Here is a 56,255-nt window from a genome sequence, read left to right on the forward strand (position 1 = left end):
TAACGCGTTTTTTGGCCCATCCTTGCACGGAGGGGTTGTTGGTGTTGGTAGGCGACCTCATGAATGGTTGGGAAGCTGTTCTGTGTTAGCCATAGTGAACAAAATGTTAGACCGTTCATACAAAATGGCGTCATAATGAGCTAGATAAAGTATCCCAAAGCTAACATAGATAAGGCTAACTTTAAGGAGCTCGTTGCATGTTCGATAAGAGGTTGCTGTCGCTTGTACCAGGCATTATGCCGCTTATTGTTGGATCGGTCGCAGCAAAATGGATCGCCTTGCTATGCAATATCGCTATCATCGCAACGATCGGCAACGTGTTCGCCGCGCTGCTTGCGGGGATGCCGGCGTCCGGAATTGGCTCTGGTGCGGCGGCTGCGGGCGCGGCGGCGTTCGGCGCTCGCGCGGCGATGACGCTTGCGATGCTGATCATCGTCCGCGCTATTTCGATCTATGTGGCCCAGCGCGCCGGCGATAAGGCGGCCTTCGCGGCCAAGCGCCAGGTGCGCCAGCTGGTGTACGACAAGCTGGTCCAGATGGGCCCGGCGTACACGGAGCAGGTGTCCACCGCGGAGGCGGTGCAGACCAGCGTCGAGGGCGCCCAGCAGCTCGAGGTCTATTTTGGCGGCTACCTGCCACAGCTGTTCTACGCGGTACTTGCCCCCGTCACCCTGTTTGTGGCGCTAGTGGGGCAGGCGGGCTTGCCGGCGACCGTGCTGCTGGTCATCGTCCCGCTCATCCCCATTTCCATCATGATGGTGATGCGCAACGCCAAGAAGGTGGCTGCCGAGTATTGGGGCAGCTATGTGGATTTGGGCGGCAGCTTTTTGGAGGCGGTGCAGGGCCTGACCACGCTGAAGATCTATCAGGCGGATGGGCGCTGGCACAAGCGGATGAACGACGAGTCGGAGGGCTTTCGCCGCGCGACCATGAAGATGCTGCGCGTGCAGCTCAACTCCATCAACGTGATGGACCTGGTCGCTTTTGGTGGCGCCGCTGCGGGTATTGTGGTGGCGGTGCTGCAGCTGGCGTCTGGCGCCATAGGCTTTTCGGGTGCCTTTTTGGTTGTATTCCTGTCGCAGGAGTTCTTCTTGCCCATGCGTCGTCTGGGCTCGCTGTTTCATACGGCCATGAACGGCATGAGTGCGGCTAAGACCATGTTTCGCATTTTGGACGCACCGGTACCGCCGCGCGGCGAGCGCGAGCTGGACGGTCGCGGCGACATCGTGTGCCGTGGCGTGGGCTACTCCTACGGCGAGGGCGGTGCCCGCGGCGAACATGTGGTGCTTGATCAGGTGAATTGCTCGATGCGCCGCGGCAGCTTGGTGGCGATTGTGGGCGAGAGCGGTTCGGGCAAGTCGACTTTGGCGGGTATTTTGTCCGGTCGCAAGGCTTCTTACCTGGGAAAGATTGAAGTAGGCGGCGTGGACGTGCGCGACGCCACACTCGACTCGCTGATGCGCGCGGTGACGCTGGTGCCCATGGCGGGCCATCTGTTCGCAGGATCGCTGCGGTCCAATTTGCTGCTGGCGCGCCCTGATGCGACGGACCGGGACCTTATGGACGTTCTCGAGCGGTGCCGCATCGCTGGGTTTGTGCGCGCAAACGGCGGGCTCGATATGGAGCTGGCGGAAGGCGGCGCCAACCTTTCCGGCGGCCAGCGCCAGCGCGTTTGCGTGGCCCGCGCCCTGCTGCATGATTCGCCCATCTACATCTTTGACGAGGCTACCTCGAACGTCGATGTGGAGAGCGAGCGCGCGATCGGCCGCGTGATCGACGAACTGGCAGGGGACCATACGGTGATAGTCATCGCTCACCGTCTGGCTTCCGTGGCGCATGCGGACCAGACCCTGGTGTTCAGCTGCGGACATCTGGTAGAGCAGGGAACGCACGCCCAGCTGCTTGCTGCCGGCGGGATATACGCCAGCATGTGGAGCAGCCAGCATGAGCTTTCCGCCTATGCGTTGGACGAGGAGAACGAGCGCGCCTCGATGCCCGCGGGTGTCGTGGTGGACGCGGCGGCGCTTGAATCCGGACCGGCTCCCGTGCAGGCATCGCACGCAGCTGCGGGGGCGCCTTCGTCCTGCGGACCCCGGCGCTCGGCGTTCTCCATCATGGCGCGTATGATCGGCCTGGTGCGTCCGCTGGCTGCGCACCTGGCGCTTGCCGTCGCGCTGGGCACGGCGGGGTCGTTGGCGGCGACGTTTGTGGCGGCCTTTGGCGGATACGGCATCATAGCCGCCACAGGCCAGGGGACGGGCCTCGCCGTCGCGAGCGCCTGCGTGCTCGCGGTGGCGTGCGGCGTGCTGCGCGGACCGTTGCATTACGGCGAGCAGCTGGCAAACCACTACATTGCGTTTCGCTTGCTCGCCCTTATCCGCGACCACGTTTTCGATGCGCTGCGACGCCTCGCCCCAGCCAAGCTCGAGGGGCGCGACCGCGGCGACTTGGTATCGCTGGTGACCGCCGATATCGAGCTGCTCGAGGTGTTCTACGCGCACACCATCTCGCCCATCGCGATCGCCATCGCGTCCTCTGCCGTCATGCTCGCGTTCATCGGCGCGCACTCGCTGCCGCTGGCTGCCATCGCCCTGGCGGGTTACCTGGTGCTGGGCGCCATCATGCCCATCGCTTCGTCCAAGCTGTGCGGAAACGCTGGCAGGGCATCGCGCGACGCGGCGGGATCCATCAGCGCGTACGTGCTCGATGGTTTGCGCGGCCTTGCCGAGACCGTGCAGTTCGCGGGCGTCTCCAAGCGCTCGGCCGGCCTCGCCGCGCAGACCGACGCTATGGGCTCCACGGACCGTTCACTGCACGTGCGCTCCGCTGCGGTCGAGGGCCTGGCGGATGCGATGGTGCTGCTCACCAGCCTCGCCATGATCGCGACGTCGCTGGGGCTCTACGCCGCGGGCGACCTCTCGTTCTCGTCGGCGTTCATCTGCTCCTTTGCGTACCTGTCCTCCTCTGGCCCGGTGCTGGCGGTGTGCCGTCTGGGCACGTCCCTGCAGGCGACGCTCGCCTCTGGCGCGCGTGTGCTCGATCTTTTGGACGAGGAGCCCCAGACCGTGGACGTGCTCGATGGCGCGGACGTTACCTTTGACGGGGCGGCGTGCGAACACGTGACGTTCTCCTACGGCTGTGTCGCCGCCGACACGAGCGCCAGAACGTTGCGCGGTGTCAGGGCGGCTTCAAACGGCGCGCCCGCGTGCATGCCCTCGTCCAAAGACGATTGCATCTTGGATGACATCTCGATTTCGTTTGAGCCCGGTGAGATGGTGTGCGTTACCGGACGGTCCGGCTCGGGAAAGTCGACGCTGCTCAAGCTGCTTATGAGGTTTTGGGATCCTACGTCTGGCGCGGTGATGATGAGCGGACGCGACCTGCGCGGCGTCAACACCGCGAGTCTGCGTAACGCGATTGGGTACATGACGCAGGATACGCATTTGTTTGTGGGCACCATTGGCGACAACCTGCGCATCGCGCGTGAGGACGCCACGGATTCCGAGCTCGATAGCGCCTGCGAGGCGGCGGCGCTCACGTCGCTGATCGCAAGGCTGCCGCAGGGGTACGACACCCCGGTTGCGGAGCTGGGCGATTCTCTGTCCGGCGGCGAGCGCCAACGCATTGGCCTTGCGCGCATTTTCTTGCACGATGCCCCGTTTGTGTTGCTTGACGAGCCCACCAGCAACCTAGATGCGCTCAACGAGGCGGCGGTTATGCGCGCGATCGATCGTCGTCGCGCCGGCAAAACGGTGGTGTTGGTGAGCCATCGAGCGTCTACCTGCGCATTTGCCGATCGCTTCTACAGCGTGGAGCACGGACGCATCAGCTAGCGCCTTGAGTTTGACAACCGTGGGCGTTGGCTATGGCAGTTGAGTGCCACGAGGTGGGTACGTGGAGGGCATGCATAGCCTTTTGGCGTGCCCCTCGTGGCATTTTCTTGGAGCAAGCGTTCTATTGGCGGCGATGTAGTTGCGCCTCGGCTGTGTCACGGCACCATTTCTGTTTAAAGTTGGAGACACATTGTGTAAACCTGTAGCCAAACGTGGTTATAAGTCTGGGTGAGCGTGAGTGAGATTTGCGGGATTCCGTGAAGGTCGGTAGCGCATTTGCGAGCGGGGGCTCGGGTTTTACCCACCTCGTGGCCCTCAGCTGCCATCCCGAATGGACACGGTTTTGCATGCGCAAATCTCTATGCATTTTTTTGCATTGACAATCTTCTGAACAGGCATAATAATGACCCGGTATCCAATGCTGTGAGAGCGCTGCCGGATGCTGAAGCGTCACAAAAAGCGGCCCGATTCGATACCAGGGAGTGTGGGGGTATCGAATCGGGCCGTGTCGTTATCGCGGTTTGCCGCGTGTTGGGTGCTCGATGTGCTCGACGCTAAGCGATGAGCCGCGCGATGCCGGGAGTCGCAAGCCGGGCATCAAACGCCGGGTACTAGAGCGTGCCTATTAGAGCGCGCCGCGTCCGTGCTCGCCGGTGCGAATACGGATGACGTCGTCGACCGGGGTGACAAAGATCTTGCCGTCGCCCACGCCACCGGTGTGCGCGGCGCTGCAGATGACCTGGATCAAGCCATCTACCTGGTCCTCGTCCACCACAATGTCGAACTTGACCTTAGGGATGGTGTTGAGAAGGACCTCGGTACCGCGGACGTATTCCTTCCAGCCGTGCTGGTTGCCGCAACCCTGCACCTGCGAGATGGTCATTCCACGGATGCCGGCGTCGAACAGGGCCTCTTTGAGAACCTCGAGCTTCTCCTGGCGAATGATAGCGGTCAGTTGTTTCATGGCTGCTCCTCCTCCAATTGATCTATGTGTTGGTAATGATTCCTATGCCAGGGGCATAGCTGCTAGTCCAAGCCGGTGAACGCGGGGTAGGCGCTCTCGCCGTGCTCGGAGATATCAAGGCCAAGGGCTTCATCGGCCTCGTCAACGCGTAGGCTGCCGCCGCACAGGGCCTTAACCACAAGAACAAGGACAAGGTCGAGAATCAGGACGATGGCGATGGTGACCGCAATGCCCAGAACCTGGGCGATCAGCATTGTGGGATCGCCGGTGTAGAACAAGCCGCCGAAGTCGGTCCAGGACAGCTCGGGCACGCAGAACAGGCCGGTGAGGACGCCGCCTACGATACCGCCGATACCGTGGCAGCCAAAGGCGTCGAGGGCGTCGTCATAACCAAAGCGGGCCTTGAGGTGCGAGATGGCGAAGAAGCAGACGGGCGGAACGGCGGCGCCAATGATCAGCGCGGCCCAGGGCTCGACAAAGCCAGCGCCCGGAGTGATTGCGACCAGGCCGGCGACCAGGCCGGTGCTGGCGCCAACAAGCGTGGGCTTACCGGTGACCAGGCGCTCGACTACCAACCAGGAAGCCAGGCCGGCGGCGCTTGCGGTGACGGTGTTGAGCAGGGCGAGTGCGGCGACGCCGTCGACAGCGAACTCGGAGCCGCTGTTAAAGCCGAACCAACCAAACCACAGCAGGCCGGCGCCCAGGGCGACAAACGGAACGTTGTGCGGGCGATAGCTCATAACGCCAAAGCCGCGGCGTCCACCAAGGGCAAGGCAGAGAACAAGACCGGTGAGGCCGGAGGAGATGTGGACAACGTCGCCGCCTGCAAAGTCGAGCGCGCCAATCTGCTCGCCAATGAGCGAGCCGGCACCGCCCCAGACCATGTGCGCCAGCGGGGCGTAGACAACAAGAACCCAGAATGCAAGGAACAAGGTGACGGCCTTGAACTTCATGCGGCCGGCGACGGAACCGGTGATGATGGCCGAGGTGATCATGGCAAACGCCATCTGGAACGCGATGTCAACGATAGAAGGATAGGTCGCGTCCGCGGGTGGGTTGGCCGCCTCGTCCAGAACCTGCTGGACAATGGGCAGGCAAAGCAGTTGGTCAAAGCCGCCAAAGAACGAGATGGAGCCGTCGCCGCCGTAGGCAAACGACCATCCGGCGACAACCCAGAGAACGCCAACGACGCCAATGACAATGAAGGTCATGAGCATGGTGTTGGTAACGTTCTTACGCCGGGCCAGTCCGCCGTAGAAAAAAGCAAGGCCAGGCGTCATAAGGAACACGAGCATGGTACAGACAAGCATAAAGCCGGTGGAACCTGTATCAAACATGTTGTTTCCCCCTCACAAGTTCCGGTTTTATCGTAGAAGCCATTAGGACCGGTCGCGCCGCGCGGGTGCACGGCCGCGCAATTGCGACTTGCTCATAATGGCATCGAGTTGGCGTGAAAAAAGCGGGGGATTATGCCGTTAACGTATGGATGCAAGGCGGAAACAGAGCCGTCGGCGCTTGGAACCGCGGCGCAATCTTGGAAACCCGTTAGAAAAACGTGGGAAATATCGGTGCTATTCCACCAGTTTAAAGCCCATGCCCCAAACCGTTTTGAGGTAGCCGTCCGTTCCGGACGCCTTGAGTTTGGATCGAATGTTGGAGACGTGCACGTTCACGGTGTTGTCGTCAGCGGCGTACGGCTCGCCCCAGGCTTGCTCAAAAAGCTCCTGCTTGGTGAACACGCGCTTGGGGTGGCGCATGAGGATCTCCGTGATGTTGAACTCGATGCGGGTGAGGGATAGCTGCTCGCCGGCGGCGCAAAAGACGCGTGCCTGAGGGTCCAGGGTCCAATCGCGAAAACGCAGCACGCCGTCGTTTGAGGTGGCGATGGCCGAGGAGCGCCCGTGGTGGCGAAGCTGCACCTCTATGCGCGCGAGCAGCTCGTCCAAATCGAAAGGTTTGGCTAGGTAATCGTCCGCGCCCAGCTTGAGAAGGTCTATCTTGTCGCTTGCGGCGGTGCGGGCGGAGATGACGATGATGGGCGTGTCTTGGTCGCACTCGCGCATGAGCCGCACCAGCTCTTCGCCGGGAAGACCAGGGAGCATGAGATCGCAGATCACCACGTCGGCCATGGGGGAGTTGCCGGAATCGAGCAGCAACTTTGCCTCGGTGCCGGAAAACGCCTGCGTGCACGTGTAGCCGGCGCGCGTGAGGTGCGTCGCTACGATGTTGTTGATGTCCGCATCGTCTTCAATGATCAGCACGCGCGTGCTCGCCATGGGTCCTCCGTGTTTTCCTGTAGGGCGAATGCCCTTGCCGGCCTGTATGAAACCTGCCGGCTGGAATTTGCCGCTTGATAGTTGTCTGCAGCCTGGCACAGATGCTAGCACCTTCACCGCGCCGGTTCCTTGTTGGAATGCATTAAGAAAGCCTAAGCGTTTGGAGCGTCGACGGCGAACAGATACTGACGGCGTGCAGATGCCGGCCGCGCCGGCCACTAGGAGGGGGCCTGGCCTGGCTGCGGGCGCGCCTTGCCTAGCGGACGGCCGCCGCTACGGTTGAGCGTTCGACCAAGGTGCCGGGGATACGCAGTGCAACGGGTGTCGCGGGCGCGTCCGCAATGGCGTGCCCGTAGACCAATCGTCCACGTTTGCGCAGGTCAAAACGAACGGTTGTGAGTTCTATATTGGGCACCATGGCATCCATCGAGTCGTCGATGCCAACTACGCTCACGTCCTGGGGCACGCGGCGGCCGCGGGAGCGCAGGGCCGCGATGACGCCCATGGCCATCTGGTCGTTGGCGGCGTAGACCGCGGTCATCTCTTTGTCTTCGGCAAGCTTGAGGCCAATGCGGTAACCGCTATTTGCCGTCCAGTCGCCCGCCATGGGCTCTGCAGGCTGCAGGCCGCGCGCCGTCAGGGCGTCGCGCCAGCCCGCCTCTCGAAACGCGCTGTCGATTGAGAACGAGGGGCCGCTTACAAAGCGGATCTCCTTGTGGCCGTGGTCGAACAAGTGGTTCATCACCAGCGTCGAGCAACCGTAATGGTCCGAATCGATGGTGGTGCAGCGCGGATGGGCGTACATGGTGACAATGACCGTGTTCATGCCCGGTTGGGGGCAGAACTGCTCGAAGTCCGGCGCCATGCGGCTCATGCTTATGATCATGCCGTCGACGGGGAGCGCGGCTAGCCGACGGGACGCCCCGGCGAGGGTGAACGCGTCGGAATCCTCCATCTCTATCATAGTGACTGCGCATTCCTGCTCGCGGGCGGCGGCGAGAATGCCGTCGAGCATGGTGAGGTTGCCAATCTGCGTGACGTCGTAGACGCATAGCCCTACGGCGTTATATTTGCCTCCGCGCAGCGATCGGCCGGCGTAATTGGGCCTAAACCCCAGCCGCTGCATGGCGTCCAGCACTTGCTTGCGCGTCTTTTCGCTTACGTTGGGAGCCCCGTTGGCAACACGCGATACGGTTTGCTGCGATACGCCGGCAGCTGCTGCGACGTCGCACATGGATACGGGGCGTCCTGTGGCGGGGCGCTGCGTGGCCGGGCCGTTCTCAGTGGGATGGGTCTGCATCTGCTTGTCCTTTCTGGCCTACAGGCTCCATGCGGCGCCCGCGCCGGGCGTTGCGCTCGCGAGGGCGTCTTGTTTTTACACACGGGACGCTCACGCGATCTGCAGGTATGCCGGGGCGGACCGTTTACGGCAATAAAGCTGCCGATTAAAAATCATGGTGCCGTATGCTTGTGAGTACGTTAACATATGAGTACGTTAACATCTTGCCTGAAGGCCGAGATGCGTGAAAAGGCATGTGGATAATGCAGGGAGAGCCCTATGATCACCGCTGATATCTTTGGAAGCTTGCCGGACGGCCGCTGCGTAACCAAATACACGCTGTCGACGCACGGTGCATCCGTCTCCGTCATGGATTTTGGCGCAACCGTTCTGTCCGTTTGCATTCCCGACCGCACGGGCGCCGCCGCGGATGTGCTGCTGGGCTTTGGCGACCTTGCGGGTTATCTCGACAACCCGGCCTGCTACGGTTCGACCATTGCCCCCGTTGCAAACCGCACGGACCGAGCAGAGGTGCCCCTTGCCGGGCGCATCTACCATCTGCCCGCAAACGATGGTCCGGACCATGCGAACAACCTGCATACCGACCTTGCCCGGGGCCTGCACAAGCGCTTGTGGTCGGCGGAGCTTTTTGAGGACGATAGCGCCGTGCGCTTTAGCTGCGAGCTTGCGGACGGCGAGCTGGGCCTGCCCGGCAATCGCCGCTTCGCGGTCACCTATCGTTTGGACAAGGAGGACCAAAAAGACGGCGCGGACGGGGGCGTGCGCCTTGAAGTGGAGCATGTCTGCGAGACCGACGCCGAGACTTATGTGAACATGACCAATCACAGCTATTTCAACCTTGCCGGCCACGCGAGCGGCGTCTGCCTTTCACAGCGCGTCTCCATCGATGCGGAGACCTTCTTGCCGCTTCGCGCAGACAGCGTGTCTGCGGGTGAGTCCTTGTCGGTCGCGGATACGCCGTTCGATTTTCGAAGCCTCAAGGAGCTCGGCGCGGACATTGAATGCGGCAGCGCACAGCTTGATCGCGCCCGTGGCTACGACCACTGCTTCTGCGTTGCCGGCTATGCGCGTGGCGCCGCGCCCCGCCATGCCCTGCGCGCGGTGGACGATGCATCCGGCCGCACGCTCGATATCTTCATTACCGCGCCGGGGGCGCACTTGTATACGGGCAATTGGCTGGGGGATGAGGGCGCCAAGGACGCCGCGTCATATGGCCCGCATGATGGATTTGCCTTTGAGCCCGAGTACTATCCGGATGCCGTGCACCATGCGGAATGGCCGCAGCCTGTCTGCGCGCCGGATCGTCCGTATCGCGAGCGCATCGTCTACCGTTTCGGCGTCGACCCTGATGCCGCCGGCGCCTCAGATGCCGCCGGTCCCGCCGGCGCTGCATAAACGGCCTTTCATCAACAGGCGCGCTGCGATAGAGACGGAGCGCGTTGACAACAGCTTTTTAAAGAGAGGATAGTCCATGCCAGCAACAAACAACCAGGCCGCCCTTGCCGCGGCGCGCGAGCTGTTTGAGAAGACGTTCGGCGAGATCTCGTCCAACGCAAAGGTCTTGGCGGTCCACGCGCCCGGCCGCTCTGAAATCTCCGGCAACCATACCGACCATGAGGGAGGCCACGTTATTGCCGGCGCGCTCGATGTCGCCGTGGACGGCGTGGCCGTTGCTAACGGAACCAACGTGGTGCGCGTAATCGACGCCAACTTTCCGCTGGTAGAGGTCGACCTGAGCGACCTGTCCGTACGCGAGGACGAGCGCGAGACCACTGCCGCGCTGGTCCGCGGCATGGCGTTCGAGTTGGCCCAGACCGGGCGCACACCGGCGGGCTTTGATTTCGCCTCTGTCTGCTCCGTTCCCGCCGGCGGCGGTCTTTCCAGCTCGGCCGCGGTCGAGGCCGCGTACGGCCGCGCCATGGAGGCGCTGTGGGAGGGTCCCTCCATCGACCCCGTCGAGCTGGCCAAGATGAGCCAGTTTGCAGAGAACCGCTACTTTGGCAAGCCCTGCGGCCTTATGGACCAGGCCGCCGTTTGCCTGGGCGGGCTCGCCTACATGGACTTCGAGGTTCCCAGCGAGCCCAAGACCGCTAAGCTCGATTTCGATTTCGATAAGGCGGGTTACGCGCTGTGCCTGGTCAAGGTGGGGTCCGACCACACCGACCTCACGTTTGAGTATGCCGCGATTCCGGATGAGATGCAGGCGATTGCGGGAGAGTTCGGCTGCAAGCGCCTATGCGAGGTCGACCCCGCCGTCTTCGACGCCGCCGTTCCCCAGCTGCGCGAAAAGTACGGTGATCGTGCGGTCCTGCGCGCTATCCACTATTGGTATGAGAACGGCTTGGTCGATAAACGCTGGGAAGACCTGGTCGCCGGGGACATCGAATCCTTCCTCGTCCACACGCGCGCATCCGGTGCCAGCTCCGCCATGTTCTTGCAAAACGTGTCCGCAACCGTTGGCGACGTGCGCGAGCAGCACGCCATGTTGGCATTGGGCCTGGCCGAGCGCATCTTGGATGGTCGTGGGGCGGCCCGTATTCACGGCGGCGGCTTTGGCGGCTCGATCCAGTGCTTTGTCCCGCTTGATTTGGTGGACGAGTTCATCGCCCGCATGGACGCGTGGCTGGGCGAGGGGTCGTGCCGTAAGTATTCCATTACCGAGGAAGGCGCGTGCGCGACATGGATGTAATCAAGGCCGCCGCACAGGCTCTTATCTCTTATGCGATTCGCTGCGGGCTGATCGAGGAGGCCGATCGCCGCTGGGCGTACAACGAGCTGCTTGATGCATGCGGCATCGAGGCGGTCGCGCCCGACCATGCGTGGGAGATCGGCGTGGACGAGTTTGATCCCGACGCTTTTGACCTGGACGCGACGCTGGCGGTTTTGGCCGATGCCGCCATCGGCGCCGGTCGCTTTGAGGACTCATCCGGCGGCCGCGACCGCGCGGCTATGGCGGTTATGGGCCGCTTGATGCCGCGTCCCTCGCAGGTCGCCGCAGAGTTTGCGCGCCGCTCGCAGGCCGGCTCCGCCACCGCGACCGACTGGTTCTACCGTCTGTGCTGCGATGCGGGTTACGTCCGCCGCAGCGCTATCGCGCGCAATATCGCCTGGACCACGCCCACAAGGTGGGGCGACCTTGAGATCACCATCAACCTCTCCAAGCCGGAAAAGGATCCGCGCGATATCGCCGCAGCCCTTTCTTGTCCCGCGGATGTTGAGCCGTATCCCGCCTGCCAGCTGTGCATGAGCAACGAAGGGTATGCGGGTCGCGCCGCCGCGAGCGCGCTGGGCGCGCACCCGGCCCGCCAGAACCTGCGAATTGTTCCCATCGAGCTGGGGGGAGAGCGCTGGGGCCTGCAGTATAGCCCGTATGCGTACTTTGAAGAGCACTGCATCGCCATGAGCGCGGAGCATCGGCCCATGCATGTTGATCGCGAGAACATGTCGCGCCTGCTCGACTTTGTCGACGCCTTGCCGCACTACTTTGTGGGTTCCAACGCGGACCTGCCTATTGTGGGCGGCTCCATTCTCACCCATGACCACTTCCAGGGCGGCCGCCATGTGTTTCCCATGATGCGCGCCAAGGTTGAGCGCGTTTTCGAGATCTCTGGTTTTAGCGATGTGCGCGCAGGGGTGCTGGTGTGGCCGCTGAGCGTGCTCAAGCTTTCGAGCTCCTCGCGCGATTCCGTGCTCGGCGCGGCGACCCGCGTGCTCGACGTGTGGCGCGACCATGATGATGTGGAGTGCGGTGTCATCTCGCATGACGCCGACGGCACTCGTCATAACACGGTCACGCCCGTGGTGGCCAAGGAGGGCGATGCCTATACGGTCTACCTGGCGTTGAGGTGCAACGTGACAACGGCTGGGCATCCGCTGGGCGTCTTTCACCCGCATGCGGACAAGCATCATATCAAGAAGGAGAACATTGGCCTCATCGAGGTCATGGGCCTTGCGATTTTGCCCCCGCGCCTAGTGGGCGAGTTGTCTCGCACCCAAGAGCTCCTGCTTGCCGCTCAGTCGCGCGGCGCCGGGCCGGAAGAGCTGCGCGCTGACTTGGAAGCGGATGAGCTGTCTGCGTCCCATGCGGCTTGGGCCGTGGAGGTTGCGCAGAAGCACCCTGCCCTTGCTCAAAGCGACGCCGAGCGCGTTTTGCGTGATGAGGTCGGCCTGGTCTTTGGCCGGGTGCTCGAGGACGCGGGCGTGTATAAATGGGACGACGCCGGCCGTGCCGGGCTGGAACGTTTCTTGAGTCGCCTGTAAGCCGCGCGTGATCCGATTGCTGCCGAACGCGTTGGCGAAGAACAACTGAATAGTTGAGGTTGACCCCGTTGCGCTAGCGAATATGCGCAACGGGGTTTGTGGTTAGCTATGGGAAACTATTCTCGTCCAAAAAATGAAAACTAGTGTAGGATAGGGCGTTGAATGAATAGGGAACCGCGCCTGCCAAGGGCGCTTCCGAGCGCATTTGGCGGGCGCGCCCGCCGTCTTTAACGGTGCGGCCGGGCGAATGCGGTTGTGGGCGCGCTGGTGGATGGCGCGGTCGAGTAGGGGGCAGCTATGTATCAAAACTCTATCCAGCTCATGCAGAGCATGCGTGAGGCGGGTATTGAGCATCGAAGCGATACGCCGCTGGATGATGAAAACCTCATCGACACCATTCGCGTTGGATGGTCGGGCGCCAGCCTGCCTGCGACCGTGATCTTGTTTCGCGTGAACGATCGCGGCGCGCACCTGGAGGTCGAGGAGCTGGGGCGCGTGGCGCCGGGACTTCGCGCGCAGGCGCTCGAGCTGGTCAATGCGCTGAACGGGTCGTATCGCTGGATTACGTTTGTTGTGGAAGACGACGGGCGCATTGCCTGTTCGTCCGATGTGTTCATGGTTCCCGAGGTGGCGGGGCTGTTTGGCATCGCGGCGATGGGCCGCATGTTCGATACGCTCGATGAAGTCTACCCCAGGCTGCTTCGCGTGCTGGCGTAAGGGCACCTTACTTACTACGGGGTCCGCGGGCGCCCGGAGACCTGTTCTTGCTGTTTCTACTCGTTTTTGCTTGGAGGCGTTATGTTATCTGCGAATATTGGCCAGGCGTTGCTGTGGGCGGCGCTGGGCTGCGGGTTTACCTGGCTTATGACTACCGCGGGTGCGGCCATGGTCTTCTTCTTTAGAAGCGACCGCAAGCTTATGCATCATATCTTCTTGGGTTTTGCGGCGGGCGTCATGATCGCGGCGTCCGTGTGGTCGCTGCTCAATCCTGCTATCGAGCAGGCGGAGGAGCTGGGTCAGATAGGGTGGATCCCCGCTGCCGGCGGCTTTTTGCTGGGCGTGGCCTTTCTGCTCGCGCTCGATACGTTCTTGCCCCACCTGCATCCCGAGGAGGACCAGCCTGAGGGCATCCAGACCAGCTGGAAGCGAACCACGTTGCTGGTCTCTGCCGTCACGCTCCATAACATCCCCGAGGGCATGAGCGTTGGCCTGCTGTTTGCCATGGCGGCCCAGGCCTCCGGTGCCGCTGCGGACGCCTACCTTGGCATGGCATTTGCGCTCGCGCTGGGTATGGGCTTGCAGAACTTTCCCGAGGGCGCCGCGGTTTCGCTGCCCCTTGCGCGCGAGGGTATGAGCCGTACCAAGGCGTTTGCCATGGGCAGCCTTTCCGGCATCGTAGAGCCCATCTTTGGCATCGCGGTGGTTCTGGTCTCCGGCTGGATCACGCCGTTTATGCCCTGGATGCTGGCATTTGCCGCTGGAGCCATGATCTACGTGGTTGTCGAGGAGCTTATTCCGGAGGCGCACCTGGGAGAGCACTCCAACGTGGGCACGCTGGGCGTCATCGCGGGCTTTGTTCTCATGATGGTCCTGGACGTTGCCCTGGGCTAGGGGGCTTTGCGATCGCGGATTCGCATGTTTAGCTTACGGGTGGTAGCTATTGGCCGGTAGATTGAAACCGTGCCCGATCGGGATGGCAGTTGAACCGCTTCAAGCGGGGATTTTCAAGCCGTGTATAAAGCGATTTGGGCCGTTTGGCCGCGGAAAGAGAAGAAGAATGCAGAGGAGGTGCGGGCTGTCGCACCTCCTTTGCCGTAGAGGGGCCTTTTTAAGCCGAAATATGGAAACATCTGTATCAATAAAGTGGCCTAGCGCGTCCATAACGCGGTTGATAGAGGCGTTTCGCAAGGGGAGCGGGCACTGGGTTAGCCGGTTCTTACCCGCCTCGTGGTCCTCAGTGACCATTTCAAAACGGCACGGTTTTGCGGCGTTCAATTCTTATGCAAGGCTTTGGCAGACGCGCAGGATGCACGGTGGCCGTTATGCATTTTGGCAAACGCGGTGCCCTTGCGTCGCGTTATGCTCCACATCGCCCTCGTGCGCACGCCGTGCCCATGCCCGCGCCGCCGCGCTTTTCGTCAAGGATGCGTACGACCTGTCTAACCACGGGCCAATCTGCTAACGTTTCGAGATGCGTGAGCGTGCAGCGGGCGCTGATGTAAGACGCCCGCCGCAACGTATGACACGCACAAGGAGCCTTGGAAGAGGGAGAACGAATGATCAAGCTGTTTGCGAGCGACCTGGATGGAACCCTGCTCAACGCAACCCATATGGTCGACCCCGTCATCGTGTCCGCTCTGCGAACGGTTACTAAAAGCGGTGCGCATTTCGCCGTCGCCACCGGCCGCACCATGCGCAGCCCCAATGACTTTGGTTTTCACGGCGTTGACATAGAGGCGGTGTGTTCCAACGGGTCCATCATTTTGGACCACGATGGCAACACCATCTACCATAGCGATGTGGACAAAGGGGTGCTCGAGGAAATGCTCCGCACATTCCCGCAGGTCTGCTTCGAGTGCGTGGGCCTGGATTGCACGTATGTCACCGGTAGCCCGCAAGACCAGCTCGCCGGATTTGTCGCCACGGGCGCTATCGAGAAGGTGAAGATGGCCGCCATGCGTATTCGCCGCCGCCAAATGCAGGCGGATTGCGTCCACAACCAAAGCGTCTCTGACGTGCTTTCCCGCAGCATCTGCAAAATCAACGCCCGCGTGAGCGACCCCTCGCTCGATAGCGAGCTCAAGGACTTCCTTTCCAGCCACGCGGACAAGGTGGTCAACGCCCCCTTTAGCCCCGTCATGTTCGAGATCACCAACGTCGGCGTCGACAAGGGCGCGGCGCTTGCATGGCTGGCTTCCTATTTTGGCTATTCCGCGGACGAAGTGTCCGTCTACGGCGACGGTGGCAACGACATCGCCATGCTCCAACGCTTTACGCACGCTTACGCCACCAGCAACGGAAGCGATGCCGCTAAGCTCGCCGCGGGCAACGTCATCGGTAGCTGCGCGTTTCATGCCGTGCCGCGCCACATGGTCAAGACGGTCCGCGAACAGGGGAGCGTTGCTTCTTCCAATGCGGATGCAGGCAAGGGCTCCGGCTACGTTCGAATCGAATAATTCCCGTCTGCAGCCCTTCTGTAGACAAATGATTGATGGTTGTCAGGTTTCTGTAAGTGCTCCTCCACATTCGTTCAATTATGCACACCGTGTGCAATAATGCTCGGAGAGAGTAATATCGGGCCGCGTTACAACCACGGCCCCCTCAAGCCAAGGAGGGCCAGTGTCGAAAGAGGCCGTGGCCGAACAAAAATGCGACCGTCGCAGTCTCCGCTCCCAGCGCCTGCTGCGCCAAGCGCTCGCGCGGGAGATCGGGGCGACGGGCGACCTTTCTAGCGTCACCGTCGCCGGTCTCACGGATTGCGCGGGTCTCACGCGCCGCACGTTTTACAGCCATTACAAAGACATCCCAGACTTCATCGAGCAGGTAGAAGCTTCCATTTTGGACGAGGTGGGGCGCCATGTGCTCGCCATCTCCGCCTCCACGCTGGATGATCTGTATCGCAACATACATGAGCTGGAGCCGGCGTCGGGTTCGGTGGAGCTGCTGTCCTATCTCAAGAAAGATGGAGAGCTCATCGGCGCTCTGCTGGGCCCCGGCGGCGACCCGGCGTTTATCGAGAAGCTGCTCGATCTGGTGCGCGCTTGCGTGAGGCATCGAATGGAGACGGGCATCTTCCCGGATGCTCTGGGCACGTTCTTCGATTATTACCTCGATTCCGTTATCACGTCCGAGCTGGGCGTTATCAAGCGCTGGTTCCAAACGGGTCTCAAGGAGGCCCCGGAGACCATGGCGCGCATCATGACCGTGATCGCATTCGTCCGTCCCGGCGACCTGTACGGCAAGCCCATCGACATCAACGTGCCGGAGTACGGCATGAAGCTGCTGGGAAAAAGCGCCGCGCGGGACTTACGCAGCGTGCTGGAGGTTCTCGCTGCGTCAAACGCCGGTCCGCAGGCATCGCCGCTTTCATCATCAGGCGTCGAGCCGCGATCGAAAGCGGACGCCAAAGACACCATCTAGGGGGAGAGCTATGAGTAACCAAGAAGTAGAGAATACCGTGGTCGAGTCCGTAGCTATGGACCAGGCCGCGCGGGATGCGGCCGACGCGACGGCGGGTGCGCTTCAGTCCGCGCCTGCGTGCCCGCAGGCCCCGGTCGTTCCGGAGGACGCCATCTACAATCCGCAAAACGCCACGGGTGATCTGCACCTGGGCATAGACGTGGGGTCAACCACGGTCAAGCTCGCCGTGCTCAACGACGCCAACCAGATCGTCTACGCCAAGTACCAGCGCCACCACACCGACGTGCGCGCCTGCGCTCGCGACCTGTTTGCGGGCGCCGCCGGCGTGCTGGGAGATGCCCGCATGACCTGCGCCATCACCGGTTCGGGCGGGCTTCTGCTCTCGCAGTGGTTGGATCTGGGGTTTGTCCAGGAGGTCATCGCCTCCAAGCGCGCCGTGGAGACCCTCATCCCGCAGACCGACGTCGCCATCGAACTGGGCGGCGAGGACGCCAAGATCATCTACTTCGATTCGGGCATCGAGCAGCGCATGAACGGCACCTGCGCGGGCGGCACCGGCGCCTTCATCGACCAGATGGCCACCCTGCTGCACACGGACGCCGCGGGCCTCAACAAGCTCGCCGCCGACGCGACCACTATCTACCCCATCGCCAGCCGCTGCGGCGTGTTCGCTAAGACGGACGTGCAGCCCCTGCTCAACGAGGGCGCCCGTCCGGAGGACGTCGCCGCGTCCATCTTCCAGGCCGTGGTGACCCAGACCATCTCCGGCCTGGCGTGCGGCCGTCCCATCCGCGGCTACGTCGCCTTCTTGGGCGGACCGCTGCAGTACCTCTCCGAGCTGCGCCGCCGCTTCTACATCACGCTTGATTTGGACGAGGAGCACCGCATCGTCCCCGACAACGCCCACCTCTTTGTGGCGTCCGGCGCCGCCATGGCGCACGAGTCCACCAAGCTGTCCACGTTTGGCGAGCTCATCGCGTCTATCGACGCGCTGGGCGACACCCAGGGCGCGGAGGTCGAGCGCCTCTCCCCGTTGTTTGCGAGCGAGGACGAGTACGCCGAGTTCAAGGAGCGCCACAACAAGGAGGTCGTTCCCAAGGGCGATCCCGCCAGCTATGCCGGCGAGCGCGTCTTCATCGGCATCGACGCCGGCTCCACCACCATGAAGGCCGCGATGGTGGGCGAGGACGGCCAGCTGCTGCATACCTGGTACGGCAACAACAACGGCGACATCCTGGGTACCGCCAAGGTGATCATGGCCGATTTCTACCAGCACATCCCCGCCGGCGCGCGCATTGGCCACGTCACCACCACCGGCTACGGCGAGGCGCTGCTCATCGAGGCCCTCAAGGCCGACTCCGGCGAGATCGAGACCGTCGCACACCTGCGCGGCAGCCGCGCGTTTCTGCCGGGCGTGGAGTTCATCCTGGACATCGGCGGCCAGGACATGAAGTGCCTGCGCGTGCGCGACGGCGTCATCGAGCACATCATGCTCAATGAGGCCTGCTCCAGCGGTTGCGGCAGCTTCATCGAGAGCTTCGCGGTCTCCATGAACATGGACGTGCGCGCGTTCGCCCAGGCGGCCATCGAGGCCAAGGCGCCGGTCGACCTTGGCAGCCGTTGCACGGTCTTTATGAACAGCCGCGTCAAGCAGGCTCAAAAAGAGGGCGCCACCGTGGGCGACATCGCCGCGGGCCTGTCCTACTCCGTTATCAAGAACGCGCTGTTCAAGGTCATCAAGCTGCGCGACCCCAAAGAGATCGGCACACAGGTCATCGTCCAGGGCGGCACGTTTATGTCGGACGCCACGTTGCGCGCGTTTGAGCAGCTCACCGGTGTCAACGCGGTGCGCCCGGACATCGCCGGCTGCATGGGCGCCTACGGAGCCGCCCTGCTGGCTCGCGACCGCGCTGGGGCGGATGGCATCTCAAACATCCTGTCTGCGGACCAGGTCGCGTCGCTCACGGTGACCCAGCGCCACGCGCGCTGCGGCCGCTGCTCCAACAACTGCCAGCTCACCATCAACGACTTTGGCGGCGGCCGTCGCTTCATCACGGGCAACCGCTGCGAAAAGGGCGCGGGCCATCGCTCCAACAAGACCGAGGCCCCCAACGTCTTCGCCCAGAAAAACGCCCTGCTGTTCGACCGCGAGTCGCTTGACCCTGATGCCGCGCCGCGCGGCACCGTGGGCATTCCCCGCGCGCTCAACATGTACGAGAACTACCCGTTCTGGCATACGTTCTTCACCAAGCTGGGTTTCTCCGTGGTGCTTTCGGACAACTCGACCAAGCAGACCTACGAGGCCGGCATCGAGTCCATGCCCAGCGAGTCCGTGTGCTATCCGGCTAAGCTCAGCCATGGCCACATCATGAACCTTATCGACAAGGACCCGGACTTTATCTGGATGCCCTGCGTGCGCTGGGAGCGCAAGGAGGATCCCACCGCGGGCAACTGCTATAACTGCCCCATCGTTATGAGCTACCCCACGGCGCTGGGCCTGAACATCGATGAGATCTCCGAGAAGCACGTCGAGTTCATGTACCCCTTTGTGCCCTACCATGACAAGATCGAGCTCAAGCGCCGCCTCTACGAGCTGATCGCCGTGGAGCGCGTGGCAGACGCCCAGGCGGGCCGCGGCCGCGTGCGCGGCCCCAAGATCACCCGCACGGAGATCGACGCCGCCGTCAACGCCGCCTATGAGGAGGATGCCCGCTTCCACCAGCAGATCCAGACCATGGGCGAGGAAGCCGTGAAGTGGATCGAGGACAACGGCGGACACGGCATCGTGCTCGCCGGCCGCCCCTACCATAACGACCCGGAAATCAACCATGCCCTGCCCGAGCTGATCACCTCCTTTGGCTTCGCGGTCCTTACCGAGGACTCCGTGGCGCACCTGGTGAAGCCCGAGCGCCCCATCCGCGTGGTCGACCAGTGGATGTTCCATAGCCGCCTGTACGCCGCCGCGCGCTTTGTCACCATGCGCAACGACCTCGACCTGGTGCAGATGAACTCCTTTGGCTGCGGCCTGGACGCCCTCACCACCGACCAGGTGCAGGAGATCCTGGAGGCGTCCGGTAAGATCTACACCGTGCTCAAGATCGACGAGGTCTCAAACCTTGGCGCCGCGCGCATCCGCATCCGCTCGCTCATGGCCGCGCTCAAGGACCAGGCGGCGGAGCGTGCCGCGGAGGCTGCCGCCGCGGGCGAGGAGTTCCAGGTTGGCGCCGCCAGCCCGGTTGAACCCTCCGCGGATCAGCCGGTGTTCGCCACGCATAAGTACGCCCTGGAGGCCCAGCGCGCGTCCAAGTCCGCGGCGTTCCCCAAGGTGAGCTTCACCCAGGAGATGAAGGACGCCGGCTACACCATCCTGTGCCCGCAGATGGCGCCCATCCACTTCGACCTCATCAAAGAGGTGTTCCGCGCGTCCGGTTACAACCTGGAGCTTCTGCCCTCCACCGACCGCGGCGCCGTGGAGGCGGGCCTGCGCTACGTCAACAACGACATCTGCTACCCGTCCATCCTGGTCACGGGCCAGATCATGGAGGCCATCGAGAGCGGCCGCTACGACCTCTCCAAGACCGCCGTGGTCATCACCCAGACCGGCGGCGGCTGCCGTGCCACCAACTACATCGCCCTCATCCGCAAGGCTCTGCGCGATTCCGGACATGCGGACATCCCGGTCATCTCGCTTTCCGCGGTCAAGTTGGACGAGGACAACCCCGGTTTCAAGTTGACGCCCACCATGCTTAAAGCCGCCGTCTACAGCGTGCTGTTTGGTGATGTCATGATGCAGATGCTCTACCGCTGCCGTCCGTATGAGGCCACGCCGGGCGCTGCCAACCAGCTGTTCGAGCAGTTCATGGACCGCGCGCGCAAGCTGGCGCCTGCTTTCAACCGCCGCAACTTCACCAAGCTGTCGCGTGAGGCGATCCGTGCGTTCGACACCATGCCGCTGGTGGGCGAGGGCACCAAGCCGCGCGTGGGCGTTGTGGGCGAGATCCTGGTCAAGTTCCACCCCACGGCCAACAACCACGTTGTCGACGTGATCGAGGCCGAGGGCTGCGAGGCTGTGGTCCCGGGTCTTCTGGACTTCTTCCTCTACTCCATGAGCAACGCCACCGTGCAGAAAAACGAGCTTGGCAGCTCCGCGGTAACGCGCGCCAGCATGGACGCCGCCATTGGCATGGTCGATTGGATGCGCAAGCCGGTTGAGGAGATGCTCGAGCAAAGCGAGCGCTTCGAGCGCCCCGAACCCATCTCCGTTATGGCGCAAAAGGCCACGCAGGTGCTGTCGCTGTGCAACAACATGGGCGAGGGCTGGCTGCTCACGGCCGAGATGCTCGACCTCATCGACCACGGTGCGCCCAACATCATCTGCACCCAGCCGTTCGCCTGCCTGCCCAACCACGTGGTGGGCAAGGCGGTCATCAAGGAGCTGCGCCGCCAGCACCCGGAGAGCAACATCGTGGCGGTGGACTACGACCCCGGCGCCTCGGAGGTCAACCAGCTCAACCGTATCAAGCTCATGATCTCCGTGGCCAAGGAGAACCTGCGCGCGGGCAAAGGCTTTGTGATGGAGCCCGTCCACCCGCTTGAGATGGACGCGGTCGATAGCAAGTTCCGTCCGCACCACTTCACCACGCCGGCAGAGGTCGCCGCGCACGAGGCAGAGGTCGAGGCGACCGCACGCCGTCTTGGCCGCGGCCTCAAGCGCCATAATAAGTAGCGCGCGTTTTTGGACGAGGACGGGCGGCTGCGATGTAACCTTTGCGGACCGTCCTCGTCCATACGCTGCCGAGATCGGCTGCCGGCCAACTTTCCATTTGGGGAACGCTTTTGGCGTTTGTTCCGCTCCCGTTGCTGGCATTTGCGCACACGCGCTCGATCAAGAAAGCGGTGGTATGGGCGCTTGCGATTGCGATTCTCATTGAGCCGCTGCAGTTGGTCATCGATCTTGCCACCGGCTTCCCCAGCTTTGTCGTCGATGTGGACGACATGATGCTTCAGGTGCTGGGAAGCGCCGCGGGCATTGTCCTCATGGCGCTCATGGTTCGCGTTTCCTCGGGCAGCAAGGGCAACGGGCTGGCGCCAGATAGGGGTTAGCGAGGGCGCAAGGCAAAGAACTTGCTTGGGAGTCTGCCTACTCTGTTTTCCATTAAGCCTCTCGACGTCGGTGTAAATGCGCCCGGCGCCGAGAGGCTTTTGTCGTTAGCGGTTCGCCTGCAGGAAGATGCTGATCCTTGGCGAGCTGTACTCGTCAAACTCATCGCGCGAATCAGTTGAGAACGTTGCCCATGCGCGCAGGTCCCCGGTGTTGTCCAAGTCGACATCAAGCGGGGTGTAGTAGTCGCCTGCAAGGAAGGATTCGCGAAACTCTGCGGGTAGCTGGGGTTTGTTGAACAGACCTGCGGCGACTTGGGGCGCATCGACGTCGGCGATAAGCTCATAGAGGCGGTCGATATTCTCGTCCGCAAACGCCAAATTATCCTGTGCGGCCCTTTCGATATCGACACTTGCGGTGTAGACTACGCCGTCCACCGCGCCCTGAGAATCCGTTTCGATGGATATACGGGCGACGATGTCTCCATCTTGGTCGGTGACGTTGCCGCTGACCTGGTAGCCGCTGTCCTGTCGGCGCTCAAGGGGGTCGTCGGCCATGACGTAGGAGACGCCGGGCTCCAGAGCGTCTTGGAATGCGGAAAGGGTCTGGGCTGCGCTGTTTTGCGCGGAGGATGCCTGTGCCGCCGAGTCGATGAAGCGCGGGGTAAACGCGAGGACGAGCAGCAAGATGGGCGCGAGAAAGACGGTTGCTGCGGCGCGGCCCTGCCTTGGCAGCGCGATGCCTTGTTTGTGTGCGATGGCGGCGGCCGAGCTGCCGAGAAGGTCCATGAGCGCGAAGACGTTGAGCCCGCTTGCGGAATCCGGGCACACTGGTCCGCCGTGCGTTTCGCGTTCGATCGCTCTCCAGCGCTCGCTGCGCAGCGTGGCTTTAGCCGAGAGGCCGCAGGCAATGGTGAGGATTCCCTCGGCAATCATGATGGAGGATATGGCTATGAGCTGCAGGTTGCCAAGTCCGTTCGAGCCCAGGGCGATGTTGTCGATCATTACGAGCAAAATAGCCGCCGTGCCCGTGGGGAAGAGCGATAGCAGGGAGTATCGCGCGATCTTGGGAACGAGATAGCACTTCTTAACGAGCTTTGCTTTGTTTTCGCTCAGCATGGAGCCTCCCGGAACGTGGATGCGCGGGCGCGCGATGCGAATCTGCCTCATCCACAGCATGACGGGGGCGCAAGGCGGTGGGGGCGCGGTTTTGGCTTTCGGCGCGATTCTGGTGGCGACCGCCTAGTTTACACGCGCGCCAAACGGCAGCAGCGACAGCTTTGCCATCTTGAACGACTGCAGGCCAAAGGGGTTACGGCAAGACGGTGCTGCTATGGGAGCTTGCAGACCGCGCGGCCGCCATGGGGTATGTGGTGGCGCACCCAACCATCGCGTCATCGGGGATGCTTGACCGAATTGTTGAGAAAGTACAGCAAGACGGCCGCAGGCACCTGGGGAGCAAGAGCGTTCGGCTTGCGAACGCGTCAATTGGCGCGTATGGTTCTCCGCTGGATTGGAGTTCACACGAGAGGTTCAAGAAGGCAAATCTTCTCAGTTCAAGCTCACCCAGCTGGCTAGAAAGCTCACGGCAGAAGGCCATGGCATGCTGATTTTGATCGATGAGCTGCAGGCGAACTCAGAGGAAATACGTCAGTTGGTTTCGCTCTATCAAGAGCTGGTGGGGGAGCGTCTCAATGTTGCGCTTGTTATGGCCGGCCTTCCCGGCGCCGTTTCCGCCACGCTGAACGACAAGGTCCTAACGTTTCTTAACCGAGCGCGTAAGGTGAGCCTGCCGCCGCTTTCCCTGGGCGATGTCGACGCGTATTACGCGCGGGCGTTTGAGGAACTGGGCGTCTGCATTTTGGACGGCGAGCGAAAGCGCATAGTAAAGGAGAGCATGGGGTCTCCGTACCTCATGCAGCTCTTGGGTCACAATGTGGTGGTGCGCGCAGCAGACCAGGGGCAGCTAAGCGGCTCTATGATTGATGCGGCGGTCGAGGCGGCGCGAGCGGATTTTGAGAACGATGTTTGCGGCACGCTGTTGGCCGCGCTATCGGTTCGAGACGTTCAGTTCCTCAGCGCGATGGCCCGGGACGAAGGCGATAGCAGCATCTCTGCCATTGCCGAGCGCATGAACGTTACGCAGGACTATGCGCAAAAGTACCGAAAGCGCTTGATCGATGCCGGGGCGATCGAGCCCGCCGGCTGGGGCCTCATTAGGTTTGCCGTGCCGTATCTGGCGGACTACCTGCGCAGGGAGACTGGAGTGTGGTAGCGTCTTTCTGACGGGGCGGGTGGATGAGTATATGTTGGATCATGCGCCCGTCCGGCTCCTGCTCGACTTGCTGCCAAGCTCAGCCAGGTGTCAGGCTCCTCGTCCATATCCACAACATCTTCGCTTACAAGCGTTCGCGAAATCTGATAGGGTATTCCCCACGGCTGCAATATTCAATGTATCAGTTGGCGTCACCGCGCGAATCGGTGGCGCCTTTTTTGTTGCCGTGATGGTCGATTTGCCGCGGCTGCGCGGCGCTAAACGAAAGGACAAGGGATGCCCACCAACAAACGAGAAAGCTTGATCTTCACCTTTATTATGTGCTTTGCCATGGTGCTTTGGATGTCCATCTACAACGTGGCGCTGCATCAGGGGGCGCTTACCATGGGCGCCGTTGCGCAGGCGTGGCTTGGATTCCCCGTGGCCTACGTGTTCGCCATGTGCGCCGACTGGTTTGTCGCCGTGCCGCTTGCCAAGGGTTTTGCGTTTCGTTTTTTGGTGACGCCCGGCAAGAGCTCGCCGCTGGCCATGACGCTGGCCGTGAGCAGCTGCATGGTTGTGCCCATGGTGATCATCATGTCGCTGTTCGGCGCCGTTGAGGTCGCTTCTCAAACTGGTGAGTTTGCCGCGATCCCCTTTATGTGGATTTCCAACATCCCCACCAACTTCATCATGGCGCTGCCGTGGAACCTGCTGGTGGCGGGGCCCGTTTCTCGCTTTGTATTCCGCCGGGCGTTCCCCGTTGGCACCGTTCTTGCCTAGCGTGGGTGGACGGTATGCGTAGCGCGGCATGAGGCCCTGTGGACTCTAAGTGAGGCGGGGACTGGAGAAGGTCATCGTCAAAAGACGGTGGCCTTTTTCATTCCCGCTGCAGGTCAAATTCGCGTTACGGATCCAGCTGGTCCTCTCACATCACGTCATAATGGTCGAAAAACAATCGGGGCGGGACGCTGTCGTCGCGGCTTGCGGAGAATCGTTGCTGACGTCTGCGCAAAAGGGTGTGCGCAAAAGGCGTAGAGGCAACGTCCATGGCAAAAGGGGGAGCAATGTCTTTTGAGGCCGCAAAGGCGCATTTGGAACAATACGGGCTGGCAGATCGCGTGATTGTATTTGATCAGTCTTCTGCCACCGTGGCGATGGCGGCCCAGGCGGCCGGGACCAGCGAGGCGGAGATTGCCAAAACGCTCTCGTTTTTGGTGGACGATGCAGCGGTCCTCATCGTCGCGGCGGGCGACGCGAAGGTGAACAGCTCCAAGTTCAAGGCGAAGTTCCACATCAAGGCGAAGATGGTCCCGGCTGATCGCGTGGAAGAGTTGGTAGGTCACGCTCCCGGCGGTGTGTGCCCCTTTGCCGTGCGCATTGGCGTGGCGGTGTATTTGGACGAGTCTCTCCGTCGTTTCGAATACGTCTACCCCGCATGCGGAAGCTCCAACAGCGCCGTGCGCCTTACGCCCGCGGAACTAGAGCGCGCATCCGGCTGTGTTGAGTGGGTCGGCGTGTGCAAGCTGCCAGAAATGGCGCAGTAACTGCTCCCATGTTCAAGAAGATCGGTTGATTTCTCTTCGGGAACAATGACGAGCGCTATGCTCCTTTGACCTCATAGGGGCGGCTGCTGAAAACGCCCTCCAGTTGGACTTGGTGCTCTGCTAAAAATGAGGTCCAGTTCACACGGGATGCTGAAAATGGCCTCCAGTTGGACTTGGCATTGGCGGGCGCCTGGTGCGCGTGGTTTCTATCCTGCGCTTTTGCGACGGCTCCTCGCTGGCCGCTGGATCAAAGTCCAACTGGAGCTCGTTTTCAGCGCCGCCAAGTTCAACTGGACCCAAAAAGTAGATGGTGGGTGTAAACGGAGGCTGTTTTCAGCAGAGACCCCAAGTCCAACCGAAGCCCAAAAACAGCAAGGAGACAAAAAAAGAGCGCTTCCTTGTCGAAGCGCCCTTAAGAATCTTTTTGTAGGATGCTATGCGAAGAATATCCTGTTGATCATTATGTAGAGGATGATGATTGCGGCAATCATGGCTACGGCGATTTGTACGCCGGAACTCCCGTCGTTGTTGTTCTTACTCATGTTTACTGACCTTTCTGCTGGAATCTGACTTCAAGAGTGGCTCCCTCGGGTATCGCATCCCCGCGAAGAGGCCCTTGAAGGTGGTCTTCGCATTTCGCTGTGCTTCTTCGTAAAGTCCCAGGGATTTTGCTCTGTCGACCATAGGGGCCTTCTGGCTTTCGATCCAACTCGACCCTTCGCCGGCCTTGATTGTTCCGTCAAGCTGTAACCGTGGAATGAAGATGTCCTTTCGTCATAAAGTGCAACCTCTTGACGCGGGTGCGCCATCACCCATTGCTCAGACTGTTGGACATCTCATTTATTCTAGAGCTATCTTAATAGCAAAGAAAAAACGTGCAATCAGAAATAGTGCAGAAAAAGCGTGCTATTATGAAGACGTATTAAACTGCGAGTTGTTTGGAATGGCTATGCAACAATGTGCGGCTCTTATGGTGGATGTTCGTGATTCTCGCAAAATGAAGGACGAGAAACGCGTTGATGCGCAACGCCTGCTTGCCGCTTCGATAGCTTATCTCAACGGGCTGTTTCGTCGTGATCTTCTTTGCGATGTGGTCTTTAGCGCAGGCGATGAGGTGCAGGGCTTGTTTGCTGACGCTGCTGCCGCGTTCCTCTATTTCCGACAGCTATCCCTTCTTATGGCTCCCGTCGAGTTGCGGGGCGGCGTGGGAATGGGCGGTTGGGAGATGAAGATCGAAGGGGCGCCGTCTACTGTTCAAGATGGAACTGCGTATCATCATGCCCGCGATGCAATCGCTACGTCGAAGAAAAGCCGGTTGTACGGTTTTACAATTTCATCTTCCACTCCAATGCCAGAGCAAACTGTGATTGCTAACTATCCCTTGCTGCTGGCATCTGCAAGGACGGCACGCCAAGCTGAGCTCGCGCGTCATGTGGAGTTGCTCTTTCCGCTGGCTGCCCAAGCGGACGCCCTTGCCTGCACAGAAGCACGGGGGGCGTTGGAAGTGCTGCTGGCTGCTCTCGAGCGAATGGATGGGCGCGCTATTCTTCATAACTGGAAGGCGGAGCCTCCTTGTCCGGTGGATGCTGCGAAGCTGAATTCGGCGGGGATGGTTGAACTGCCATCGCAATTGTCGGGATTATCATATAGGATGGAAACGTACGCTGGCCGCACCAGGCAGTCGCTCGATAGGCTGTTGGATGGGGGGATGGTAAATCAAGAGCGTGTTGCCGCTGTAATGGCAGCACGTTTCTTGGGGGAGAAGGAAGCCGGTGGTGAGCTTGGGTGAAACGCTGTGCCTGCTGCTTTTGGGGCACGTTGTGGGGGATTTTTACTTTCAATCCGATGAAATGGCGATCGCTAAAGAGCGCTCTTATGCCGAGAGGGTGCGCCACGGCGTCTTCTACGCACTGGGCATGGCGCCTGTATTAGTAGCGATCGCTATTTTCTTGGGAAGCCCTCTTGTGTTGGCTGTGGTGGCGTGGATGGTGTTGTCCGCAATGCATGGCGTGATTGACTTCATGATTCGTCCGAGGATAAAGAGCATGACTCACGGGGAGGTGCAGGCTTTTCTGCTGGACCAGGCCCTACATGTGGGTTGTTGCGTAGTGGCGGGCGTGTTTTTGGCAAAGAATGCCTCAAGGGAGCTTTCGCCATATTGGGCCGAAACGCTTGTGTGGACCGCCTCGCTTGCTCTTTGCATTGTACCTTCATGCGTGTTGGTCAAATTACTGCTGGGTTCTCTGCGAAGAGATGCGGCTTTTCCTGGTGGATTCAGGAAAGATGCTGCCAATTCTGGGCGTGCAATAGGAATGCTTGAGCGTGCGATTGTAGGCGTACTTACCCTGTTGGGACAGTACGATGCGATTGCGTTTGTGGTGGCAGCGAAGAGCATCGCGCGATACGAGAAGCTGAAGGACGATAAAACGTTCGCGGAGGTGTACCTGGTGGGCACGCTGGCGAGCGTTGCGACCGCAATATTTCTTCCGCTGTTTGTACGTTGGGCCATGGTGCTGTGAGCCATTTATGCATGACTGTGATGTCGGAACGATGTTGATAGGTGACGCCAGAAAAGCCACGTTAAACAGGATCGCAAGCAACGGGCGACAGGCGCGTCGACCTTAAGGAGTTCAGGCGAAGGTACGGTACGCGCCCGCTCTCGTTTGCGTCTGCCGACGGCCTTAGGTCCATTATGGGGCTCGAGTCGGGTTCCGTGACGCCCCTGGGACTTCTCAACGACGAGGGACGGGAGGCGACGGTCTTTCTGGACGCCGATCTCGCAAGCGGCATCATCGGGGTCCACCCCCAACGACAACACCGCCACCGTTTGGATGCAGGCGGCGGATCTTGTGCGCGTTGTCGAGAACCATGGCAACGAGGTGTGCGTCGTCTGGCTCATGTAGGCTGCAGCCTCTTTTCGCTCGATCCAAACGCATGCGAGGTCGTTTCCCGATTCGAAGGTCGGGGCGTGCCTCGCTTTATTCCATTCTAGCTCGCATTCGGTTCCGCCTGGACAGAGGTGGGCGATGATTCCAAGAAGGACTTGCCGTGATTGCCGAGGCAGGCTAGCGGGCGACATGGGCGGAGTCTTGCGGGGCGCTACCAGCTCCAAGGGTCGCTATCGGGTGAAATTAGCAGGATACGTAGGGCGGTGAGCGGCTTTTCTTCGTCCGTATTATTTGAACGATAGACCAGTTGGTACTGCTCTTGCTCAGACGTGGTGACGTCGCTGCGGATGTCCAGCGTTGCCTTGATAGTGCGACGCGAGGCGTCCAGATCCGTGCGGCCGGCGACTATGCGAGCGATGCTCGATAGCACATGGATGCGTTCGTAAAGTGATTGGGGCCAACGCGGGCCGCTTGCGCTCTGAGCGCAGGATTAGCCAGTCAGAACTTGCCCGCACGCTTGAAGTGAATCGATCGCATATCAACCAGTTTGAAGCTGGCAAGCAAAACGTCTCGATAGACTACCTTGTCAAGATTGCCGACGGCCTCGATGTATCTGTGGTTGAGTTTTTCTCCGGCCTTGGAGGGGCTTCGCCAAGAAGGATTGTCGAAAAAGAAGAATAGCTATTACCTCGCATTGATTTTGCTGATCGACGGCGTTTTATAACGCGCTGAGGTCTGCCCACCTATTTGGCGCGGGCGCCACCGAGAGTTACCGCGAAGACTTCTTGCGGCTGCAGCTTTTAATATGAGAAAGCCATTGTCAAGTAGCAAAATCTTCCAGGTCCCAATTTTCCATATGGGACCTGTCCTCGTTCCAGCCGGTGGGCCCGCGCGGATGCTCGTTAGTCGTCGCTCGCCTGGCAAGCTAATATCCGCGGGCTCTGTGGCGCGGCATCGGGTCAGATTATGTCGCCGCGCGCTACCTCATTTCGTTTCTCCGTCCGGGGCCGTCGGATGAAAGTCCCTGAGTCTTCGTGATCGGGCGCGGCCTGCGGGCTGCCCATAAAAAAGGACGTGAGCCGACCCCGGCGATGCGTCGAAGCGCGGGCCCTCCCGGCGGGAAGGTTGTGTGGTCGAAGGCGCACGCCGATGCCGAGCGGGCGTGTACGTCCAGCCCGATGGAGGTAACATGTGACATGGGGAGCCTCCTCCCTTACGTGCGGTACGGCGGCACCGCAGGGTGACGATACAACACCATTGCTCCCGCCCAGCCCGCGAGCCTGTATGCCGCGGGGAGGCTCTTCGCCCAATGGCTTTCCCATATCGTCTCTTTGGATTGCCGCGCGAGGATTGGAGCTCCCATGCCGCTGCCCGTAGTTGCCATCGTTTTGCCCTTGGTCCTGTTTGGGATCATGGCCGTTGTGCTGTTTGTGGCATATCGCCGGGCGGCGCGTGCGATCGATGAGCTGTCGTTGCCAGTGGTTGTCCGCTGCGGCGCATGCGGTGTGGAGTTTAGGATCACGACGGCCGAGCTGCGCGGCGCCAAGATGACCAAGTCGGTCTCACGAACAAGCACGCGCGTCCACGGCCCCGCGCTGGTCACGCGTAAGAGCTACTCACGGTACCAGAAGCGCCTGACGTGTCCCGCATGCGGGGAGCACGGCTGGTGCGAGGTGCTCAACATAGGCCAGTTGCAGGCAGCGTCTACGCGCGTGGCGATAAAGTATCTTGGCGGCGCTCTCGTCCTTCTAATTTTGCTGGGCTTTGTCTTGAACGCGCTGTCCAACGCGATTCTATAGCGCGCAAAGGGCAAGATGGTCCCGGGCGATTGCGTGGAAGAGCTGGTCGACTGCGCTCCCGACGGCGTGCGCCCCCTGATGCGGCGTGCGGCCGGACGTGCTCTGCCGTAGGTTACTCCACCCTAAACTCCACGCGGTCCAGGTTCTTCACGTCCAGGCGGATGAGTTCCTCCGCCATGGTCCGGTCCTCGCTATCGAGCTCCTCGTCCGTGAAAACGCGCGCTACCAGCTCTTCGTCCATAGAAGAGCCGTCAGAAGCGGGCTCGGCTTGCAGACCAACGGTGTACTCCTTGAAACCGGGGCAGACCACGGCGAGCTCGCGCGCGGTCTCGGCGGCGCCGTAGGAATCGGGCGTGGGGTCGTCTGCCGCCCTCACCATGTTCGACGTGAGGATGATGCAGGGGATGGCGAAGATGGCGGTGCCAATGAGGATGCGCCACCGTACGGTGTGGGCACGCGAGCGCGCATCGGCGTCTTCCTGCGCGGTTACCACCCCATCGTCGTTGAGGTCGCGTTTAAGCGGGGTGCCCAGCAGCAACAGGACGAGCATGGCGGAAAGCGCGATAAAGACCACGTTGATGCCGAACTCGTACAGCGCGCTCAGCGAGAGCCCCAGGTTCATGGCGGCGATGCCGTAGCCCGCGGCGCACAGCGGCGGCATCAGCGCGGTAGCCACGGCGACGCCCGAGATGAGCGTGGCGGGCTCCTGGTCGCGCGAGTTGCCCAGGCCTCCTGCAAAACCGCCTACCAGCGCCAGGATGAGGTCCCATACCGTGGGGCTCGAGTTGTCCGCCATGGCCTGCGTCATGCCGGCGACGGGGGAGAGATTGAAGTAGAGCGTCGAGGTGATGAGGCAGAAAACCATCTGGACGATGAGCCCCGCCGCGGCGTCGCGCGCCAGGGTGCGGTCAAGCGTCGCCGCGGCGTACGCGATGGCGAGCACCGATCCCATGAGGGGGCAGATGAGCATGGCGCCCACGATGGCGATGTCCGAGTTGGTATCCAGGCCAATGCACGCGATAACCATGGCGACGATGAGGATGCACAGGTGGTTGCCGTTGAGTCGCGCCCCGTTGACAAAGCGTTTGCGGATCACATGGTAGGGCGCGCGTCCCTCGCGAATATTGAAGGTGTGCTTGAAAAAGGTGGCGACGCTGCGCCAAATCCGTTGCAGCGCGGGTCTTTCGCCATGGCGCCGGCGATGGCGGTCGATGTATTTTTGCAGGTCTATGGCGGCGGAACGGCCTGCGCGCTCGCCGTGATGGTCTTCGCGCCGATTGTTGTGCTGGCTGCTGCGTTGGTCCGCCATAGTGTCCACCTGCCGTGTTGGTAGTCCTCGTCCCCATCATCACGATCGCCGCAACCGCCGCGGGGCGGGGGCATCTCAACGCATTCTTGCCCCTTGCGCCGCACCTGTCAACGCACCGGGCACATACGCCTTGCGCCAACATGGTATAGTGTACGTTTGCGCGGGTACATCCCGTGGAAGCCAATATGAGACGCGTGCGCCACCTTATTCGACGCGCGCTCGTTGAAAGGACTGCCCCATGGCAGTAAATGAACAGCTTTTGCTTGAAGTTCTTGAGCAGATCCGCCCCAACCTGCAAGCTGACGGCGGCGACATGGCCTACGTGGGCGTGGACGATGACGGCGTTGTTTCCCTTGAGCTGCAGGGCGCCTGCGCCGGCTGCCCCATGAGCCAGCTGACGCTCTCCATGGGCGTGGAGCGCATCCTCAAGGAGCACGTCCCCGGCGTGACCCGCGTTGAGGCCGTCAACAACGGTCCCGCTGCAGATATGTACGACGAGTACGCGCCGTTCTAGGCGATTGCCGTTTCAAAGCGTTTTGCCCCGTGCCGCGCGCGGGGTTGATGGAGGTCCGCAATGGTTCTCTCTGACCACGACATCAAGATCGAGATCGAGAAGGGGCGCATCGTCCTCGACCCGTTCTGCGCCGAGCTGATCCAGCCCGCTTCGATCGACGTGCGCCTTGGCAATGATTTCCGCGTGTTCCGCAACTCCGACCACGTGGCGATCGACCCCGAGCTGCACCAGCCCGATCTTACCGAGCAGATCATTGTTTCCGACGGGGACGCCTTTGTGCTGCACCCCGGTCAGTTTGTTTTGGGCACTACGCTGGAGCGCATCTGCGTTCCGGATGACGTGCTGGGCAAGCTTGAGGGCAAGAGCTCTTTGGGTCGCCTGGGCCTGATGATCCACTCCACCGCCGGCTACATCGATCCGGGCTGGAACGGCCAGATCACGCTGGAGCTTTCCAACGTGGCGAACCTGCCCATCCTGCTTCGCCCCGGCATGCGCATCGGCCAGATCAGCTTCGAGCGCATGAGCTCCCCGGTCGATGTGCCCTACGGCGCCCCCGGCTTGGGCAGCCATTACCAGGGTCAGGTGGGAGCCACCGCAGGCAGCCCGCTCACCAGGCCCGGAGTCGCCCGTGGCTAGCGAGATCCCCGCGCCCCAGTCGCCCATGCCGGCGCGGGGCGCGTCTTGTATGCCGGCACCGGGCGGCGCGCCCATGCCCGGCGACCGCGACGTGGCGGTCGAGGATCCTCGCGGCGAGGACGGTGTGGTGCGCTGCTGGGAAGTGCGCGGCTGTGCCGGCCTGTACGGTTTTTCCGGCTTTATGCAGGACGAGTGCCCGCACAATGAAAAGGACCGCTATATGCCGTGCCCCGCAACCTGCGCCTTTACGCGCTGCCAGCGCCCGTGGCACAAAGACGCGGTCACGCTGGAGGACCTTACCGATCCAACCGTGGATCGCATGGCCACCATTAAGGAGCAGTGCCGCCACTGCCTGCACTTCATTAAAAACGGTCCGCGGGCATCTGCCCGCTAGCGTGCCGGCGCCCGTTCCCGCGCGGGGCGACCTATAAGAGAAAGGGAGCCATTTTGCTCAACGACCTCTATCACATGCTCGATCCCATCGCGTTTTCAGCGGGCCCCATCACCATCTACTGGTACGGCATCGCCTACGTGGTGGGCTCCATTCTCGCCGGTTTCGTTATGTATCGCGTGCAGCGCCGCTGGAACATGGGCCTCACCGTGGATGATGTCTGGATGCTGGTAACGGGTGCGGTCTTTGGCCTCATCATTGGCGGCAGGCTGTTCTACGTCATCTTTTACGGCGACGGGTACTACTTCACCCACCCGCTTGAGATCTTCGCGACCAACCAGGGCGGCATGAGCTTCCACGGGGGCTTGGTAGGGGGCTTGGTAGGGGGCTACATCGTGTGCCGCATGCTCAAGTTGTCTGCCTGGACCATTGCCGACCTCGCCATCATAGGCGTGCCGCTGGCGCTGGCGCTGGGCCGCTGCGCCAACTTTGTGAACGGAGAGCTGTGGGGCAAGCCCACGGACCTGCCTTGGGGCGTGGTCTTTGGCGGGTCGGCCGGCGAGATCCCCCGTCATCCCTCCCAGCTTTACGAGGCGTTTCTAGAGGGCATCGTCCTTTTTGTGATCCTGTACTCCATGAGCCGTAAGAAGAAGCTGCCGCCACAGGGCGCCTTTATAGGCACGTTTGTGCTGGGCTATGGTGTTGTCCGCTTCCTTATCGAGTTCGTTCGCGTGCCCGATGCGCAGCTGGGCTATCTCTTTGGCGGCTTCATCACCATGGGCCAGCTGCTGAGCCTGCCCTTGATTGTGATCGGTGCCGCCTTGTTGTTCTATGCATACAAGGCTTCTCGTCCACAGCATGCGTTTTTGGACGAGGACTAGCGGGCAGCGGGGCAAGCGAGCAAGTGGAAAGGCCTATGAGGAAAAAGACGTTTTGTAGCGCCCTCGCACACGCGGGGGCGTATTTGGTTTCGATTGCCGTGCTGCTGGGGCTGTGGCACCTGGCTGCCGTGGTGATTTCAAGTCCGGCGCTACCAACCCCGGGGGCGACGGTGGCGGTGTTTCGCGAATATGTTCCCGATCTGGCCCCCGCGTTTGCGGTGAGTCTGTATAGAGTGCTCGCGTCGCTTGGCATCGCGTCGGTGCTGGCGGTGCCCGCGGGCTTGGCTCTGGGGAGATCACCGCGCCTCGATGCGGCGGTGTCTCCGGCGCTGCACGTGCTGTACCCCATTCCCAAGGTGGTCTTGCTGCCGGTGTTCTTGGTGCTGTTGGGGCTGGGCGATGCAGCCAAGATCGCCCTGATGTCCGTCACGGTGTTCTTCCAGGTGCTGGTGAGCGTGCGAGACGCCGCGGCGTGCGTTCCGCGCGAGTCGATCCTGGCGGCGCGGAGCCTGGGTGCCGGCCGCGTGGTGACCTGCCTTCACGTGGTGGTTCCGGCGGTGCTGCCCGAGCTGCTCACGGCGCTTCGCGTTGGCTCTGGTACCGCGGTGGCGATTCTCTTTTTGGCCGAGTCCATCGCTGGTTCGACTGGATTGGGCTATTTCATTGTGGATGCATGGTCGATGGTGGACTACCCGCGGATGTTTGCCGGCATGATTGGCATGGCGGTGCTGGGCGTGGGAATCTACGAGGTGCTTGCCCTGGTGGAACGCCTGCTCACTCCATGGCGGCGCGCCTAGCGCGTGTCGCGCGGTTATGCGCGGGCGGCCTCTGCTTAAGGCCGTGGGGTTGCTGAAAAGCCCCCTTTTGTCGCCTTGATGACCGCAGCAAGGCAGCGGGTATTTCCCGAGGCGGGCAAATGGACGTTTATTACTGGGGTTAGCCATCGGTAAAACGTCCAAATGTCCGTCTCAAGGGATGGGTGCCTGGCGGCAGGCTACTTTACCGGTCCAAATTCGCCGGTCTGCTCGTCAAAGAACAGGGCGTTTTTAAGGTAGCCGCGCGCGAGCATCCAATCCAGCTGCGGCTGGATCATGTCGCAGGTGGGCTTGGCGCTCGCGGGGTACTCCGCGATGGGGTAGGTCTTCTTGAGGGGGTCGGCCAGGTTGGTCTTCTCAATAAGCAGGTCGCGGTAGCTCTCCGGGTCGCTATTGATGGCCTGGGCGGCAAGGTCCCAGCCGCGGGCCACGTCGGCCACGGCATCGCGGCCGCCCTCCTCGTCCTCAAACGCCTCGCGGACCACCACAACGGACTGGGAGAGGTTTTGGCCGTCGGAGTCCTGGGCGTCGTTCATGATAACGGTGCACCCGTTGATCTTGCCCAGTTCCAAAAGGCTGTTGGGCAGCGCCGCGGCGTCCACCTTGCCAGATGTCATCATCTCAAAGCGAACGGGCATCTTCTTGATTTCCTCTTTGGTGAAGTCGCCCTCGCCAATGCCCTGGATTTCCAGGAGCTTGTCCATCACGTACTCGGGCACGGTATTTGAGCCCACGCCAATGGAGGCGCCGCGCAGCTGATCGGCGGTCTTGATGGCGGAGTCCGGACCTACCATGATGCCGAAGATGCCCTGTTGGGGCGTGGCGCCAAGGGCGATCCAGCGCATGCGCACCGGCGTGCCGCCCGCGGTGAGCGAGGCGGAGACCTGCGGGTCGGTCATGGCCATGTCGATTTCACCGGCGGTCACGGCGGCGGAAAGCTCCTGAGCGCTTTGGAACTCGGTGACCTCCACGTTGACGCTTGCGGGGAACATCTGCTCCTTCGCGGCAACCCAGCCGGGAAGGAAGTCCTCGGTCATCATGGTGCCCATGCGCACGGTCCGCGCGTTGGCCCCGGTGCCCGCGCCGGAGCCCGCGGCAGATCCCGATACGGCTCCCTTATTGGTGCATCCTGCGAGCATCATGGCTCCCAGGGCGCCGGCGCCGGCAAGAAAGCCGCGGCGCGTGGGGCAGGGTTTGGTGGGTTGTACGGTCATAGCGATCGCCTCCTGTGTCGTGGTTGCGTATCACTCTCGCGCCAGTCGATGTATATGTCGCTTGCGCGTCGAGCATGGGCAGTATAGATGCCGCCGCAAGTCCGTTTGTGAGCTTTCGTTACAATGAACCATTGGTTTTTTGCAACGGGCTCGCTTGGTCGAGTTTTTGGACGAGTTCTGGCGGAGCGTCTTAGCGCGCAGGCGGTGCCCTTGGGTTTTGCGCGGGCCCCTGCGTGCGACGCCGCGGGGCGACCGCGTGCGGTAGGGGGCCATATGGCGCAAGAGAGTATAACGAATGTGGACGACGATAGCGCCTTGGCGCCCATGAAATCCGCGGGCCCCGGCAACCTGGCGGGGGAGTCCGCGCCTGCGCCTGCCCCTGTTTCGCCCGCTGCGGGAACGGCCCGCAAAGACGCCATCCGCCTGCTGTGGTTCAGGCACTATCCCCTGTGGCAAAGCGCGATCGCCTTCTTGCTGGGCTTGCTCGCGACGGCGGCGCTCTCCATCGACCTTGCACCCGTGTCCTATAAAACAATCACCAAGCTCGACCCCACTGCCACCGGTGCGCTTTACATCTGCTATGAGGTGCTTCTTTCCTTTGCTGGGCACAGCGACGCGATCGTGCTGTTGGCGCTGGCCCTGCTGTTGGTGCTCCCTATACGCTACGTACTGTTTGGAAAGGGCGATTCGCTTAGGCCATCGGTTGTGCTTCCGGCGGCGGCGTTTGCCCTGTGCACGGTCTTTGGTATGAGCTATGACCTCACGGATAGCGCCGCGCTGGTGGCGGGCGGCATCTCGCAGGCGATCAAGGCCGTCATCATGGGAGCCGGCTGCGCAGTGCTGGGGCATACGGGCTTCTACTTGTTCTACGACTGCCTGGATTGGTTGGGTACCCAGCGCCCGGCGTTTAGCGAGTCGCGCTTTGGCGTTGCCTGGCGCGCGGCGCACGCCGCACTGGATCGCCGGCCGTTCCTCGTTCCGTTGGCGCTCATCGCGCTGGCGTGGTCGCCCTCCTTTATCGCGGCGATGCCGGGCATTTTTATGGGGGATACCGGCGCCCAGATTCGGCAGTGGTTCAATCTGCCTAACGGCACCAGCGACTACCTTAACCTCATCAATCCCAACGTGCTGCTCAACGGCCACCACCCGGTGGCGCACACGGCGCTGGTTGGCGGCTGCGTGCAGCTAGGCATGCAGGTTTTTGGGGACGAGAACGCGGGCCTGCTTATCTACACCGCCTTGCAGTTCTTCATCACGGCGGCGACGGTCGCCTACCTGGTGTGCTCGCTGCGTCGGTTTGGCTGCGGGCTTGCGCCCCGCGCGGCGTCGCTGCTGTTTTTTGCGCTCATGCCCCTGTTCTCAAATTATGCGGTGCTCATCACCAAAGACGTCCTCTTTGCGGACGCTTTGGCGGTGCTGGTGGTGCAGACGGCGTCGCTGCTGGCTGCGGGAACAGGTCATGGCGTGACCATGTGCCCCCGCGACTGGGCGCTACTGGTCATCTCTTCGATCGGGTGTACGTTTTTGCGCAACGGAGGCTTGGTGTTTCCACTGGCCGCGTGTGGGCTGGCCGCCATATTCGCAGCACGGGGCGCGCGGGTGCCGCGCCGCCGTTGGGTCGCCATCGTTGGGGTAGCGGCGCTTGTCCTTGTCCTCAACATGGCCTTTGCGCGTGTGGTCATGCCGGCGCTCGACATCACCCCGGGTAGCCGCCGCGAGATGCTCTCCATCCCATTTCAGCAGACCGCGCGGTTTGTGCAGAAGCACGATGCCGCCAACGCCGGCATCGAGGGCGGCGTCGACGATGGGTTGGTGAGCGAGGAGGAGCGTCGGGTAATCGACCGCGTGCTGGGGTACGACACCCTGGCCTCGCGCTACGACCCCGACAAATCGGATGCGGTCAAGAACGGCTTCAACGAGGATGCGACCACGCAGGACCTAGCGGCGTATTTTGCGGTGTGGGCCAAGATGTTCCTACGCGATCCAGAGAGCTACATCTCTGCGGTGGTGAACAACTATTACGGCTACTTTTATCCCAGCGAGCGCGACGTATGGTTCTACAGCACAATCGAGGGCGCCAAGATTATGGCAAGGGAAGAGAACCGCGCCTACTTTGATTTTCACCCGGTTGAAAACTCGCTGGTAGAAGCCTGCGGGCATGCGGTGAACCTGTACCGCGTGGCAATACAGCGCGTGCCGTTGGTGTCGCTTACCATGAGCTCGGCATCGTATACGTGGTTGCTTATCGCCGTGGGCGTCTACCTGCTGAGAAGCGGACAGTGGCGTTCGCTGGCGATGATGGTGCCGTTGTTTGGCGTGCTGGCGGTCTGCCTCGTTGGCCCGTGCAATGGCTCCACCTACATGCGCTATCTCTATCCAGCCATCCTGTCTCTGCCCTTCGCCTTGTCCGTGGCGCTTGCCTGGCCGCGGCGTCTGTGGCGAGCAAGGTAGGCGCGGAAAGGGAAGGTCGGCACAAGGGGCTTTCGACGTCTCTTGCGGCGTATTGGCGGCGACGTCGCCCCGTGAGTATTGCGTGTTACCGCGCGGTGACTATAAAATTCATGCTTTCGCAGCTCGCGCATTCGGTATATCATTTCCAGCGTCTGTTTCTACAGGGTCACCGATCCGCCGCGACCGAGCGACCGAGCGCATATTCGATAGGAGTCTCGCATGTCCGGACACTCTAAATGGGCAACAACCAAGCATCGTAAGGGCGCACAGGACGCCAAGCGTTCCGCCCTGTTCTCCAAGCTGAGCCGTAACATCACCGTTGCCGCCCGCCTTGGTAACGACCCCAACCCCGACAACAACGCCTCCCTGGCCGCCGCCGTCGCCAAGGCCAAGGCTCAGTCCATGCCCAAGGACAAGATCAAGGCCGCTATCGACAAGGCTTTTGGCTCGGGTGCCGATGCCGCCGTGTACGAGAACATCGTGTACGAGGGCTATGGCCCCGCAGGTGTCGCCGTGTACGTCGAGTGCCTGACCGACAACCGCAACCGCACCGCTGCCGACGTCCGCTCCGCGTTCTCCCACGCTGGCGGCAACCTGGGCACCACCGGTTCCGTCGCCTTCCAGTTTGAGCGCAAGGGCCAGGTTGTGGTCTCCAAGGAGATCCTCGATCCCAACGCCAAGAAGGAAACCATGATGGCCAACGGCGCCGCGGGCGATGAGGAAGAGTTCATGATGGCTATCGCCGAGGCCGGCGGCGACGATTACGAGGACGCCGGCGAGGAGTGGGTTGTCTGGACCGCCGCTGGCGACCTGATGGCCGTTTCCAAGGCCATCGAGGCCCAGGGCATCGAGGTCAAGGGCGCCGAGCTCACCATGGTTCCCACCACCCCCACCGCCGTTTCCGGCACCGACGCCAAGAAGGTCCAGCGCCTGATCGACCGTCTCGAGGAGCTCGACGACGTCCAGGACGTGTACTCCACCATGGACATGACCGACGAGGTCATCGCCGCCCTCGAGGAGGAGTAGGAACTTTTTAGACCCTTAGGGTTTCATTAAGAAGACTGCCTGCGAGCCGGGCCCGCCAACGCGTCGGGTCCGGCTCGTTTTATAATCGTTTTTGTACCCGCGCCCCGTGCTCGCCGCAGCGCGTGCCCGTCTGCCGTGCGCCGCCATGCGGATGCATCGTCCACGGCATAGCGGGGTACAAGGTACTAATCTGCGCGCGGTGCAGGTCTTTGTCCGCAACGCGCATTCGATAGTTCTACTCGTCCATATGAGGGGAGGCGGTATGGGTAGGTTTAAAAAGCTCTGTACCGTGGTGTACCTGCTTTCCTGCGTTGTCGCGCTGGGCACCTTCGCCGCTTCGCTGTTTGGCCCCGCTGCCGGCCGTGTGGAGGCGTTGCTTGATAAGCCCGCCTTTCGCATCGTGCTGGCCGTATGCCTGGTTATCTGCGCGCTGCAGGCTCTGTGGGTGCTGTTGCGCGTGATTATTGAGCGCCCTGAGCCCGATTGCGTGCGCATCGATGCCGCGGGGGAGGTTCAGGTGACGTTGACCGCCATCGAGTCCGTGGCGCGCGCCGCCGCGCGCGAGGAGGACGTGCTGGTCGAGGAGGTGCGCGGCCGCATTACGGGCAGGGACTCTTCCGGCGTCCGCGTGGCCATCGACGCCATCGCCTTGACGGAGACGGGTTTGGACGATGCGGCCCAGCGCATGCGCCAGCGCGTTGAGGCGGCGCTTGAAACCATGTTGGGAACGCCCGCGGCATCGGTGCGCGTGCGCTTTCTTCCCAGTAAGACCACTACCGTGACCAGGGAGGTTTAACGGTGAGCGATAGCAAGAGTACCGGTCGCGGCCCTCGCGCCGTGATTGAGCAGGAGCCCGAGTGGGCGCATGCGGATGAGCGCGCAGCCGAGCGCGAAGCCGGGGACCATGCCTCGTCCAAGAGTTTTCAGGATGCGACCATTGGATTTTTCACCGGGGTGGGCCGTCGCGCTTGGCGCTATGCCGACGCGCACCCGCATACCGTGCTGTACGGATGCATTGGCTTGGTGCTCGCCGTGTTGATCTTGTGGCTGGGCCTGTGGGACACCATCGTCATCGCGATCTTTGTTGGCGTCGGTGCGGCGATGGGCCAGGTACGCGACGGCGACGGCGGCATCTACCGCTTCTTCAACCGTCTGTTTGGCGGTAGGCGCTAGCGGCGACGCACGTTGGCGGCACCGGAGTCCACGGCACGCAAACCATGCTCGCAAGGCAAGATTTTGAGGCTTGATCAAGCTTGAAAGGGGATAGGCATCATGGCGGAAAAGGAAGTTATCGAGATGGCCGATGGGGCAAGCGAGGTCTCCACGGAGCAGACGCCCGCCCAGGATTTCGCGGCCAAGCTCAATGAGGATGATACCGTTGAGGCCGAGGGCGATGCCGAGGTGGAGGGCGAAGAGGACGAGCTCGATACGGATGATTCGCTGACCTATTCCAACGGCGTGATCGAGAAGATTGTAGCGCTGGCGACGCGCGAGGTGCCGCATGTGCTGGGCATGAAGGGCAACCTGATGCACTTTGTGCAGGAGCAGTTTGGTGCGGAGAACCTCACCAAGGGCGTAACCGTTGAGGTTACGGACGATAACCGCGTTGTGGTGAACATCTCCGTCATCATCGAGTACGGCGCCTACGCCCCGGATATCTTCGACGACGTGAAGACCCGCGTGACCGAGCGCCTGGCCGCGATGACCGGCCTCGAAGTCGCGGGCATCAACCTGCGCATCGACGACGTGGTGACGCCGGAGGAGTACGCGGAGCGCCAGAAGCACCTGATCGACAATCTCAAAGCGGACGACGAAGACTAAGTCTGGTCTGGTGGCTCCCATTGGAAGCCGTGCATCTCTATCCGCTTTGCGGAAGCGCGGTTCTATCTGTCATTTTTGCCCGGGTCTCCTGGCTCGGGCTTTCTTATGCGAGCGGGGAGGGCGGACGGGCGTGCCCCGCTGCCGGCGCCAGCGCCCCGCGCCGTTGCTTGCGACGTTCACGAATCGGTAACAGTGCGATAAAGGGTTGCGCCTGCAAATGCTACCGTGCTATTCTCGTCCGCATGATTACTTACGCTGAACATATCACGATGATGATGGTCATGGAGATGCCCTCGCCCGGGCACTTTGCCATGCCGCGCGATAGCCGGCGTGGGGAGACCGGGCGCCTCGATTAGGCCGTCTCCGGCGGGAGACGGTCCGTCTTCTCATACAACCAATCATCGAGCGGAGTTTCACTCGTGATCAGCATCCAACATGTTTCCAAAACCTATGACGTTCCTAAAAAGGCCGCGCGCAGGGCTCGCGGTAAGTCTGCGGGCATCGACACCAGCTACGCGGCATCCGTGAGCGGCAATGCCGTCCTTGCGGGGGCGGCAGTGTCCCAGGCTGCAGCCGAGGTCGCCGATGCCCTGCGTCCCGCGGTGCGCGACGGCGTGGTGTATGCGCTGGACGATATCAACATCGAGATCGCCGACGGCGATATCTTCGGCATCATTGGCATGAGCGGCGCGGGCAAGTCCACCTTGGTGCGCACCATCAACTTGCTGGAACGCCCCACGTCCGGTCGCATTGTGGTCGACGGGCAGGATGTCACCGACCTTGCCGGAAGCGCGCTGCGTGCGTATCGCCGCCGCGTCGCCATGATTTTCCAGAACTTTGGCCTGCTTGCCCAGAAGACGGTAATCGATAACGTGTGCTTCCCGTATCTCGCGGCAAACGGCAAGGTGACGGAGGCGAACCGTGTCCACGCCCTGGAGCTGCTCGATCGCGTTGGTCTTGCTGAGAAGGCGCATTCTTATCCCAGCCAGCTTTCCGGCGGCCAGCAGCAGCGCGTCGCCATTGCCCGCGCCCTTGCCTGCGAGCCGGAAGTCATTCTCTGCGATGAAGCCACCTCTGCGCTGGATCCCAAGAGTACCAATACCATCTTGAAGCTTCTGAGGGACATCAACCAAGAGACCGGCGTCACCTTGGTGGTCATCACCCACTCTATGGACGTTGTCCAAAAGATCTGCAAGAACGTAGCCGTGTTGGACTCCGGCCGCGTGGTGGAGACCGGCGAGGTCGCTCGCGTCTTTGCCGAGCCCGCTGCCGAGGCTACGCGCGTTTTGCTTGGAAAGGTGGACTGGGATGCTTAACGAATTTCTGGCCAACTTCTCCGGATTGCTCGCCCAAGGTACCCTCGACACCCTGGTGATGGTCTTTGTCTCGACCGCTATCGCCTATGTTTTTGGTACCGCATTGGGCGTGGTGCTGCATCTAACCGCTGCGAGCGGCCTGCGACCCATGCCCGTTCTTAACGCGGTCTTGGGCTGGGTGGTCAATATTGGCCGCTCGCTGCCGTTTATCATTCTGCTTATCGCGCTTATGCCGTGGACTGCGGCGATTGTGGGCGTCTCCACCGGCGTTCGCGGCGTTATTCCGCCCTTGGTGGTCGCCACAGCTCCCTTTGTCGCCCGCATGATCGAGCAGTCTTTGGCCGAGGTTTCGCATGACGCCGTAGAGGCCGCCGAGGCATGTGGAGCGTCCGTGCCGCGCATCGTCTTCTCCGCCCTCCTTCCTGAGGCGCTGCCCTCCATTGTGCGCGGAGTCGCGGTCACTTTGATCGCCGTGCTGGGCTACACCGCCATCGCCGGCGCCGTGGGTGCGGGTGGACTTGGCGATATCGCTATCCGCTACGGTTACTACCGCTACGAGAACGAGGTCATGATCGTCACGGTGGTGTTGCTGATCATTCTCGTCCAGCTTATCCAGACCGTGTGCAATTTCATCGCACGCAAGGTGGACCATCGCTAGATTGGGCTGCACGTAAGCGGGCATGCCTGCTGGCTTGGCATAAATCGCGCTTCTTTTGAAGGGTCGCGCGTCCATGCGGCCCCTACCTGTTCTATACGATTTCTGCTGAATCGCGCATCTAAGGCGCATTTCGCACCGTTTTCAACATCGATTTTGAAAGGGGTTATCCCATGGCTACATTTACTGGCAACCATAGCGATCGTTTCGACGCCGCCGTCTCTCGCCGCTTTGTCCTCAAGGCTGGGTTTGCCGGCCTTGGCGCCGTCGCCCTGGGCGGCCTTACCGCTTGCGGCGCAGGCGATGCCAGCGGTTCCGGCGCTGTCGAGGCGTCCAAGAAGCTCACCGTTGCCGCCAGCCCCGCGCCCCACGCGGAGATCCTCAATTCCTTTGCCGCGTCCAAGCTTAAGGAAGAAGGCATCGAGCTGGTGGTTAAGGAGTATACGGATTACATCCTGCCCAACAAGGACACCACGTCCGGCTCGGTCGACGCCAACTACTTCCAGCACATCAACTACCTTGAGAACTACAACAAGGAGAACGGCACCGATCTTATCTCCGTGGGCTCCATCCACTACGAGCCCATGGCCGTCTACGCCGGCAAGTCTTCTGACCTCGCCGCCATAGCGGACGGCGCCACCATCGCGGTTCCCAACGATCCCACCAACGAGGGCCGCGCGCTGCTGCTGCTCCAGGACCAGGGCCTGATCACCCTCAAGGACCCCACCAACCTGGAGGCCACGCCCAACGACATCGCCGAGAACCCGCACGGCATCGTCTTCCAGGAGCTCGAGGCGGCCGCGGTGCCGCGCGCCCTCGAGTCCGTTGACTTCGCCGTCATCAACGGCAACTACGCCATCGAGGCCGGTTACCACGTCAAGGACGCCCTGGTGCATGAGGAGACCGGCTCCACCACGGTCGAGCAGTACGCCAACATCGTCTGCACCACACCGGAGAAGGAGGAGGACGAGAACATCCAGGCGCTGGTCAAGGTCCTGCAGTCCGACGACTTCAAGGCGTATCTGGAAGAGAGCTACGGTCAGGACGTTCTTCCTGCCTTCTAATCAACAATAGGGGAGTAGCGCCCGGCATCGTCGTTGAAGAGCGGTGCCGGGCGCTATGTATGAGGATGAGAACAGTAGGTCGAGAACCACGGCGGGTCTCCGTCCGATTGTCCCGGTTGGGCAAGGGCCTGCCAAAGTTATGGAATCGCCTGCACAGAATAACTTTTTGTAGCGTTCTTTACGCAAAGGGCGTATAGTAACGAATGTTTTGTCGGCTCCTGCCGTCAAATCGTCATGCCGCGAACAGCCAGATGCGGCGTGATGTATACGTCAGGAGGCACGAGGACAACCCGCAGTGGCCAAGCCCCGTGCTTAAAACCCCATGAAGGAGTGAAAATGGCTGAAGAGAAGTATGTCCCGCGTCTGAAGACCAAGTACAACGACGAGGTCAAGCAGCTTATGCAGGACAAGTTCCAGTACAAGAACGTCATGGAGATCCCCAAGTTCGAGAAGATCGTCGTCAACATGGGTGTTGGCGAGGCCGCTACGGACTCCAAGGCTATCGACGGCGCCGTCCGCGACCTGCGCGTCATCACCGGCCAGCAGCCCATGGTGACCCGCGCCCGCAAGTCCATCGCATCCTTCCGCCTGCGTGCCGGTATGCCCATCGGTGCCAAAGTCACCCTGCGCGGCGACCGCATGTGGGAGTTCTTCGATCGTCTGACCTCCGTCGCGATCCCCCGTATCCGCGACTTCCGCGGCATTTCCGCCAAGTCCTTCGACGGCCGTGGCAACTTCTCCATGGGCGTTACCGAGCAGCTTATCTTCCCCGAGGTTGACTTCGACTCCGTCGATCACACCCGTGGTATGGATATCACCATCGTCACCACCGCCAAGACCGATGAAGAGGCCAAGGCCCTTCTGGACGCCTTCGGCTTCCCGTTCAAGAAATAGGTTCTAATGTTCCGGGTCGCGGGCGGTGCGCGAAGAGCACGTGCCGCCCGTCCGGAATGAACAATACTCAATGTGAGGAGGAAATAAGTGGCTAAGACATCGATGATCGTCAAGTGCAATCGCGAGCCGAAGTTCTCGACGCGCAAGTACAGCCGTTGCCAGCGTTGCGGCCGTCCGCATTCGGTCTACCGCAAGTTCGGCATCTGCCGTGTCTGCTTCCGCGAGCTGGCACTGAAGGGCGAGCTTCCCGGCATCAAGAAGGCCAGCTGGTAAGTCACTGCCAGCGCGCGCGGACGAACGACTCGTCCGTTCGCACGGAAGAACGTGCTGTCCTGGCTTGTTCGCTAAGGGCGAAGAAGGACCGCAGCACGTGTTCATCAAGAACGAAGGAGAATCTGCATGAACGTCACAGACTCGATCGCAGACATGCTTACTCGCATTCGCAATGCGAACTCTGCGAACAAGGCTGAGGTCTCGATGCCGAGCAGCAAGAAGCTCGTCGAGATCGCTCGCGTTATCTGCGAGGAGGGTTACGTCGAGAGCTATTACGTCGAGGACACCGCTCCGGCCAAGACCCTGCACATCACGCTCAAGTACGGCCGCAAGAAGGCCAAGGTCATCAACGGCATCAAGCGCATTTCCAAGCCCGGTCTGCGCAAGTACGCCGGCGCCAAGGACCTTCCCCGCGTTCGCGGCGGCCTCGGCACTGCAATCATTTCCACCAGCCAGGGTGTTATGACCGACCGCGATGCCCGTAAGCTCGGCATCGGCGGCGAGGTCATCGCATTCGTTTGGTAAATCGCTTCGGCGTGTAGAAGGAAAGGAGACCACCGTGTCTCGTATCGGTAGGAAGCCTGTCCAGATTCCCGCTGGAGTCGAAGTGACAGTCAATGGCAACACCTGCGTCGTCAAGGGCCCCAAGGGCACCCTTCAGCAGGATTTCCATGAGAACATCACCGTGACCGTTGAGGAGAACGAGGTCATCGTTGACCGTGCCAACGACGAGCGCGAGTCCCGCGCCCAGCACGGCCTGACCCGCGCCCTCATCCAGAACATGGTCACCGGCGTTTCCGAGGGCTTCACCAAGTCCCTCGAGCTCGCTGGCGTTGGCTACCGTGTTCAGCTCAAGGGTACCTCCCTTGATTTCTCCCTTGGTTACTCTCACCCGGTCGTCGTCGAGGCTCCCGTGGGCATCACCTTCGAGGTTCCCGACAACACCCACATCAACGTCAAGGGCATCAACAAGCAGCAGGTCGGCCAGATCGCCGCTGAGATCCGTGCGAAGCGTCCGCCCGAGCCTTACAAGGGCAAGGGTATCCACTACGTTGGCGAGCACATCCGCCGCAAGCTCGGCAAGGCCGCTAAGTAGTAACGCGTTTACCTCGCACATAAGACCAGCACCCCGTTAGGTGTTGGCATGACTTCTTAAGGAGTTTCAGCATGAACAAGAACAAGGCGAAGCAGGCAGGCCTCAAGCGCCGTCAGCGTCGCGTTCGCGGCAAGATCTTCGGCACCCCCGAGCGTCCGCGTCTGCGCGTCGTTCGCACCAATGCGAACATCTACGCCATGATCGTTAACGATAACGAGGGCAAGACCCTGGTTTCCGCTTCCACTCTTGAGGCCGAGTTCAAGGGCACCAAGACTGGTAACAAGGATGCTGCCGAGAAGGTCGGCGAGCTCGTTGGCAAGCGCGCCATCGAGGCTGGCATCACCCAGGTCACCTTCGACCGCGGTGGCCGCATCTATCACGGTCGCGTCAAGGCCCTGGCTGACGGTGCTCGTGCCGCCGGCCTGGTCTTCTAGGAGGTATTAAGCAATGGCTCGTAATATCAAGCAGCAGCGCGAGGCCTCCGAGTTCGAGGAGCGCGTCGTTTTCATCAACCGTGTTGCTAAGACCGTCAAGGGCGGTCGTCGCATGTCCCTGGTGGCTCTCGTGGTCGTCGGCGACGGCAAGGGCAACGTTGGTCTGGGTATGGGCAAGTCCGCTGAGGTGCCCCTGGCCATCTCTAAGGCTACCCTGGACGCCAAGAAGCACATGTTCCACGTGCCCGTCACCGAGGAAGGCACCATTCCTCATGACGTTCTCGGCAAGTTCGGTGCCGCTAGCATCCTGATCAAGCCCGCTGTCGAGGGTACCGGCGTTATCGCCGGCGGCGCAGTGCGTCCCCTCTTCGAGCTCGCTGGCATCAAGAACGTTCTTTCCAAGTCGCTCGGTTCCGACAACGGCCTCAACATCATCAAGGCCGCTGCTGAGGGCCTCAAGGAGCTCTCCAGCCCCCAGGATATCGCTGAGCGCCGTGGCCTGACCGTCGCCGAGATGTTCGTCGGTAAGGAGAACTAAGCATGGCTAACACCATTAAGATTAAGCAGGTCCGCAGCACCAACGGTTGCAAGCAGGATCAGGTCAGGACCGTTCGCGCCCTCGGCCTCAAGAAGATGAACGCCACGCGCGAGATTGCCGACAATGACGGCGTCCGCGGCATGATCTTCAAGGTCAAGCACCTTGTCGAGATTGTAGAGGAGTAACAATGCAGCTTCATGATCTTACTCCGGCACCGGGTTCCAACAAGCGTCGCAAGCGCGTCGGCCGTGGTAACTCGTCCGGTAAGGGTACTTATTCCGGTCGCGGCCAGAACGGCCAGGGTTCCCGCTCCGGCGGCACCAAGGGCGCTGGCTTCGAGGGCGGTCAGACTCCGCTTGCGATGCGTCTCCCCAAGCTCCCCGGCTTTGTGAGCCCCCGTCGCATCGAGTACACCGCTATCAACGTCTCCGATCTCGAGGCCCGCTTTGAGAACGACGCCGTCGTCGACGGTGCTGCTCTGATGGCTGCCCGCCTCGTCAAGAGCGAGTTCGAGCCCGTTAAGGTGCTCGGCAACGGCGAGATTACCAAGAAGCTCACGGTCAAGGTTGACAAGATCTCCGCCTCCGCTAAGGCCAAGATCGAGGCCGCGGGCGGAAAGGTCGAGCTCCCGTGCTAAATGGTTTGAAGAACACGTTCCGCATCAAGGAATTGCGCGGAAAGATTCTTTTCACCATCGCTATGCTCGTGGTGTACCGTATCGGTGCACACGTTCCTGTGCCCGGTATCCCCTTCCAGGGGATGCTGGGCCTTTTCCAGTCTGCGGGTGATTCCGTAGCTTCTGGAGCGATGGCCCTGCTGAACCTTTTCTCCGGTGGCGCACTTTCCTACGTGTCGGTATTCTCGCTGGGCATCATGCCCTACATCACAGGCTCGATCATCCTCCAGATGCTTCAGAGCGTTGTGCCTTCCCTGCATGCGCTCGCTCGCGAGGGCGAGGTTGGTCAGACCAAGATCACCCAGTACACACGCTACCTTACGCTTGGACTGGCGATCGTAAACGCCATTGGCTACCTTTTCCTCTTCAAGAGCTTCGGTATCAGCTTCAATGGTGCGGGCGCGCCCGGGATCATCTTCGATATCATGATCGTCGGCACGCTCACTGCGGGTGCGATGCTCATCATGTGGATCGGCGAGCTCATTACCCAGCGTGGTATTGGCAACGGCATGAGCCTTATCATCTTCGCTAATATCATGGCCGGCCTTCCCCAGGCTATCTTCTCCTCTGTTGAGGGCACCGCGGGCGTAATCACCACGGTGGTTATCTTCGTGATCATCCTGTGCGTCATCCCGCTGATCGTCTTCATCGAGCGCGGCCAGCGCCGCATCCCGGTCCAGTACGCCAAGCGCGTTGTGGGTCGTCGCATCATGGGTGGCCAGTCCACCTATCTGCCCATCAAGGTCAACACCGCCGGCGTCATTCCCATCATCTTCGCCAGCGCGCTGCTGTACTTCCCGGCGCAGATCGCGGTCTTCTTCCCCAACATCGGTTGGATTCAGACCGTCGCTAACGCGATGTCCACCGGCTGGATCAACTGGATCCTCAACGTGTTGCTGATTGTCTTCTTTGCATACTTCTACACCTCCATGGTGTTCAACCCGGATGATACGGCAGACAATCTCAAGAAGCAGGGTGGCTTCATCCCGGGCGTCCGTCCCGGTAAGGCGACCGCGAATTACATCAAGAACGCGCTCAATAAGATCACCCTTCCTTCCGCCATCTTCCTGGCAATCATCGCTATCGTCCCGTCGATCGTGTTTTCCTTCACGGGCAACCAGCTGATCCAGGCTTTTGGCGGCACCTCTGTTCTCATCATGGTCGGTGTCGTTCTCGACACTATTTCCAAGGTTGAGAGCCAGCTTAAGATGTACGATTACGACGGGTTCTTTAAATAACAGCTGAGAGGAGACTCCCATGAACATCGTTCTTTTGGGTGCACCGGGCGCCGGCAAGGGCACGCAGGCCCAGCGTCTTGTGCGCGACTTTGGCGTAGCCCACATCTCCACTGGCGATTTGCTTCGCGCCGCCGTCAAGGGTGGTACGGAGCTGGGAATCCAAGCTAAGAAGTACATGGATGCCGGCGAGCTCGTTCCCGACCAGCTCGTTATCGATCTGGTTAAGGAGCGCCTTGCTGAGGACGACGCCCAGCAGGGCTTCCTCCTCGACGGCTTCCCCCGCAACACCTTGCAGGCCGTGACGCTCGATTCCGAGCTCTCTGAGCTTGGTCGCGAGCTTGATTGCGCCCTGCTGATCGACGTCGACCGAGACGTCATCATCAACCGTCTGTCCTCTCGCCGTACCTGCCGCGCTTGCGGCTACACCGGCACCGCTGCTGACGAGGTATGCCCCTCTTGTGGCGGAGAGATGTACCAGCGCGACGACGATAAGGCTGAGACCATCGCCAACCGCATGGATGTCTACGAGAAGCAGACGAGCCCCCTGGTCGAGTACTATCGCGGCCAGAACATCTTGAAGACCATCGATGGCGATCGTGACGTCGACGTCGTCTACGCGGACGTCAAGGAAGTCCTCGGTCTATGATCAAGATAAAGTCTGCGGATGAAATCGAGCAGATGAAGGTTGCCGGAGCGCTGTCTAAGATGGCGCTCCGGCGCGTTGGTGCCATGGTTCGCCCCGGCGTTTCCACCTTTGAGCTCGATCAGCTTGCCGAGCAGATTATCCGCATGCACGGTGGCAAGCCAGCGTTTAAAGGATATGGTGGATTTCCTGGTTCCATCTGTGCTTCTTTGAACGACGCCGTGGTCCACGGCATTCCCAATCCCGACATCATCCTTCGCGATGGCGATATCGTGTCCATAGACACCGGCGCCGTGGTCGATGGTTGGGTTGGCGACAACGCCTGGACCTTCTTCTGCGGAACCCCTTCGCCCGAAGCTAAGGCTTTGTGCGAGGTAACGCTCGATTGCCTGAAGGCGGCTATAGAGCAGGCGGTACCTGGTAAACATATCGGAGATATAGGGTATGCTGTTCAGTCCCTTGCCGAGTCACATGGCTACGGTGTCCTGCGCGATTATGTTGGCCATGGTGTCGGGCGCGTTATGCATGAAGAGCCCAATGTTCCCAACTACGGCAAGAAGGGGAGGGGCGTTAAGCTCCATGCCGGTATGGTCATCGCCATCGAGCCGATGATCACCATGGGTTCCCCGCGCGTGAAGGTTGGACGTGACGGTTGGCTTGTTTCTACCAAAGATCACCTGCCTGCTGCCCACTTCGAGAACACCGTTGCCATTACCAACGATGGGCCGGTCATCATCACCTCCGATGAGTCCGGTGCTTGGTGCGATATGCAAGGTGGATCGCTAGTTGTGTAGCGATTGGGGAATTTTGCTAAATCGCGAATGTGTGTTGTATCATTCGCTATTGCTGTCGTTTTCAACGTAGAGAAAGATGATTGCTTGTGAAGAAGGAAGATGCTATCGAACTCGAGGGCACGGTAACCGAGCCGCTGCCTAACGCTATGTTCCGCGTCGAGCTCGAGAACGGTCATTCGGTCCTTTGCTCGATTTCGGGCAAGATTCGTATGAATTACATCCGTATTCTCCCGGGCGACAAGGTTGTGGTGGAGCTTTCCCCGTATGACCTTACCCGTGGCCGCATCACCTATCGCTATAAGTAACGATAGCAGCCATCCACTGTCAGTCTCGATCGCTAAGAAGTGCTCAGCCTAGCGGTCGTATTGGCATGTGTAGACCAGCCAGTGTTAAACGCCTGCGGCTGGGCGAGTAGATAGTACTGTTGTTTGAGCACTACCGAAAGGAAGAACGATGAAGGTACGTCCTTCGGTCAAGAAGATGTGCGATAAGTGCAAGATCATTAGGCGCCATGGCAAGGTTCTCGTCATCTGCGAGAATCCCCGCCACAAGCAGCGTCAGGGTTAAGAGAGGAGACCAACGTTGGCCCGTATTAATGGTGTCGACCTTCCGCGCGAGAAGCGCGTCGAGATCGGTCTGACCTACATCTACGGCATCGGCCGCACTACTGCTACCAAGATCTGCAACGAATGCCAGATCAACGTCGATACCCGCGTTAAGGACCTTACTGAAGATGAGGTTAACGCTATTCGCGAGTACATCGACAAGAACGCTATCATGGTCGAGGGTGACCTCCGCCGTGAGCGCACCCAGAATGTTAAGCGCCTTATGGACATCGGCTGCAACCGTGGCCTGCGTCACCGCAAGGGCCTGCCGGTCCGCGGCCAGCGCACCCACACCAACGCTCGCACCCGCAAGGGTCCGAAGCGTCAGATCGGTGCTAAGAAGAAGAAATAGGGAGTTTGACGCATAATGGCTACTGCTAAGAACAAGCGCGGCGCCGCTTCTCGCATCAAGCGTTCCGACCGCAAGAACATCTCCGTGGGCCAGGCTCACATCCGTTCCACGTTCAATAACACCATCGTTTCGATCACCGACGCTCAGGGCAATGTCATTGCCTGGAAGTCTGCCGGCACCGTGGGTTTCAAGGGCTCCCGTAAGTCCACCCCGTTCGCCGCTCAGATGGCTGCTGAGGCTTGCGCCAAGATCGCCATGGAGCACGGCATGCACAAGGTTTCCGTGTTCGTGAAGGGCCCCGGCTCTGGTCGCGAGACCGCCATCCGCTCCCTCCAGGCTGCTGGCCTCGAGGTTTCGAGCATCCAGGACAAGACCCCCATCCCGCACAACGGCTGCCGCCCCAAGAAGCGTCGCCGCGTGTAACTGAAAGGATCGAAAAACTATGGCAATCGATAGGACTCCGGTTCTCAAGCGCTGCCGTCAGCTCGGGATCGATCCCGCTGAGCTCGGTTACAGCAGCAAGAAGGAATCTATTCGCCAGCCCAAGCGCCGTCGCAAGGAATCTGAGTACGGCATGCAGCTGCGCGAGAAGCAGAAGGTTAAGTTCATTTACGGCGTTCTGGAGAAGCAGTTCCATCACTACTTCGACCGCGCTCGTAAGATGAACGGCATCACCGGTGAGAATCTTCTCATTCTCCTGGAGAGCCGTCTCGACAACGTCGTGTTCCGTCTCGGCTTTGCTCGCACCCGCAAGGAGGCTCGTCAGACTGTCCGCCACGGCCACTTCACCGTTAACGGCCGTCGCGTTGACATCCCCTCCTATCAGGTCAAGCCTGGCGACGTCGTCGCCGTTGGCGAGAAGTTCCGTGATCTTCTCCCCATCAAGGAGGCCCTGATTTCCTCTGAGCGTTTCGAGGTTCCCGGCTGGCTCGAGGTCGATATCGAGAAGCTGTCTGGCAACGTTCTGGCTATGCCCGTTCGTGAGCAGATCAGCGGCGATATCAAAGAGCAGCTCATCGTCGAGCTCTACTCTAAGTAGTCCTTTTGGGCTGCTGAGGCTGGAGGTATTACATGTCAGAATTCATTAGGCCCCAGGTTCAGGTCGAGGAAATCAACGATACGTGCGCCCGCGTATCCGTCGAGCCGCTTGAGCGCGGCTACGGCGATACGCTCGGCAACTCGCTTCGTCGCGTGCTGCTGTCCTCTCTCGAGGGCGCAGCCGTCGAGGCGATTCAGATCGATGGCGCTCAGCATGAGTTCATGTCGATCGATAACATGGTCGAGGATGTCACCGACATTGTCCTGAACGTTAAGGGCCTGGTGTTCCATTCGCTCGGTACCACGGATGAGGCTACCGCGACCATCTCGGTCGACGGCCCGTGCGAGGTTACCGGTGCGGACTTCTTCATCCCGTCGGAGTTCGAGCTCGTGAACCCCGAGCAGCACATTGCAACCCTCACCGAGGGCGGACACCTCACCATGAGCATGCGCATCGGCTACGGTCGCGGCTACGTTTCTTACGAGGCCAACAAGCGTGACAACGATCCCATCGGCGTCATTCACGTTGACTCCTTGTATTCGCCGGTCCGTCGTTGCGCCAAGCTCGTCGAGGCTTGCCGCGTTGGCCAGCACACCGACTACGATCGCCTTGTTCTCGAGATCGAGACCAACGGCGCCGTCGCTCCGCGTGAGGCTGTTGTTCAGGCCGCCAATATCATTAACCAGCATATGGCTGCCTTCATGAACCTTGCCGACGCCCCCGAGGAAGAGGAGGAGATTTCGATCTTCGCTCCCGAGCAGGCTAACGATAACGCCGAGCTCGACAAGCAGATCGAGGATCTCGACCTTTCGGTGCGCTCCTACAACTGCCTGAAGCGTGCGAGCATCCACTCTGTGCGCCAGCTTGTGGAGTTCTCCGAGAACGATCTGCTGAACATCCGCAACTTCGGTGTGAAGTCGATCGAGGAAGTCAAGGACAAGCTTGAGTCCATGGGCCTGAGCCTGAAGGCTTAAGGGACCGTGTTTTAGAGGAGAACCAGACCATGCGTCACAACAAGAAGAAGGGCCTGAAGCTCGGTACTGATACGAGCCATACCAAGGCCATGAAGAAGAGCCTTGCCAAGGCGCTCTTCGAGAACGACCGCATCAAGACCACCGAGACCCGTGCTAAGGCGCTGCGCAGCGTCGTCGAGCCCATCATCACCTGGGCCAAGAAGGGCGACCTGCACTCTCGTCGTCTCGCTATCGCCAAGCTGGGCGATAAGAACCTCGTGGCCGAGATCTTCGATAAGGCCGATCAGGGCATGTGGGCCGACCGCAACGGCGGTTACACTCGCATCATGAAGCTCGGCACCCGCAAGGGCGACAATGCCGAGATGGTCATCATCGAGCTCGTCACCGAGCCGGTCGTCAAGAAGGCCCCCAAGAAGGCTGCTGCTCCCAAGAAGGTTGCCGAGAAGGTCGAGGCTGCCGAGGAGACCGCCGAGGTTGAGGCTTCTGCCGAGGAGACCGCTGAGTAACATCAGCCGTATGGCGATATTGCTTAAGGTATATGAGGGGTGCTGAGAGGCGCCCCTCTTTTTGTATTTATGCAAAGTGCACTTTGGACGATAGTGCGGATTGGAACGATTGGGGGAGGGCGAACAATGATTGAGGTTTCCGGGGTCTCGGCATGCTATATCTCCGCTGATACGGGTGGGGACATTTGCGATCTCATCACTTCTCAATACGCCCTCAACGGCGTCTCCTGCTCGTTTTCGCCCGGCGAAGTCGTTAGTCTGGCCGGCTTGAACGGCTCTGGCAAGTCCACGCTGTCTCGCTTACTTTGCGCTATGCGCTTGGCTGACGCGGGCTCTGTTGTTGTCGATGGAGTTGATCCTGCAAAAAGCGAGCATGATCGCCTGGCCGTCCGCAAGGCCGTGGGTTTTGTCCAGCAAGATCCTGCCGATCAGATTGTTTCAACGCTCGTGTTTGATGAAGTTGCTTTTGGCCCCCGCAATCTTGGCTTGGACGAGGATGACGCATGCGAGCGCGTTCGTGCCTCGCTTGCCGCCGTGGGCCTCGACGGATTTGAAAAGCGCGATGTGAGCGGGTTGTCCGGCGGCGAGCAACAGCGTCTGGCGCTTGCCGGCGTATTGGCGATGGATCCGGCGTATTTGGTCCTCGATGAGGCGACATCTCATTTGGATAGCGCCGCCCGCCCCGCTTTCCGCGCACTGGTGGACGATCTCGCCCATAAGCGCGGTCTTGGAATCGTCCAGGTAACCCATGACCCGGTTGAACTGCTGGCATCCGATCGCGTGATGGTGCTCGATGCTGGCCGCCTTATATGGCAGGGCTCGCCCGAGGCCCTTCTTATGGGGAAGCACGACCTATGGGATTCCCTCACGCTGCAATCGATGTATGTCTCAGCCGTTCAGATGGCCCTAGAAGGCGGTGCATTCTTATCTAGCATTCGCAGTCCACATATGTTGGCCACGTGGCTTAAAGCGCCGTCTGGTAGCTTTGTACGTTCCCGCATTGCAAACGACGGACGCTTCTCCTCCTATGGACAAAATGAGCTTGATACCCAAAGCGCGACGAGCCGTCAGAATGGACGCGGCGGTATAGAGGTCCGTGACGTCTCGTTTGCCTATGATGACGCGCGCCCGGTTCTTCGGAGCGTGTCGCTTCGCGCCGAACCCGGCAGGCTCATGTTGCTTGCGGGCCGCTCGGGTTCCGGAAAGTCGACGCTTGCCATGTTGCTTGCCGGCCTTTCGCGACCAGACGCCGGGGAGATCTTTATCGACGGGCTGGCGGCGCATCCCGCGCGCTGCAGTCTTGCGTTCCAGCGCCCCGAGAACCAGTTGTTCTCGCAAACCGTGCGCGAAGAGATCGCTTTCGCGCCCCGCAACGCCGGAGTGGGGGCGGGGGAGCTTGATGGGCGCGTGCGCGAGATCGCCGCCCGTGTTGGCTTGGACGAGGAACTGCTCGATCGCTCACCCTTTGAGCTTTCCGGGGGGCAGGCCCGCCGCGTCGGCTTGGCGTGCGTGCTCTCGCTTGGTGCCCCCGCGTATGTGCTCGATGAGCCCACGGCGGGTTTGGACGCGCCGGGGCGTCGAGATTTGCACCGGCTTGTGAGGGAGCTTGCAGCTGAGGGGTCAGCGGTTGTGCTGATCAGCCATGATTTGGACGAGTGGCTTTGCGAGGTGGACGACGTCGCGCTGATGGCAGACGGTCGCATCGCGTGGTCGGGGCCTGCGGGCGAGCTGTGGGAAAG

Annotated in this window: 57 protein-coding genes and 1 pseudogene (1 of these 58 only partly in view); 50 read left to right on the top strand and 8 right to left on the bottom strand. The window is 61.1% G+C overall.

Going from position 1 to position 56,255, the window contains the following annotated elements; all coding sequences use genetic code 11:
• The first annotated feature begins 197 nt into the window (after positions 1-197).
• Positions 198-3,833, top strand: a complete 3,636-nt coding sequence (locus HMPREF9452_RS12160; RefSeq protein WP_009141427.1) for an ABC transporter ATP-binding protein/permease — start codon at positions 198-200, stop codon at positions 3,831-3,833.
• 625 nt (positions 3,834-4,458) lie between these two features.
• Here HMPREF9452_RS12160 and HMPREF9452_RS06975 read toward each other — a convergent pair.
• The 4 genes from HMPREF9452_RS06975 to HMPREF9452_RS06990 all read right to left on the bottom strand — a co-directional run bounded on the left by HMPREF9452_RS06975 (position 4,459) and on the right by HMPREF9452_RS06990 (position 8,373).
• Positions 4,459-4,797, bottom strand: coding sequence for a P-II family nitrogen regulator (locus tag HMPREF9452_RS06975; RefSeq protein ID WP_009141428.1), 339 nt, complete (start codon positions 4,795-4,797; stop codon positions 4,459-4,461).
• Between the two features lie 62 nt (positions 4,798-4,859).
• Positions 4,860-6,134, bottom strand: a complete 1,275-nt coding sequence (locus HMPREF9452_RS06980) for an ammonium transporter (RefSeq protein ID WP_009141429.1) — start codon at positions 6,132-6,134, stop codon at positions 4,860-4,862.
• A 234-nt stretch (positions 6,135-6,368) separates the two neighbouring features.
• A complete protein-coding gene (locus HMPREF9452_RS06985; RefSeq protein WP_009141430.1) occupies positions 6,369-7,073 on the bottom strand; it encodes a response regulator transcription factor in 705 nt (234 codons plus the stop codon).
• A 256-nt stretch (positions 7,074-7,329) separates the two neighbouring features.
• Positions 7,330-8,373 carry a LacI family DNA-binding transcriptional regulator gene (locus HMPREF9452_RS06990; RefSeq protein ID WP_009141431.1) on the bottom strand — a complete coding sequence of 348 codons (1,044 nt, stop codon included), beginning with the start codon at positions 8,371-8,373 and terminating at the stop codon, positions 7,330-7,332.
• Positions 8,374-8,631: 258 nt separating this feature from the next.
• Here HMPREF9452_RS06990 and HMPREF9452_RS06995 point away from each other — a divergent pair, with 258 nt between their 5' ends.
• The 9 genes from HMPREF9452_RS06995 to HMPREF9452_RS07035 all read left to right on the top strand — a co-directional run bounded on the left by HMPREF9452_RS06995 (position 8,632) and on the right by HMPREF9452_RS07035 (position 21,876).
• Positions 8,632-9,768, top strand: coding sequence for an aldose epimerase family protein (locus tag HMPREF9452_RS06995; RefSeq protein ID WP_009141432.1), 1,137 nt, complete (start codon positions 8,632-8,634; stop codon positions 9,766-9,768).
• A gap of 76 nt (positions 9,769-9,844) precedes the next feature.
• Complete coding sequence (locus tag HMPREF9452_RS07000; RefSeq protein ID WP_009141433.1) at positions 9,845-11,062, top strand: galactokinase; 1,218 nt, start codon at positions 9,845-9,847, stop codon at positions 11,060-11,062.
• A complete protein-coding gene (locus HMPREF9452_RS07005; protein ID WP_040362669.1) occupies positions 11,053-12,633 on the top strand; it encodes a UDP-glucose--hexose-1-phosphate uridylyltransferase in 1,581 nt (526 codons plus the stop codon). The genes HMPREF9452_RS07000 and HMPREF9452_RS07005 overlap by 10 nt, the downstream gene beginning before the upstream one ends.
• Before the next feature lie 297 nt (positions 12,634-12,930).
• Positions 12,931-13,350, top strand: a complete 420-nt coding sequence (locus HMPREF9452_RS07010; RefSeq protein ID WP_009141435.1) for a YbjN domain-containing protein — start codon at positions 12,931-12,933, stop codon at positions 13,348-13,350.
• A gap of 81 nt (positions 13,351-13,431) precedes the next feature.
• The gene (locus tag HMPREF9452_RS07015; RefSeq protein WP_009141436.1) at positions 13,432-14,244 is read left to right on the top strand and encodes a ZIP family metal transporter; all 813 of its coding nucleotides are present in this window, start codon (positions 13,432-13,434) and stop codon (positions 14,242-14,244) included.
• Positions 14,245-14,909: 665 nt separating this feature from the next.
• A complete protein-coding gene (locus HMPREF9452_RS07020) occupies positions 14,910-15,809 on the top strand; it encodes an HAD-IIB family hydrolase (protein ID WP_009141437.1) in 900 nt (299 codons plus the stop codon).
• Between the two features lie 163 nt (positions 15,810-15,972).
• Positions 15,973-16,773 carry a TetR/AcrR family transcriptional regulator gene (locus HMPREF9452_RS07025; protein WP_009141438.1) on the top strand — a complete coding sequence of 267 codons (801 nt, stop codon included), beginning with the start codon at positions 15,973-15,975 and terminating at the stop codon, positions 16,771-16,773.
• A gap of 55 nt (positions 16,774-16,828) precedes the next feature.
• The gene (locus HMPREF9452_RS07030) at positions 16,829-21,499 is read left to right on the top strand and encodes a 2-hydroxyacyl-CoA dehydratase (protein ID WP_050797647.1); all 4,671 of its coding nucleotides are present in this window, start codon (positions 16,829-16,831) and stop codon (positions 21,497-21,499) included.
• 41 nt (positions 21,500-21,540) lie between these two features.
• Positions 21,541-21,876 (top strand): VanZ family protein, encoded by a 336-nt coding sequence (locus HMPREF9452_RS07035; RefSeq protein WP_083821821.1) that lies wholly within the window; start codon positions 21,541-21,543, stop codon positions 21,874-21,876.
• A gap of 105 nt (positions 21,877-21,981) precedes the next feature.
• Here the strand turns inward: HMPREF9452_RS07035 and HMPREF9452_RS07040 are convergent, their stop codons facing one another.
• The gene (locus HMPREF9452_RS07040; protein ID WP_009141441.1) at positions 21,982-22,992 is read right to left on the bottom strand and encodes a polymer-forming cytoskeletal protein; all 1,011 of its coding nucleotides are present in this window, start codon (positions 22,990-22,992) and stop codon (positions 21,982-21,984) included.
• 394 nt (positions 22,993-23,386) lie between these two features.
• On the opposite strand from HMPREF9452_RS07040, the gene HMPREF9452_RS07045 reads away from it, so the two are divergent.
• The 6 genes and pseudogenes from HMPREF9452_RS07045 to HMPREF9452_RS12355 form a co-directional block, all read left to right on the top strand.
• Positions 23,387-24,148 carry a hypothetical protein gene (locus HMPREF9452_RS07045; RefSeq protein WP_147568251.1) on the top strand — a complete coding sequence of 254 codons (762 nt, stop codon included), beginning with the start codon at positions 23,387-23,389 and terminating at the stop codon, positions 24,146-24,148.
• Positions 24,149-24,424: 276 nt separating this feature from the next.
• Positions 24,425-24,910 (top strand): hypothetical protein, encoded by a 486-nt coding sequence (locus HMPREF9452_RS07050; RefSeq protein ID WP_009141443.1) that lies wholly within the window; start codon positions 24,425-24,427, stop codon positions 24,908-24,910.
• 284 nt (positions 24,911-25,194) lie between these two features.
• Entirely contained in the window at positions 25,195-25,674 is a 480-nt protein-coding gene (locus HMPREF9452_RS07055; protein ID WP_009141444.1) for a YbaK/EbsC family protein, read from the top strand.
• Positions 25,675-26,437: 763 nt separating this feature from the next.
• Complete coding sequence (locus HMPREF9452_RS07060) at positions 26,438-27,463, top strand: SatD family protein (RefSeq protein WP_009141446.1); 1,026 nt, start codon at positions 26,438-26,440, stop codon at positions 27,461-27,463.
• A complete protein-coding gene (locus HMPREF9452_RS07065; protein ID WP_009141447.1) occupies positions 27,450-28,193 on the top strand; it encodes a DUF3307 domain-containing protein in 744 nt (247 codons plus the stop codon). Before HMPREF9452_RS07060 ends, HMPREF9452_RS07065 begins: the two co-directional genes overlap by 14 nt.
• 92 nt (positions 28,194-28,285) lie before the next feature.
• Positions 28,286-28,666 (top strand): annotated as a pseudogene (locus HMPREF9452_RS12355) (YbaK/EbsC family protein); the annotation flags it as partial.
• Between the two features lie 107 nt (positions 28,667-28,773).
• Here the strand turns inward: HMPREF9452_RS12355 and HMPREF9452_RS07070 are convergent.
• Positions 28,774-28,992 carry a hypothetical protein gene (locus tag HMPREF9452_RS07070; RefSeq protein ID WP_040362621.1) on the bottom strand — a complete coding sequence of 73 codons (219 nt, stop codon included), beginning with the start codon at positions 28,990-28,992 and terminating at the stop codon, positions 28,774-28,776.
• Positions 28,993-29,009: 17 nt separating this feature from the next.
• Between HMPREF9452_RS07070 and HMPREF9452_RS07075 the strand changes: the two genes are divergently transcribed.
• Positions 29,010-29,243, top strand: coding sequence for a helix-turn-helix domain-containing protein (locus tag HMPREF9452_RS07075; RefSeq protein ID WP_050797642.1), 234 nt, complete (start codon positions 29,010-29,012; stop codon positions 29,241-29,243).
• 680 nt (positions 29,244-29,923) lie between these two features.
• Positions 29,924-30,361: a hypothetical protein gene (locus HMPREF9452_RS07080; RefSeq protein WP_009141449.1), complete on the top strand. Its 438-nt coding sequence runs from the start codon at positions 29,924-29,926 to the stop codon at positions 30,359-30,361.
• A 112-nt stretch (positions 30,362-30,473) separates the two neighbouring features.
• Here HMPREF9452_RS07080 and HMPREF9452_RS07085 read toward each other — a convergent pair whose 3' ends face one another.
• Positions 30,474-31,670: a DUF389 domain-containing protein gene (locus HMPREF9452_RS07085; RefSeq protein ID WP_009141451.1), complete on the bottom strand. Its 1,197-nt coding sequence runs from the start codon at positions 31,668-31,670 to the stop codon at positions 30,474-30,476.
• A gap of 238 nt (positions 31,671-31,908) precedes the next feature.
• Between HMPREF9452_RS07085 and HMPREF9452_RS07090 the strand changes: the two genes are divergently transcribed.
• The 5 genes from HMPREF9452_RS07090 to HMPREF9452_RS07110 all read left to right on the top strand — a co-directional run bounded on the left by HMPREF9452_RS07090 (position 31,909) and on the right by HMPREF9452_RS07110 (position 34,889).
• Complete coding sequence (locus tag HMPREF9452_RS07090; RefSeq protein ID WP_009141452.1) at positions 31,909-32,184, top strand: NifU family protein; 276 nt, start codon at positions 31,909-31,911, stop codon at positions 32,182-32,184.
• A gap of 60 nt (positions 32,185-32,244) precedes the next feature.
• Positions 32,245-32,820, top strand: a complete 576-nt coding sequence (gene dcd / locus HMPREF9452_RS07095) for a dCTP deaminase (RefSeq protein WP_009141453.1) — start codon at positions 32,245-32,247, stop codon at positions 32,818-32,820.
• Positions 32,813-33,214 carry a hypothetical protein gene (locus HMPREF9452_RS11985; RefSeq protein WP_009141454.1) on the top strand — a complete coding sequence of 134 codons (402 nt, stop codon included), beginning with the start codon at positions 32,813-32,815 and terminating at the stop codon, positions 33,212-33,214. Before dcd ends, HMPREF9452_RS11985 begins: the two co-directional genes overlap by 8 nt.
• A gap of 53 nt (positions 33,215-33,267) precedes the next feature.
• The gene (gene lgt, locus HMPREF9452_RS07105; protein WP_009141455.1) at positions 33,268-34,092 is read left to right on the top strand and encodes a prolipoprotein diacylglyceryl transferase; all 825 of its coding nucleotides are present in this window, start codon (positions 33,268-33,270) and stop codon (positions 34,090-34,092) included.
• Between the two features lie 83 nt (positions 34,093-34,175).
• Positions 34,176-34,889 (top strand): ABC transporter permease, encoded by a 714-nt coding sequence (locus HMPREF9452_RS07110; RefSeq protein ID WP_198003587.1) that lies wholly within the window; start codon positions 34,176-34,178, stop codon positions 34,887-34,889.
• 197 nt (positions 34,890-35,086) lie between these two features.
• Here the strand turns inward: HMPREF9452_RS07110 and HMPREF9452_RS07115 are convergent, their stop codons facing one another.
• Positions 35,087-36,121 (bottom strand): ABC transporter substrate-binding protein, encoded by a 1,035-nt coding sequence (locus tag HMPREF9452_RS07115; protein WP_009141457.1) that lies wholly within the window; start codon positions 36,119-36,121, stop codon positions 35,087-35,089.
• A 273-nt stretch (positions 36,122-36,394) separates the two neighbouring features.
• Here HMPREF9452_RS07115 and HMPREF9452_RS07120 point away from each other — a divergent pair, with 273 nt between their 5' ends.
• The 27 genes from HMPREF9452_RS07120 to HMPREF9452_RS12280 all read left to right on the top strand — a co-directional run.
• Positions 36,395-38,572, top strand: coding sequence for a DUF6020 family protein (locus tag HMPREF9452_RS07120; protein ID WP_009141458.1), 2,178 nt, complete (start codon positions 36,395-36,397; stop codon positions 38,570-38,572).
• 219 nt (positions 38,573-38,791) lie between these two features.
• A complete protein-coding gene (locus HMPREF9452_RS07125) occupies positions 38,792-39,598 on the top strand; it encodes a YebC/PmpR family DNA-binding transcriptional regulator (protein WP_009141459.1) in 807 nt (268 codons plus the stop codon).
• Positions 39,599-39,860: 262 nt separating this feature from the next.
• Entirely contained in the window at positions 39,861-40,394 is a 534-nt protein-coding gene (gene amaP / locus HMPREF9452_RS07130; RefSeq protein ID WP_009141460.1) for an alkaline shock response membrane anchor protein AmaP, read from the top strand.
• Positions 40,395-40,396: 2 nt separating this feature from the next.
• Positions 40,397-40,771 (top strand): DUF2273 domain-containing protein, encoded by a 375-nt coding sequence (locus HMPREF9452_RS07135; protein WP_009141461.1) that lies wholly within the window; start codon positions 40,397-40,399, stop codon positions 40,769-40,771.
• 99 nt (positions 40,772-40,870) lie between these two features.
• Positions 40,871-41,419, top strand: coding sequence for an Asp23/Gls24 family envelope stress response protein (locus HMPREF9452_RS07140; protein ID WP_009141462.1), 549 nt, complete (start codon positions 40,871-40,873; stop codon positions 41,417-41,419).
• A gap of 419 nt (positions 41,420-41,838) precedes the next feature.
• Positions 41,839-42,735 (top strand): methionine ABC transporter ATP-binding protein, encoded by an 897-nt coding sequence (locus tag HMPREF9452_RS07145; protein WP_009141463.1) that lies wholly within the window; start codon positions 41,839-41,841, stop codon positions 42,733-42,735.
• The gene (locus tag HMPREF9452_RS07150) at positions 42,728-43,393 is read left to right on the top strand and encodes a methionine ABC transporter permease (protein WP_009141464.1); all 666 of its coding nucleotides are present in this window, start codon (positions 42,728-42,730) and stop codon (positions 43,391-43,393) included. Before HMPREF9452_RS07145 ends, HMPREF9452_RS07150 begins: the two co-directional genes overlap by 8 nt.
• A gap of 170 nt (positions 43,394-43,563) precedes the next feature.
• Positions 43,564-44,454: a MetQ/NlpA family ABC transporter substrate-binding protein gene (locus HMPREF9452_RS07155; RefSeq protein ID WP_009141465.1), complete on the top strand. Its 891-nt coding sequence runs from the start codon at positions 43,564-43,566 to the stop codon at positions 44,452-44,454.
• 336 nt (positions 44,455-44,790) lie between these two features.
• Positions 44,791-45,348 carry a 50S ribosomal protein L5 gene (gene rplE / locus HMPREF9452_RS07160; RefSeq protein ID WP_009141466.1) on the top strand — a complete coding sequence of 186 codons (558 nt, stop codon included), beginning with the start codon at positions 44,791-44,793 and terminating at the stop codon, positions 45,346-45,348.
• Between the two features lie 87 nt (positions 45,349-45,435).
• Complete coding sequence (locus tag HMPREF9452_RS07165) at positions 45,436-45,621, top strand: type Z 30S ribosomal protein S14 (RefSeq protein WP_009141467.1); 186 nt, start codon at positions 45,436-45,438, stop codon at positions 45,619-45,621.
• A 126-nt stretch (positions 45,622-45,747) separates the two neighbouring features.
• Positions 45,748-46,146 (top strand): 30S ribosomal protein S8, encoded by a 399-nt coding sequence (rpsH, locus tag HMPREF9452_RS07170; RefSeq protein WP_009141468.1) that lies wholly within the window; start codon positions 45,748-45,750, stop codon positions 46,144-46,146.
• A gap of 34 nt (positions 46,147-46,180) precedes the next feature.
• Positions 46,181-46,717, top strand: coding sequence for a 50S ribosomal protein L6 (gene rplF / locus HMPREF9452_RS07175; RefSeq protein WP_009141469.1), 537 nt, complete (start codon positions 46,181-46,183; stop codon positions 46,715-46,717).
• 71 nt (positions 46,718-46,788) lie between these two features.
• Entirely contained in the window at positions 46,789-47,151 is a 363-nt protein-coding gene (gene rplR, locus HMPREF9452_RS07180; RefSeq protein WP_009141470.1) for a 50S ribosomal protein L18, read from the top strand.
• Positions 47,152-47,164: 13 nt separating this feature from the next.
• On the top strand, positions 47,165-47,689 hold the full coding sequence (rpsE, locus tag HMPREF9452_RS07185) for a 30S ribosomal protein S5 (protein WP_009141471.1): 525 nt from the start codon (positions 47,165-47,167) through the stop codon (positions 47,687-47,689).
• 2 nt (positions 47,690-47,691) lie between these two features.
• On the top strand, positions 47,692-47,874 hold the full coding sequence (gene rpmD, locus HMPREF9452_RS07190) for a 50S ribosomal protein L30 (protein WP_009141472.1): 183 nt from the start codon (positions 47,692-47,694) through the stop codon (positions 47,872-47,874).
• A 2-nt stretch (positions 47,875-47,876) separates the two neighbouring features.
• Positions 47,877-48,326 carry a 50S ribosomal protein L15 gene (gene rplO / locus HMPREF9452_RS07195; protein ID WP_009141473.1) on the top strand — a complete coding sequence of 150 codons (450 nt, stop codon included), beginning with the start codon at positions 47,877-47,879 and terminating at the stop codon, positions 48,324-48,326.
• A complete protein-coding gene (gene secY / locus HMPREF9452_RS07200; protein ID WP_009141474.1) occupies positions 48,320-49,603 on the top strand; it encodes a preprotein translocase subunit SecY in 1,284 nt (427 codons plus the stop codon). The genes rplO and secY overlap by 7 nt, the downstream gene beginning before the upstream one ends.
• A 19-nt stretch (positions 49,604-49,622) precedes the next feature.
• Positions 49,623-50,249, top strand: a complete 627-nt coding sequence (locus HMPREF9452_RS07205; RefSeq protein ID WP_009141475.1) for an adenylate kinase — start codon at positions 49,623-49,625, stop codon at positions 50,247-50,249.
• Complete coding sequence (map, locus tag HMPREF9452_RS07210; RefSeq protein ID WP_009141476.1) at positions 50,246-51,040, top strand: type I methionyl aminopeptidase; 795 nt, start codon at positions 50,246-50,248, stop codon at positions 51,038-51,040. Before HMPREF9452_RS07205 ends, map begins: the two co-directional genes overlap by 4 nt.
• 86 nt (positions 51,041-51,126) lie before the next feature.
• Positions 51,127-51,345: a translation initiation factor IF-1 gene (gene infA, locus HMPREF9452_RS07215; protein ID WP_009141477.1), complete on the top strand. Its 219-nt coding sequence runs from the start codon at positions 51,127-51,129 to the stop codon at positions 51,343-51,345.
• Positions 51,346-51,493: 148 nt separating this feature from the next.
• Positions 51,494-51,607, top strand: coding sequence for a 50S ribosomal protein L36 (gene rpmJ / locus HMPREF9452_RS07220; RefSeq protein ID WP_006363204.1), 114 nt, complete (start codon positions 51,494-51,496; stop codon positions 51,605-51,607).
• Between the two features lie 15 nt (positions 51,608-51,622).
• Positions 51,623-51,997 carry a 30S ribosomal protein S13 gene (rpsM, locus tag HMPREF9452_RS07225; RefSeq protein ID WP_009141478.1) on the top strand — a complete coding sequence of 125 codons (375 nt, stop codon included), beginning with the start codon at positions 51,623-51,625 and terminating at the stop codon, positions 51,995-51,997.
• A gap of 15 nt (positions 51,998-52,012) precedes the next feature.
• Positions 52,013-52,420, top strand: coding sequence for a 30S ribosomal protein S11 (gene rpsK / locus HMPREF9452_RS07230; RefSeq protein WP_009141479.1), 408 nt, complete (start codon positions 52,013-52,015; stop codon positions 52,418-52,420).
• Positions 52,421-52,439: 19 nt separating this feature from the next.
• Positions 52,440-53,036: a 30S ribosomal protein S4 gene (gene rpsD, locus HMPREF9452_RS07235; RefSeq protein ID WP_009141480.1), complete on the top strand. Its 597-nt coding sequence runs from the start codon at positions 52,440-52,442 to the stop codon at positions 53,034-53,036.
• A 32-nt stretch (positions 53,037-53,068) separates the two neighbouring features.
• Positions 53,069-54,010: a DNA-directed RNA polymerase subunit alpha gene (locus tag HMPREF9452_RS07240; RefSeq protein ID WP_009141481.1), complete on the top strand. Its 942-nt coding sequence runs from the start codon at positions 53,069-53,071 to the stop codon at positions 54,008-54,010.
• Between the two features lie 29 nt (positions 54,011-54,039).
• On the top strand, positions 54,040-54,516 hold the full coding sequence (gene rplQ / locus HMPREF9452_RS07245; protein WP_009141482.1) for a 50S ribosomal protein L17: 477 nt from the start codon (positions 54,040-54,042) through the stop codon (positions 54,514-54,516).
• A 126-nt stretch (positions 54,517-54,642) separates the two neighbouring features.
• Positions 54,643-56,255, top strand: the 5' portion of a protein-coding gene (locus HMPREF9452_RS12280) for an ABC transporter ATP-binding protein (RefSeq protein ID WP_009141483.1). It continues 145 nt past the right edge of the window; the window shows 1,613 of its 1,758 coding nt (coding positions 1-1,613); its start codon is at positions 54,643-54,645; the stop codon falls past the right edge of the window.

Origin of the sequence: Collinsella tanakaei YIT 12063, from assembly GCF_000225705.1 — a bacterium.
GTDB classification, from domain to species: Bacteria; Actinomycetota; Coriobacteriia; order Coriobacteriales; family Coriobacteriaceae; genus Collinsella; species Collinsella tanakaei.

Excerpts from the sequence above, each read along its gene's own strand:
- rpsH (WP_009141468.1), top strand. The coding sequence starts at position 45,748 with ATGAACGTCACAGACTCGATCGCAGACATGCTTACTCGCATTCGCAAT.
- HMPREF9452_RS06985 (WP_009141430.1), bottom strand. The coding sequence starts at position 7,073 with ATGGCGAGCACGCGCGTGCTGATCATTGAAGACGATGCGGACATCAAC.
- rpsK (WP_009141479.1), top strand. The coding sequence starts at position 52,013 with ATGGCTACTGCTAAGAACAAGCGCGGCGCCGCTTCTCGCATCAAGCGT.
- rpsD (WP_009141480.1), top strand. The coding sequence starts at position 52,440 with ATGGCAATCGATAGGACTCCGGTTCTCAAGCGCTGCCGTCAGCTCGGG.
- HMPREF9452_RS07085 (WP_009141451.1), bottom strand. The coding sequence starts at position 31,670 with ATGGCGGACCAACGCAGCAGCCAGCACAACAATCGGCGCGAAGACCAT.
- HMPREF9452_RS07155 (WP_009141465.1), top strand. The coding sequence starts at position 43,564 with ATGGCTACATTTACTGGCAACCATAGCGATCGTTTCGACGCCGCCGTC.
- HMPREF9452_RS07020 (WP_009141437.1), top strand. The coding sequence starts at position 14,910 with ATGATCAAGCTGTTTGCGAGCGACCTGGATGGAACCCTGCTCAACGCA.
- dcd (WP_009141453.1), top strand. The coding sequence starts at position 32,245 with ATGGTTCTCTCTGACCACGACATCAAGATCGAGATCGAGAAGGGGCGC.
- rpsE (WP_009141471.1), top strand. The coding sequence starts at position 47,165 with ATGGCTCGTAATATCAAGCAGCAGCGCGAGGCCTCCGAGTTCGAGGAG.
- HMPREF9452_RS07005 (WP_040362669.1), top strand. The coding sequence starts at position 11,053 with ATGGATGTAATCAAGGCCGCCGCACAGGCTCTTATCTCTTATGCGATT.
- rplR (WP_009141470.1), top strand. The coding sequence starts at position 46,789 with ATGAACAAGAACAAGGCGAAGCAGGCAGGCCTCAAGCGCCGTCAGCGT.
- HMPREF9452_RS06980 (WP_009141429.1), bottom strand. The coding sequence starts at position 6,134 with ATGTTTGATACAGGTTCCACCGGCTTTATGCTTGTCTGTACCATGCTC.
- HMPREF9452_RS06990 (WP_009141431.1), bottom strand. The coding sequence starts at position 8,373 with ATGCAGACCCATCCCACTGAGAACGGCCCGGCCACGCAGCGCCCCGCC.
- HMPREF9452_RS06995 (WP_009141432.1), top strand. The coding sequence starts at position 8,632 with ATGATCACCGCTGATATCTTTGGAAGCTTGCCGGACGGCCGCTGCGTA.
- HMPREF9452_RS07015 (WP_009141436.1), top strand. The coding sequence starts at position 13,432 with ATGTTATCTGCGAATATTGGCCAGGCGTTGCTGTGGGCGGCGCTGGGC.
- HMPREF9452_RS07040 (WP_009141441.1), bottom strand. The coding sequence starts at position 22,992 with ATGCTGAGCGAAAACAAAGCAAAGCTCGTTAAGAAGTGCTATCTCGTT.
- map (WP_009141476.1), top strand. The coding sequence starts at position 50,246 with ATGATCAAGATAAAGTCTGCGGATGAAATCGAGCAGATGAAGGTTGCC.
- HMPREF9452_RS07205 (WP_009141475.1), top strand. The coding sequence starts at position 49,623 with ATGAACATCGTTCTTTTGGGTGCACCGGGCGCCGGCAAGGGCACGCAG.
- HMPREF9452_RS07000 (WP_009141433.1), top strand. The coding sequence starts at position 9,845 with ATGCCAGCAACAAACAACCAGGCCGCCCTTGCCGCGGCGCGCGAGCTG.
- rplQ (WP_009141482.1), top strand. The coding sequence starts at position 54,040 with ATGCGTCACAACAAGAAGAAGGGCCTGAAGCTCGGTACTGATACGAGC.
- HMPREF9452_RS06975 (WP_009141428.1), bottom strand. The coding sequence starts at position 4,797 with ATGAAACAACTGACCGCTATCATTCGCCAGGAGAAGCTCGAGGTTCTC.
- HMPREF9452_RS07030 (WP_050797647.1), top strand. The coding sequence starts at position 16,829 with ATGGACCAGGCCGCGCGGGATGCGGCCGACGCGACGGCGGGTGCGCTT.
- HMPREF9452_RS07125 (WP_009141459.1), top strand. The coding sequence starts at position 38,792 with ATGTCCGGACACTCTAAATGGGCAACAACCAAGCATCGTAAGGGCGCA.
- HMPREF9452_RS07140 (WP_009141462.1), top strand. The coding sequence starts at position 40,871 with ATGGCGGAAAAGGAAGTTATCGAGATGGCCGATGGGGCAAGCGAGGTC.
- HMPREF9452_RS07055 (WP_009141444.1), top strand. The coding sequence starts at position 25,195 with ATGTCTTTTGAGGCCGCAAAGGCGCATTTGGAACAATACGGGCTGGCA.
- HMPREF9452_RS07115 (WP_009141457.1), bottom strand. The coding sequence starts at position 36,121 with ATGACCGTACAACCCACCAAACCCTGCCCCACGCGCCGCGGCTTTCTT.
- rplO (WP_009141473.1), top strand. The coding sequence starts at position 47,877 with ATGCAGCTTCATGATCTTACTCCGGCACCGGGTTCCAACAAGCGTCGC.
- HMPREF9452_RS12160 (WP_009141427.1), top strand. The coding sequence starts at position 198 with ATGTTCGATAAGAGGTTGCTGTCGCTTGTACCAGGCATTATGCCGCTT.
- rpmD (WP_009141472.1), top strand. The coding sequence starts at position 47,692 with ATGGCTAACACCATTAAGATTAAGCAGGTCCGCAGCACCAACGGTTGC.
- rpmJ (WP_006363204.1), top strand. The coding sequence starts at position 51,494 with ATGAAGGTACGTCCTTCGGTCAAGAAGATGTGCGATAAGTGCAAGATC.
- rplE (WP_009141466.1), top strand. The coding sequence starts at position 44,791 with ATGGCTGAAGAGAAGTATGTCCCGCGTCTGAAGACCAAGTACAACGAC.
- HMPREF9452_RS07150 (WP_009141464.1), top strand. The coding sequence starts at position 42,728 with ATGCTTAACGAATTTCTGGCCAACTTCTCCGGATTGCTCGCCCAAGGT.
- HMPREF9452_RS07060 (WP_009141446.1), top strand. The coding sequence starts at position 26,438 with ATGTCCTTTCGTCATAAAGTGCAACCTCTTGACGCGGGTGCGCCATCA.
- HMPREF9452_RS07240 (WP_009141481.1), top strand. The coding sequence starts at position 53,069 with ATGTCAGAATTCATTAGGCCCCAGGTTCAGGTCGAGGAAATCAACGAT.
- HMPREF9452_RS07080 (WP_009141449.1), top strand. The coding sequence starts at position 29,924 with ATGCCGCTGCCCGTAGTTGCCATCGTTTTGCCCTTGGTCCTGTTTGGG.
- HMPREF9452_RS07120 (WP_009141458.1), top strand. The coding sequence starts at position 36,395 with ATGGCGCAAGAGAGTATAACGAATGTGGACGACGATAGCGCCTTGGCG.
- HMPREF9452_RS07090 (WP_009141452.1), top strand. The coding sequence starts at position 31,909 with ATGGCAGTAAATGAACAGCTTTTGCTTGAAGTTCTTGAGCAGATCCGC.
- HMPREF9452_RS07010 (WP_009141435.1), top strand. The coding sequence starts at position 12,931 with ATGTATCAAAACTCTATCCAGCTCATGCAGAGCATGCGTGAGGCGGGT.
- amaP (WP_009141460.1), top strand. The coding sequence starts at position 39,861 with ATGGGTAGGTTTAAAAAGCTCTGTACCGTGGTGTACCTGCTTTCCTGC.
- HMPREF9452_RS07050 (WP_009141443.1), top strand. The coding sequence starts at position 24,425 with ATGCCCACCAACAAACGAGAAAGCTTGATCTTCACCTTTATTATGTGC.